This is a genomic window from Pseudomonas sp. GW821-FHT09C08 (assembly GCF_059418125.1).
In genome coordinates this window covers 1-51,700 of sequence record NZ_JBWKPG010000008.1, presented here as the reverse complement: position 1 = coordinate 51,700, position 51,700 = coordinate 1, and the positions used below count along the sequence as shown (strand labels likewise).

The following is a 51,700-nucleotide window of genomic DNA, read 5'->3' as shown; positions in this document are numbered from 1 at the left end:
GCCCACCATATAGCGCTACTTGTGCCAAAGCTGCCTAATGGCGCACCCGGCAGGACTCGAACCTGCGACCATCCGCTTAGAAGGCGGATGCTCTATCCAGCTGAGCTACGGGCGCCTGATTAATCTGTACTCTTTAAGGATTACAAACTAAGTGCTTCCAGCCTTGCAGAACAACAATCCTGCTCGACCTTCTTAACCAGTGCTAGGCTGTGCCCGACAAGTGCGACGAATAGTATAGAGGGTCCTGAAACCCGTCAAATCTTTTTTGAAAAAAATTCATTTTATTTAAGGGGTTAGGCCAATTTGCAGACCAAGCGCCTTTGCCCTCACGGCTTGGCATGCGAGAATGCGCGCACTTTTCTTCCCCCTCTCGATGGTTAATCACGCGTAATGACTGCACAACTTATCGACGGCAAATCAATCGCCGCCAGCCTGCGCCAGCAGATCGCCAAACGAGTCACCGAGCGTAGCCTGCAAGGCCTGCGCACGCCTGGCCTCGCGGTGATCCTGGTCGGCAGCGATCCTGCCTCTCAGGTTTATGTCTCGCACAAGCGTAAAGACTGTGAAGAGGTCGGCTTTATCTCCAAGGCCTACGACCTGCCTGCCGACACCACCCAGCAGGCGCTCACCGACCTGATCGACGGTCTCAACGATGACCCGAGCATCGACGGCATCTTGCTGCAACTGCCGCTGCCTGAGCACCTGGACGCCTCCAAGCTGCTCGAGCGCATTCGCCCGGACAAGGACGTCGACGGTTTCCACCCGTATAACGTCGGCCGCCTGGCCCAGCGCATCCCGTTGCTGCGCCCGTGCACCCCCAAAGGCATCATGACCCTGCTGGAAAGCACCGGTGTCGACCTCTATGGTCTCGACGCCGTCATCGTCGGCGCCTCCAACATCGTTGGCCGCCCAATGGCGATGGAGCTGCTGCTGGCCGGCTGCACCGTCACCGTCACCCACCGCTTCACCAAGGACCTTGCCGGCCACGTCGGCCGCGCGGACCTGGTCGTGGTCGCTGCCGGCAAGCCGGGGCTGGTCAAGGGCGAGTGGATCAAGGAAGGCGCGATCGTCATCGACGTCGGCATCAACCGCCAGGAAGACGGCAAGCTGGTCGGCGACGTGGTCTACGAGACTGCACTGCCCCGCGCTGGCTGGATTACGCCGGTACCCGGCGGCGTTGGCCCGATGACCCGTGCCTGCCTGCTGGAAAATACCCTGTACGCGGCAGAATCGCTGCACGACTAATAACCAGCCGTGCTGAAAAAGCCCTGCCTTATCGCAGGGCTTTTTATTGCCCGCAATAAAACCTGTTTTTTCTTTGTTTTTAAGTACTTTCGTCTGGTTTTAGAAGAACATTCGACAGTCTCCCGTCCATACTCCTAAAATGTAACGGCATTTGTCATATAACCCGTTCCAGAACGGTATTTCCTTACTTTTTTAGCGAGTTCATCCGCGTGAAAATTCGTCTTTCTATTGTCAGCCTATTGTTTGCGTTCACAGGCACCTTCGCGCACGCCGCCGAAACCACCCAGGCCCCGCGTGATACGTCCAAACTGCAAATTGCTTCCGGCAGCGCCATGCTGGTGGATCTGCAGACCAACAAGGTCATCTATTCCAGCAACCCCGACGTGGTGGTGCCCATCGCCTCGGTGAGCAAGCTGATGACCGGCCTGATCGTGCTTGAAGCCAAGCAGAACATGGATGAATACATCGACATCAACATCACCGACACCCCGGAGATGAAAGGTGTTTTCTCGCGCGTGAAGATCGGCAGCCAGATGCCGCGCAAGGAAATGCTGCTGATTGCCCTGATGTCCTCGGAAAACCGCGCGGCCGCGAGCCTGGCGCATCACTATCCGGGCGGTTACGCGGCCTTTATTGCCGCCATGAACGCCAAGGCCAAGGCCCTGGGCATGACCAGCACCCACTACGTCGAGCCGACGGGCCTGTCGATTCATAACGTGTCGACCGCGCGCGATCTCAGCAAGCTGTTGGCGTATGCGCGCAAATTCCCGATGCTCAGCCAGCTGAGCACCACCAAGGAAAAGACCGTAGCGTTCCGCAAGCCCAACTACACCCTCGGTTTCTCCAACACCGACCACCTGATCAACCGCGCCAACTGGGACATCAAGCTGACCAAGACCGGCTTCACCAACCAGGCCGGCCACTGCCTGGTGCTGGTGACCAGCATGGGTAACCGCCCGGTATCGCTGGTGATCCTGGATGCCTTCGGCAAATTCACCCACTTCGCCGATGCCAGCCGTATCCGCAATTGGGTCGAGACCGGCAAGAGCGGCTCGGTGCCGGACGTGGCACTGCGCTACAAGGCGGACAAAAACCTCAAGAACCGTCCGAACGCGGCAGAAGCCAGTCGTTGACCGCACCTTGATGTGAGCGCTGGCTTGTGGGGGCTGGCTTGTGTGGGAGCTGGCTTGCCTGCGATAGCATCACCGCAGTATCACTGCTCCCCCTCAGTGCCCGCATCGCGGGCACGCCCGACTCCCACGCAAGCCGGTTCTCACTGAATGTCTGTGGTTACTTTTTTTCCGCCAGCACCTTGAGCGCCTGCGCCGCGGCCTGCTCCTGCCCGGCCTGGGCCGTGGCGTTGGCAGCATCTCGCCAGCGTTGAGCGTCGACATTCGCCGGTAACTGGCTTGGGCGCTGGGTGAGGATTGCCCACTGCCCGGCGCTGCTCCACTTCGATTCAAAATCGCTGAAGCTCATCAACAGCCGCCGGTCCATGCCTGAGCGCAGCAGTATCGTGCTCTTCTGCTGGTTGAACCCGACCACGACCACGTAGTGCGCGTCAGACCACAGCCCGCCGCCAATGCGCGCCATCACCGGGTAACCCGCCGCCACCTGCGCCAGCACCGCCGTCAGCTTGGCATCCAACGGGTACACCATCAGCCCGTACTCACGCGCCAGTACCTGCATGTTGCGTTCAAGGTCGGCTTCACCGCCCGGCAAGTGCAGCGGCTTATCCAGCAAGCCCGGTGTCATGACAATGCCTTGTTGCGACAGCATGCTGGCTAAAGCCGTAGGACCGCTCTGATAAGCCTCGCTGCGAAATGTCGGCACGCCATTGAGTTCGACACGCTCGGGCAGGCCCGGCAATTTCGAGGGGTGGCTGGAACAGGCCGCAAGCCCTATGGCAACAGCCAGCAACAAAGAGGTTTTAACGTTCGAGCGTAACCGCAATTTTTTACTCTCTTGATCAATGGCCGGTGAAGGCCCTGATCATAGGACGCTCTGCCACACGGGTATAGCCCACAGGCGCAGTAAAGGGTCAGTGATAGAGCAAAGAAGTTGGTTGGACACGACCATTGGTCAATAGCAGGCAACCGCCAGGTAGCTAGACTGTCCATTGAGAAGACTGTGTGTGCCCCCTGAGGGGCGAAAGGAGGCCCGAATGAGCCTTGCAACGACGATTTTCCTGTTGATCTGCGGTTGGCTGGCGGTAGCCGGCGCCATGTTGTGGGGGGTGTTGCGCATCACCCGTCGGCACCATCACCCCCACGTCAAACCCGCGGCTCCCGCCAAGCCTCACAAGGCCGCGGTGCGCCACGCCTAGCCAGGCATGCAGTTGAAGTCCTGAGTGGCGGCAACTTCCTTGCCGTGACCATCCTTGAGCGAGGCGCGCACGGTAGTGCCCAGGCTCGACTCGACCAGGGTGTAATGCTCACCGGCCTTGAAGTTTTTATACTCGACACGCCCCTGGCAATCCTGCTGATTGTCGTCGCCTGGCTCCTCCTCGAATAACGTCACATCCAGCCGATGATCCCCCGGGGTCACCTCGAAGAAGCGTCCGTCATCCACACGCTTGCCGTCCACGCGCTCGGCCATCAGGTCGTTCGGCGCTTCCTCCTTCAAACCAATCCAGGCTTCGCTCGGGTCAGCCTTGGGGATCGGGCCGGCACACGCCGACAACAACAGTACGGCACCAAGTGCAGGAATCAACAACAGTGGTTTAAGTGACATGGCAGGGCTCCAAAGGACATCAGTAAAAATACGCGGCGAAAGGTGTCGCCTCCGATGGGCTACAAGCTTGGGGAGCCATCCTTTGTAGAACAAATGAATACATATGAAACGATCTTCAGCCCTTAACTAAATGTTCCTTCACCTGGCTGAAAGGTGCGTGTTAGGTGGGTCGGGCAAGACTGCCGGGGTTTGCAATCCTGCTCCTCTGGAGGTTCACGCATGCTCGGGCTGGTAAAGACCGCACTGCAAAAGCCGTACACGTTTATCGTGTTGGCCATATTCATCTGCATCATCGGGCCGATGGCGGCCCTGCGTACCCCCACTGATGTTTTCCCCGATATCGGCATCCCCGTGGTCGCCGTGGTGTGGCAGTACAACGGCCTGTCACCGGACGCCATGGCGGGCCGGGTGATCTACACCTACGAACGCTCCCTGAGCACCACCGTCAACGACATCGAACACATCGAATCGCAATCGCTGCCCGGCATGGGCATCGTCAAGATTTTCTTCCAACCGGGCGTCGACATCCGCACGGCCAACGCGCAAGTGACGGCGGTTTCACAAACCGTGCTGAAGCAGATGCCACCGGGTATCACGCCGCCGCTGATCCTCAACTACAGCGCCTCCACGGTGCCGATCCTGCAAATGGCGTTCTCCAGCCCCAGCCTCTCGGAAGCCAAGATCCGCGACCTGGTGCAGAACAACATCCGCCTGCCCTTGAGCGCCCTGCCCGGCCTCGCCATGCCCACGCCAATGGGCGGCAAGCAACGCCAGATCACCCTCGACCTCGACCCCCAGGCGCTGGCCGCCAAAGGCTTGTCGGCACAGGACGTGGGCAATGCCCTGGCCCTGCAGAACCAGATCATCCCGGTGGGCACCGCCAAGCTCGGTCCCAACGAATACACGATCCTGCTCAACAACAGTCCCAAGGCAATCGACGAGCTCAACGACCTGCCGATCAAGACTGTCGACGGCGCGCTGATCACCATCGGCCAAGTGGCCCACGTGCGTGACGGTTCGCCGCCGCAGACCAACGTCGTGCGCGTCGACGGCCACCGTGCGGTGCTGATGCCGGCGTTGAAAAACGGCAGCATCTCGACCCTGTCGATCATCGACGGCATCCGCCAGATGCTGCCGCGCATCAACGAAACCCTGCCGCCGTCGCTGAAGACTTCGCTGCTCGGTGACGCCTCGGTATTCGTCAAGCAATCGGTAGGCAGCGTGGCCCAGGAAGGCATCATCGCCGCGCTGTTGACCAGTGCGATGATCCTGCTGTTTCTCGGCAGCTGGCGCTCGACGCTGATCATCGCCGCGTCGATTCCGCTGGCGGTACTGTCGGCCATCGCGCTGCTGGCAGTCAGCGGGCAGACCCTCAACGTGATGACCCTCGGCGGGCTGGCGTTGGCCGTGGGGATCCTGGTGGACGATGCCACGGTGACCATCGAAAACATCAACTGGCACCTGGAGCAAGGCAAGGCGGTGAAGACCGCGATTCTCGACGGCGCGGCGCAGATCGTCGGCCCGGCGTTTGTCTCGCTGCTGTGCATCTGCATCGTGTTCGTGCCGATGTTCCTGCTGCAAGGCATCGCCGGCTACCTGTTCCGGCCAATGGCGCTGGCGGTGATCTTCGCCATGGCCAGTTCGTTCATCCTCTCGCGTACCCTGGTGCCGACCCTGGCGATGTTCCTACTCAAGCCGCACGTGCCGGAGCAAGGCGCAGGGCATCATCCGGAAGACCAATTCATCAACCACCACGAAGGTGAGCAGCACCGCAAGCCACGCAATCGCGCGTTGCAAGCGGTGTTGAATTTCCAGCAGGGATTCGAGCGTCACTTCTCGAATATCCGCGACACCTACCACGGCCTGCTGTTGTTGGCGCTGGGCAATCGCAAGCGCTTTATCGTCGGTTTCCTGGCCTGTGTGCTCGCCTCGTTCCTGTTGCTACCAAGCCTGGGCCAGGACTTCTTCCCGGCCACCGACGCCGGCGCCCTGGCGCTGCATGTGCGCTTGCCACTGGGCACGCGCATCGAAGAAAGCGCGGCGGCCTTCGACCGGATTGAAGCGCGGATTCGTGAAGTGATCCCCGCTGAGCAACTGGACACCATCGTCGACAACATCGGCATCCCGCTGAGCGGCATCGACATGGCCTACAGCAGCAGCGGCACCATCGGCCCGCAGGATGGTGACATCCAGGTCACCTTGAAAAAGGATCACGCGCCGACCGCCGACTTCGTGAAGAAACTGCGCGAAGCCCTGCCGCAAAGTTTCCCCGGCAGCCACTTCGCGTTCCTGCCGGCGGATATCAGCAGCCAGATCCTCAACTTCGGTGCGCCGGCGCCGCTGGACGTGAAGATCTCCGGGCGCAGCGATGAAGAAAACCGCGCCTACGCCGTGGAGCTTGAGCGTCGCCTGCAACACGTACCGGGCATCGCTGACCTGCGCATCCAGCAGTCCACCGGTTACCCGTCGCTGCAGGTGAATGTTGATCGCATGCGGGCCAATGGCCTGGGTATCACCGAGCGCGACGTGACCAACAGCATGGTCGCCTCCCTCGCCGGCAGCTCGCAGACCGCGCCGACCTTCTGGCTGAACCCGGCCAATGGCGTGTCGTATTCGATCGTCGCCGCGACCCCGCAGTACCGTCTCGACAGCCTGCCGTCGCTGGAAGCCTTGCCGGTGACCGGTGCCGATGGGCAGTCGCAGATCCTCGGCGGCGTGGCGAGCATATCGCGCGTGCAAAGCCCGGCAGTGGTGACTCACTACAACATCGAACCGACCCTGGATTTGTACGCCAACGTCCAGGGCCGCGACCTCGGCGGCGTCGCCCGCGACGTGCAGAAAGTGCTGGATGACACCGCGTCCATGCGCCCCAAGGGTGCAGTGATCAGCCTGCATGGGCAGATCGACGCGCTGCATGAAGCCTTCAGCGGCCTGAGCTTCGGCCTGCTCGGCGCGGTGGTGCTGATCTACCTGCTGATCGTGGTCAACTTCCAGTCCTGGGCCGACCCGTTCGTGATCATCACCGCGTTGCCGGCGGCGCTGGCAGGGATCGTATGGATGCTGTTCCTCAGTGGCACCTCGCTGTCGGTGCCGGCCCTCACCGGCGCCATCCTATGCATGGGCGTGGCCACCGCCAACTCGATCCTGGTGGTGAGTTTCTGCCGCGAACGCCTGGCCGAACATGGCGACGCCCTGAAGGCGGCCATGGAGGCCGGCTACACACGCTTCAGGCCGGTGTGCATGACTGCCCTGGCGATGATCATCGGCATGTTGCCGCTGGCCATTTCCGAGGAGCAGAACGCCCCGCTCGGCCGGGCCGTGATCGGTGGCTTGATCTTCGCCACCATTGCCACTTTGTTGTTTGTTCCCGTGGTCTTCAGCCTGGTCCACGGTCGTCACCCTACTCGCGCAGCTGCTGGAGAAACCCCACATGTCGTCTGATCACAAACCCTCGCGCAAGCGTCTGATGCTCATGGGTGTCGGCGGCCTGACACTGGCCGCCCTGTTGGTCGCCAACGGCCTGCATGCCCGCACGATGCACGAACAATCGGTGACCGCGTGGACCGAAACCGCCGCCATCCCGCAAGTGATGGTGTTCCAGCCGCAGCAGAACGCGGCCGGTGACACCCTGCGCCTGCCCGCCCACCTCGACGCCTGGAGCAAGGCGCCGATCCATGCCCGGGTCAGCGGTTATTTGAAGGACTGGAAAGTCGACATCGGCAGCCAGGTCAAGGCCGGGCAAGTCCTCGCCGAAATCGACAGCCCCGACCTCGACCAGCAATTGGCCCAGACCCACGCCCGCCTGATCCAGGAACAAGCCAACGCACGCCTGGCAGAAACCACCGCCACGCGCTGGAAAAACCTGTTGGCGAGCCACTCGGTGTCGCGCCAGGAGGCCGATGAAAAATCCTCCAACGCCGCGGCGGCCAAAGCCAACGCCGAGGCGGCTGCAGCCGATTACGCACGGCTGTCGGCCCTGGAAAGCTACAAGACCATCCGCGCGCCGTTTGCCGGCACCATCACCGCCCGCAACACTGATATCGGCCAATTGATCAAGGCCGATACCGACAGCGATCCGGAGCTGTTCAACATCGCCGACACCCACCAATTGCGCCTCTACGTGCCGGTGCCGCAGAACTACGCGGCGGTCATCCACCCCGGACTCGAAGCCGAACTGACGGTGCCCGAGCACCCTGGCGAGCACTTCAAGGCGCGCCTGATCGGTGACTCCACCGCCATCGACCGTCGCTCCGGCACGCTGCTCGCGCAGTTCGTCGCCGACAACCCCAACGGCGAATTGCTGCCCGGTGACTACGCCGAAGCGACTTTGCCGATTCCAGCGGATACCCATGGTGTGAGCATCCCGGCCAGCGCGCTGATCTTCCGCGCCCAAGGCACCCAGGTGGCGGTGCTGGACGCACAGAACCACGTGCACTTGCAGGACATCCATATCGGCCTCGACCTCGGCGAACGGCTGGTGATCGATCAAGGCCTGAAACCCGCCGACCGCATCGTCGACAACCCGCCCGATGCCCTGCGCGAAGGCGACCCGGTGCAACTCGCCGATGCCTCCGGAGGTGCGCATGCGCCCAAGGCTTAAGCCCCTCGCGGCCCTGATGCTGATGGCGTTGCAAGGTTGCTCGATGGCGCCCACCTACACAGTGCCCACGGTGGACCTGCCGGCCGGCTACCGCGAACAGACCAGCGACGGCCCGTGGCACAGTGCGCAACCGTCCGATCAATTGGCTCCCGAATGGTGGAAGCTCTACAACGATGCACGCCTGGATGGCCTGCAACAGCAACTGCTCAAGGCCAACCCGGACCTGGCGGCAGCGCTGGCGCACTTCGATGCGTCCCAGGCGTATGCCAGCCAATTACATGCAGGGCTGTTCCCGCAGATCACCGCCAGTGCGCAGCCGTTGCGCCAGCGTCAATCCGACTCGCGACCGCTGCGCGGCGACACGCAGCCTTCGGTGTACAACAGCAACACGGCAGGATTTTCCCTGAGCTACGACCTCGACCTGTGGGGCAAAATCCGCAACCAGGTCGCGGCCGGTGATGCCCAGGCGCAAGCCTCCGGCGATGACCTCGCGGTGGCGCGGCTGAGCCTGCAACATCAACTCGCGAGCCTGTATGTGCAGCTCAACGGGCTGGATGCACAGAGCCGGATTCTCAACAGCTCGCTGGAGGATTTCAGCCAGGCCCTGCAACTGACGCGCAGTCGTTATGAGGGGCAGATCGCCTCCGAGCTGGACCTGACCCGCGCGCAGAATCAACTGGCCGAAGCCAAGGCGCAACTGGATGAAGTGCGCGGGCAACGCAACCTCACCGAGCATGCCATCGGGGAGTTGGTGGGGGTGGCGGCCAGCAACTTCACGTTGCCGCCCAGCCAGCAGTTGATTGCCCTGCCGGGGATCCCGTCGCAGCTGCCGAGCCACCTGCTGCAACGGCGTCCGGACATCGCGGCGGCAGAACGCCGGGTGTTTGCCGCCAACGCGAATATCGGCGTGGCCAAGGCAGCGTGGTACCCGGATTTCAGTTTGACCGGGCTGATCGGCGGCCAGACGCAAGGGGTTGGCAACCTGCTGTCCGCTGGCAATCGGTATTGGGCGCTGGGGCCGCTGATGAATCTGCCGATCTTTGATGGCGGACGCCTGAGCGCCAATGAACGCCAGGCCAAGGCCGAGTTTGAAGAAGCCTCGGCGCAGTACCGCAGCCATGTATTGAAAGCCGTGCGCGAGGTGGAGGACAACCTCGCGCAACTGCGGGATTTGCAGCAGGAAGCACAGGATGAGCAAGCCGCGGCAGATGCGGCGCAGCATACCCAGGCCCTGGCGATGAACAGCTATCAGGCGGGGGCGGTGAGCTACCTGGATGTGGTGACCGCGCAGACGGCGGCGTTGCAGGCACAGCGGACATTGCAAGCGGTGCAGACGCGGCAGTTGCAGGCGAGCGTGGGATTGGTGACCGCGTTAGGCGGCGGCTGGCAACCCGGCGCCTGAGCCCTGATCGCTCCCCTGTGGTGAGCAGACCTGCCCTGCATTACCTGTGGTGAGCAGGCTTGCCCTGCGTTGCTGTGGTGAGCAGGCTTGCCCTGCGTTGGGCTGCGAAGCGGCCCCCAATGCGGACATGAGTTCTTTCAGGAAGAACCTCAGCGTCTTTACTGGGACTGCTTCGCAGCCCAACGCAGGGCAAGCCTGCTCACCACAACAGCCGACTTCGAGTTCGGCGACAAAGATTGTGTCGTGCACTGTCCCGCTTTTGCAGGCGAGCGTGGGGTTGGTGACGGCGTTAGGCGGCGGCTGGCAACCCGGCGTGAGCCCTGATCGCTACCCTGTGGTGAGCAGACCTGCCCTGCATTGCCTGTGGTGAGCAGACCTGCCCTGCATTGCCTGTGGTAAGCAGACCTACCCTGCATTACCTGTGGTGAGCAGGCTTGCCCTGCGTTGGGTCGCGAAGCGGCCCCAAACCCAGACATGAGTTCTTTCAGGAAGAACCTCAGCGTCTTTACTGGGGCTGCTTCGCAGCCCAACGCAGGGCAAGCCTGCTCACCACAACAGCCGACTTCGAGTTCGGCGACGAGAGCGCGTCGCGCCCTGCCCCGCTGTTGCAGGCGAGCGTGGGGTTGGTGACAGCGTTAGGCGGGGCCTGAGCGCTCCCCTGTGGTGAGCAGGCTTGCCCTGCTCACCACAACAGCCGACTTTATGAAGAGGGCCTTTCAGGCCGCGAGTTTGCCGCTGGCAATCGCCGCCGAGGCCGCCACCATCGCCCGCAACAACACCGCGCAGCCCGCCGCCAGGTCATCCGGCGCGGCGTTCTCGATTTCGTTGTGGCTGATCCCGCCTTCGCACGGTACGAAGATCATCCCCGCCGGGCCGAGTTCGGCGACGAAGATTGCGTCGTGCCCTGCCCCGCTGACGATGTCCATGTTCGACAGGCCCAGGCCATTAGCGGCGTCGCGCACAGCGTCCACGCAGCCCTTGTCGAAGTACAGCGGTGGGAAGTCGGCGGTGGGTTCCATCTCGAAACTCAGGCCGTGCTTGGCACAGGTCTCATCGATCACTTTACGCACCTGGGCAATCATCGAATCCAGGCGCGCCGGTTCCAGGTGACGAAAGTCCAGGGTCATGCGCACTTCGCCGGGGATGACATTGCGTGAGCCCGGATAGGCCTGCAGGCAACCGACGGTCCCGCAGGCATGCGGCTGATGCCCCAGCGCCGCCGCATTCACCGCCGCCACCACTGCCGCCGCGCCGACCAGGGCATCCTTGCGCAGGTGCATCGGCGTTGGCCCCGCATGCGCTTCGACACCGCGCAGTTTCAGGTCAAACCACTTTTGCCCGAGGGCGCCGAGCACCACGCCGATGGTCTTTTTCTCATCCTCGAGAATCGGCCCTTGTTCGATGTGCGCTTCGAAATACGCCCCGACCTTGTGGCCGCTGACCTCCCGCGTGCCGGCATAGCCAATCGCGTTCAGCGCATCGCCAACGCTGACACCGTCCACGTCGACCTTGGCCAGGGTGTCCGCCAGGCTGAATTTCTCGGCGAACACCCCGGAGCCCATCATGCACGGCGGGAAGCGCGAGCCTTCCTCGTTGGTCCACACCACCACTTCCAGCGGCGCCTCGGTTTCCACCTTGAGATCGTTGAGGGTACGCAGCACTTCCACGCCCGCCAGCACGCCGAAGCAACCATCGAACTTGCCGCCGGTGGGTTGGGTATCGATATGGCTGCCGGTCATCACCGGTGGCAGATTGGGATTGCGCCCGGGGCGGCGGGCGAAGATATTGCCGATGCCGTCGATGGTCACCGTGCAGCCGGCATCTTCGCACCACTGCACGAAGAGGTCGCGAGCCTTGCGGTCGAGGTCGGTGAGGGCCAGGCGGCACACACCGCCCTTGGGGGTGGCGCCGAGCTTGGCCAGGTCCATCAGCGACTGCCACAAGCGATCGCGGTTGATGTGCTGATGGGTCGATTGCAGAACGTCGAGGGCAGCGTTCATGGGGATCTCCTCAGGCTGTATTTGTTATGAATAGACTCGATTCCAACCATGGAATGGGGTCAAACATGTGGAAGCGGGCCTCTCCTGAAGAGGCCGTGACAGTCGCCGCGGATATCGCCTGCAAGACCGCATTCGCGAGCACGCCCGCTGCCACATTCGGATTGCATTTCAACGCCTTTACAGCGGGGACTTGGCCGTAACCGGGCTGATGCCACGCTTGGCATTCAGGCCGTAATACAACAAACCGCCCAACGCCGAGCCGGTGAACCAGCCGTAGCTGTAGAACCAGCTGAATGCATCGCTGCCCAGCGACAGCAAGGTCAGCACCACCGGCACGCCGAAGGCGATAAAGCCACTCCAGTTCCACGCCGGGTACACGTCGTCGCGGTACAGGCCGGCCAGGTCCAGCTGCTGCCGCCGGGTGATGAAGTAGTCCACCACCATGATCCCGGCGATGGGGCCCAGCAGGCTCGAGTAGCCCAGCAGCCAGTTGGAATACACGGTTTCCAGGCTGACGTCGGAGACAATCAGGCCGAGCTTTTTCAGCAGTTCATGGCCCATCAGTGCCAACCCGACCAGCCCGGTGAGGATCACCGCCGTGGTGCGGTTGATCAGCTTGGGGGCGATGTTCTGGAAGTCGTTGGTGGGCGAGACGATGTTCGCCGCCGTGTTGGTGGACAGCGTGGCGATGATGATCAGCGCCATGGCGATGGCCACCCACACCGGGCTCTGGATATGGCCGATCAGGGTCACCGGGTCGGACACGCTGACGCCCACCAGTTTCACCGAGGCGGCGGTCATGATCACGCCGAGGGCGGCGAACAGGAACATGGTCAGCGGCAGGCCGAAAATCTGCCCGAGGATCTGGTCCTTCTGGCTCTTGGCGTAGCGGCTGAAGTCGGGAATATTCAACGACAACGTGGCCCAGAAACCCACCATCGCAGTGAGGCCGGCCATGAAGTAACCGGTGAGGCTCGCCCCTTCAGGCCGCTTGGGTGGAATCGCCATCAGCTCGCTGATCGACACGTTCGGCATCGCCCACACCAGCAGGCCGATCCCCACCGCCACCAGCAGCGGCGCCGACAGGGTTTCCAGGCGCTTGATCGACTCGGCGCCGCGCAGCACCACCCACAGGTTGAGGGTCCAGAAGATCATGAAGCCGATCACTTCACCGGTGCCGCCGAGGGATTTCCAACCCTCGAAAATCGAGCCGAGAAACAGGTGGATTGCCAGCCCGCCAAACATCGTCTGGATACCGAACCAACCGCAGGCCACCAGCGCGCGAATCAGACACGGCACATTGGAGCCGAGGATGCCGAAGGACGACCGCAACAGCACCGGGAACGGAATACCGTACTTGGTACCTGGGAACGCATTGAGGGTCAGCGGGACCAGCACCACGATATTGGCCAGCAGGATCGCCATCAGCGCCTCGCCCACCGACAAGCCGAAATACGCGGTGAGCACGCCGCCCAGGGTGTAGGTCGGCACGCAGATCGACATGCCCACCCACAACGCGGTGATGTGCCACTTGTTCCAGGTGCGCTCATGCACCTTGGTCGGTGCCATGTCGTGGTTGTAGCGGGGGCTGTCGAGGACGTCGGGGCCGGCGTCGAGTTCGTACAGGCCGTTGCGTTCAATGACTTGCGATCTGTTCTGTTGCATGGCCGCTCCACGGTTTTTTCGAATTATTGTTGCTCGCCTGCACTTCAATGCAGGCGGCCGGAGTACCTCGTGAACAACATGACATCACGGGTCCGGCCAGCCGCCACTGCACTCAATAACCGTGCCGACAACCGTAACCGAACCCACACCGCTTATATAACGTGCTGATGTTAATCAGCTTTCCGATTGCGCCTTCGGTACTTGCCGCGTTACTCAGGCTAAATAACGTGGAAGTTGCCCGAACGATCAGGAGTCAATCTGGTGCACCACCATTATTTTTATTTCCCACCGCCGTCAAGCGGCATATCTCAAGCGTCTGATTTGCAATAAGAAATGTTGCTCAATTTACGAACCTGTCAAGTGCGTCAAAATGGTGAGACGCCGCTACATTTTGGTGAATCTGATATTTTATCGTTATAAATCAATTACTTATTTAAGTTATAAGCTTAAGAAAAATCTTCTTGCTCAATCGAAAAACTCGGGCTAGTTTCTATTCCTGTCACCGATGACAGGAATTAACCGACCATCGGCAAGCAGCATTACAACACTTAGAACTGGCACAAGCCGGTCAAGCCTGTGAGGAACTCGACATGTCGCTGTTGATCCGTGGCGCCACCGTAATTACCCATGATGAAAGTTACAGAGCCGACGTGTTATGCGCAGGCGGTCTAATCCGCGCTATTGGCACTGATCTGGATATTCCCGCCGGCACCGAGATACTCGATGGCAGCGGCCAATACTTGATGCCCGGCGGCATCGATCCCCACACCCATATGCAACTGCCCTTCATGGGCACCGTGGCCAGCGAAGACTTTTTCAGTGGCACGGCGGCGGGTCTGGCGGGGGGCACCACGTCGATCATCGACTTTGTGATCCCCAACCCGCAGCAGTCCTTGCTGGAAGCCTTTCACCAGTGGCGCGGCTGGGCAGAAAAGTCGGCGGCCGACTACGGTTTTCACGTGGCGATCACCTGGTGGAGCGAACAGGTGCGCGAGGAAATGGCCGAGTTGGTCAGCCACCACGGCATCAACAGCTTCAAGCACTTCATGGCCTACAAGAACGCGATCATGGCGGCCGATGACACCCTGGTCGCCAGCTTCGAACGCTGCCTGGAACTCGGCGCGGTGCCCACCGTGCATGCGGAAAACGGCGAGCTGGTGTACCACTTGCAGCGCAAGCTGATGGCCCAGGGCATCACCGGCCCGGAAGCGCATCCGCTGTCGCGGCCGTCCCAGGTGGAAGGCGAGGCAGCGAGCCGCGCCATCCGCATCGCCGAGACCATCGGCACGCCGCTGTACCTGGTGCATGTGTCCACCCAGGAAGCGCTGGATGAAATCACCTACGCCCGTGGCAAGGGCCAGGCGGTGTATGGCGAAGTGCTCGCCGGCCACCTGCTGCTGGACGACAGCGTCTACCAGCATCCCGACTGGCAGACCGCCGCCGGCTACGTGATGAGCCCGCCCTTCCGCCCGCGCGGGCACCAGGAAGCCCTGTGGCGCGGCCTGCAGTCGGGCAACCTGCACACCACCGCCACCGACCACTGCTGCTTCTGCGCCGAGCAGAAAGCGGCTGGCCGTGACGACTTCAGCAAGATCCCCAACGGCACCGCCGGTATCGAAGATCGCATGGCGCTGCTGTGGGACGAAGGGGTCAACACCGGGCGCCTGTCGATGCAGGATTTCGTCGCGCTGACCTCTACCAACACCGCGAAGATCTTCAACCTCTACCCGCGCAAAGGCGCGATCCGTGTAGGCGCCGATGCTGACCTGGTGCTGTGGGACCCCGAGGGCACCCGGACCATTTCGGCAAAGACCCATCACCAGCAGGTCGACTTCAACATCTTCGAAGGCAAGACCGTGCGCGGTGTGCCGAGCCACACCATCAGCCAGGGCAAGCTGGTCTGGGCCGATGGCGACCTGCGCGCCGAGCGCGGTGCCGGGCGCTACGTCGAGCGGCCGGCGTATCCGGCGGTGTTCGAGCAACTGAGCAAGCGGGCCGAGCGTTCCAGGCCCACTGCTGTGAAACGCTGAAAGCGGCCTTCGGCCGATCGCGGGCAAGCCCGGCTCCCACATTTCCTGAAGTGTGAACACATTCAAATGTGGGAGCTGGCTTGCCTGCGAAGAGGCCGGCACAGGCAATAAAAAAACGATTGCCCATCAGAGGCAGCACCTCAATAACCGTGAGGCCACTACCGTGATCCAGACCCTGACCCACCTCCCCCATCCCCGTGAAGATGGGCCGACACTCGCCAGCCATTTCACCGACCTGGCGCCGCCGCTCAACGCCCGCCAGGCCCAGCTGGAAGCTTCGCGCTGCCTGTATTGCTACGACGCGCCGTGCGTGAATGCGTGTCCCAGCGAGATCGATATCCCGTCGTTCATCCGCAATATCCACACCGAAAACGTGCAAGGCGCGGCCCAGAAGATTCTCTCGGCGAATATCCTCGGCGGCAGCTGTGCGCGGGTCTGCCCCACGGAGATCCTGTGCCAGCAGGCCTGCGTGCGTAACAACGCCGAAGAGTGCGCCCCGGTGCTGATCGGCCTGTTGCAACGCTACGCCATCGATAATGCGCACTTCAGTGAACACCCGTTCCAGCGCGCCGCACCGAGCGGCAAGCGCATCGCCGTGGTGGGCGCAGGACCTGCCGGTCTGGCCTGCGCCCATCGCGCGGCGCTGCACGGCCATGACGTGGTGATTTTCGAAGCCCGCGAAAAAGCCGGCGGCTTGAATGAATACGGCATCGCCAAATACAAACTGGTGGATGACTTCGCCCAGCAGGAACTGGATTTCCTCCTGCAGATCGGCGGTATCGAAATTCGTCACGGCCAACGCCTGGGCGACAACCTGACCTTGAGCGAACTGCACCAGCAATTCGACTCGGTGTTCCTCGGCCTCGGCCTGGCGGCAAGCAAACAGCTGGGCCTGCCCCATGAGGACGCTCCCGGCCTGCTCGCCGCCACCGACTACATCCGCGAACTGCGCCAGGCCGATGACCTCACTCAACTGCCACTGGCCGACCGCTGCATCGTGCTTGGCGCCGGCAATACCGCGATCGACATGGCCGTGCAAATGGCTCGCCTCGGTGCCCGCGATGTCAACCTGGTGTACCGCCGTGGCCTCACTGACATGGGCGCCACTCACCATGAGCAAGACATCGCCAAGGCCAATCAGGTACGCCTGCTGACCTGGGCGCAGCCCGAAGCCGTCTTGCTGGACGAGCAGGGCCAGGTACGCGGCATGCGTTTTTTGCGCACGCGCATGGAAAACGGTCGACTGCAGCCTACCGGCGAAACCTTCGAGCTGGCCGCCGATGCCATCTTCAAGGCCATCGGCCAGGGCTTCGACAACGGTGCGCTGCAGGATCCCCTGGCCCAGCAACTGCATCGCGTGGGCGAACGGATCTTTGTCGATGAACAGCTGCAAACCAGCATTCCCGGGGTCTATGCCGGCGGCGACTGCGTCAGCCTCGGCCAGGACCTCACCGTGCAGGCGGTGCAACACGGCAAGCTGGCCGCCGAAGCCATGCACGCCCAACTCATACTGAATGTGGAGGCTGCGTAATGGCCGATCTCTCGATTGTGTTCGCCGGTATCAAGGCCCCCAACCCATTCTGGCTGGCTTCCGCGCCGCCCACCGACAAGGCCTACAACGTGGTCCGCGCCTTCGAAGCGGGCTGGGGCGGCGTGGTGTGGAAGACCCTGGGTGAAGACCCGGCGGCGGTCAATGTGTCGTCACGCTACTCGGCGCACTACGGCGCCAACCGCGAAGTGCTGGGTATCAACAATATCGAACTGATCACCGACCGCTCGTTGGAGATCAACCTGCGGGAAATCACCCAGGTGAAAAAGGACTGGCCCGACCGCGCGCTGATCGTGTCGCTGATGGTGCCGTGTGTTGAAGAATCCTGGAAAAACATCCTGCCGCTGGTGGAAGCCACCGGGTGCGATGGCATCGAGCTGAACTTCGGCTGCCCCCACGGCATGCCCGAACGCGGCATGGGCGCGGCGGTGGGCCAGGTGCCGGAGTATGTGGAACAGGTGACCCGCTGGTGCAAGACCTATTGCTCGCTGCCGGTGATCGTCAAGCTCACGCCGAACATCACCGACATCCGGGTGGCGGCGCGTGCGGCGTATCGCGGGGGCGCAGACGCGGTGTCGCTGATCAACACCATCAATTCCATCACCAGCGTCGACCTGGAGCGCATGGTCGCGCTGCCGGTGGTCGGCACCCAGAGCACCCACGGCGGCTACTGCGGTTCAGCCGTGAAGCCGATTGCACTGAACATGGTCGCCGAAATCGCCCGCGACCCGCAGACCCAGGGCCTGCCGATCTGCGGCATTGGCGGCATCGGCAACTGGCGCGATGCAGCAGAATTCGTCGCCCTCGGCTGCGGCGCGGTGCAGGTGTGCACGGCGGCAATGCTGCACGGGTTCCGCATTGTTGAAGAGATGAAGGATGGGCTGTCGCGGTGGATGGACAGTCAGGGTTACCAGAGCCTGCAGGAATTTTCCGGGCGAGCGGTGGGCAACACCACGGACTGGAAGTACCTGGACATCAACTATCAGGTCATCGCCAAGATCGACCAGGCCGCCTGTATCGGCTGCGGGCGTTGCCATATTGCCTGTGAGGACACTTCGCACCAGGCCATCGCGAGTTTGAAGTTGGCCGATGGCACGCACCAATACGAGGTGATCGACGATGAGTGCGTGGGCTGCAACCTGTGCCAGATCACCTGCCCGGTGGCGGACTGCATCGAGATGGTGCCGATCGAGACGGGCAAGCCGTTCCTGAATTGGACGCAGGATCCGCGCAACCCCTACCGGGAGGCGGTGTAGCCCTTTATATGAGCGTTCCCACGCTCCGCGTGGGAATGCCTGACTGGACGCTCTGCGTCCGCGCTTGGAACGCGCAGCGTAGGAACGATCATCACGGCTCCAACCCGATCCCACGCAAAATCACACTGGTCACCGTCTGAATCGCCTTTTCGAACTGCATGTCCGACAGCGGCTGGTGATCATTCAGAATCTTCACCTGATGATCGAAGTCGGCGTAGTGCTGGGTCGACGCCCAGATCATGTACAGCAGGCTCGACGGTTCCACCGGCAGGATGCGTTTGTCCTCCACCCATTGGCGAATTTTCGCTTCCTTCATCTTGGCCCAGTCGTACAGGCTTTCATCCAGCGCCTCACCCAGTGTCGGCGCGCCGTGGATGATTTCGTTGGCCCAGACTTTCGAGCCATACGGCCGCGTGCGCGAGCGTTGCATCTTGGCGCGGATGTAGCTGCTGAGCACGACGCGCGGATCATCGAAGGTCTCGAAGCTCAGCGCATCCTGCTTCCACACTTCCAACAGGTCGAACAGCACCGCGCTGTACAGCTCGCTTTTGGTGGTGAAGTAGTAATGCAGGTTGGAGCGCGGCAGTTGCACTTCTTCGGCGATGTCGGCCATGGCGGTGCTGCCATAGCCCTTTTCGGCGAAGATTTTCTCCGCCGCCAGCAGGATTTTTTCGACGTTGACCCGACGAATTCCACTCTTGTGATTGCCCATAAGGGCTCCCTGACAACAACTTGGCTTAAAGACTACCATCGGCTCTAGATCGCGGCGACAGGCCACAATGAAACTTCTTACGCGAAGCTTTCGCGCATAAATAGGATTGGTTAGGATCGCGATCCCTATGAAGGATCATTGCCATGAGTATTCGACCTCGCCTGGCCACCGACGACCCCGTGCTGGGCGCACTGTGGGAGCGTTCGGTGCGGGCCACCCATGACTTCCTCCCCGAGGATGACATCCAGCGTTTGCTGCCGCTGGTGCGCGACACTTACCTGCCGATGCCAGCACTCGACACGTGGGTGTTCGAGGATGACGCCGGCATCGCCGGCTTCATCGCCACCGGCGGACACAATGTGGAGATGTTGTTTATCGACCCCGACCGCCGTGGCCAGGGCATCGGCCGCCAACTGCTGGACCACGCCCGCGCCCGCCACGATACCCTCACGGTAGACGTGAACGAACAGAATCCGCAGGCCGTGGGCTTCTACCTGCACTATGGTTTCATCCAGGTCGCGCGCTCGCCGCTGGATGGCGAAGGCAAGCCCTTTCCCTTGCTGCACATGGCTCTACCGACTCCTCAACCCTGAAGGTACTGAACAATGCTGATCAAGAACACGTTGACCGCCGTCGCCCTGCTCGCCTCGCTGCTGGGCGCCTCGGCGGCATTCGCGCATGCGCACCTCAAGAGTTCGACGCCAGCGGCTGACAGCACCGTCGCCGCGCCTGCCGACCTGCGCCTGAGCTTCAGCGAAGGTGTCGAAGCCACGTTTACCAAAGTCTCCCTGAGCAAGGACGGCACCGAAGTCGCGATCAAGGGCCTGGAAACTCCCGACGCCGACAAGAAGACCCTGGTAGTCACCCCTGCCGCCCCGCTGGCAGCCGGCAATTACAAAGTGGTGTGGAACGCCGTGTCGGTCGACACCCATAAGAGCAACGGTGAATACAGCTTCAAGGTCGGCCAATAACCCATGGCAACGCTGCTGGTGCTGTGCCGTTTTTTGCATTTCATCGTCGTGCTGCTGATGTTCGGGGCCTGTGCATTCAGGCCCTGGCTATTAGGCGCTGGAGCGCAACCGACACTGGACCGGCAACTATTGCGCATCACGCGCGCCCTCGCCTGGCTGGGCCTGGGCTCCGGCGTGGCGTGGTTGCTGTTGATCACCGCGAGCATGGCCGGCAGTTGGCAGGCGGCCCTGCAACCGGCCACCGTGCAATTGGTGCTGGGCAAGACCTTCTTTGGCCAGGTGTGGGTCTGGCACCTGTTGCTGAACCTGTTGCTGGTGATTGCGCTGCTCAAACCCTGGCCCGCCCTGCGCCTGCCGTTGACCGCCCTGCTGCTGGCGACCCTCGCCCCGGTCGGCCATGGCGCCATGCTCGATGGGCTCAGCGGCCAATTGCTGATCCTCAACCAGGTGGTGCATCTGGTCTGCGTGGGCGCCTGGCTCGGTGGATTGTTGCTGCTGGTGTTGATCCTCAGGCAACCGCAACGGCCCAGCCTGGAACCGATCCTCAGGCGTTTCAGCGGCGTCGGATATGGATTGGTCGCCGGTTTGCTGGTGACGGGCTTGATCAACGTGCGCGTGCTCACCGGGCAACTGTGGCCCACGCCGTTGTTCAATGGCTTCGCGCTGATCCTGTTGATCAAGGTGATGCTGGTCCTGGGCATGTTGGCGCTGGCCTTGCTGAACCGATTGCGCCTTGATCGCGGCGAACAGCACCTGGGCAGTTTGAAAGCCAGCGTGATGCTGGAATGGTTACTGGGTGTTTCAGCAGTAGCCGCCGTTTCCCTGCTCGGCACCCTTCCGCCGATGGTCATGGCCAACTGAATCCAGGGCAGGCGCGTGTCGGACTCGATCAATGTGGGACGTGCCCGGGATATTGCCGGGCCTTGCGCGGCCGGCGTGGACGCCGCATTCCCCCATGTGGGAGCGGGCTTGCTCGCGAAAGCGCTGGTTCAGTTGATATTTCCGATAACTGACACACCGCCTTCGCGGGCAAGCCCGCTCCCACATTTTTGAGCGGTGTGAAGCCTGGGCCGTGGTTGCGCGGTTGAAATCGCCGGGCCTTGCGCCGTAAGCATGGACGACCCATTCCCCCCTGTGGGAGCGGGCTTGCTCGCGAAAGCGCTGGTTCAGTCGCTATTTCCGGTGACTGACACACCGCCTTCGCGGGCAAGCCCGCTCCCACATTTTTGAGCGGTGTGAAGCCTGGGGCGTGGTTGCGCGGTTGAAATCGCCAAGCCTTGCGCCGTAAGCATGGACGACCCATTCCCCCCTGTGGGAGCGGGCTTGCCCGCGAAAGCACTAGTTCAGTCGCTATTTCCGGTGACTGACACACCGCCTTCGCGAGCAACCCCACTCCCACCCCGCCAGTGTGTGTCTCGGCTCAATCACGCAGTCATCGTATAACTTCTGCTTGACACCCCTCGAAAACCTCGCAAATATTCGCTCCAATGTTGTACGACGACGTACGACAAATAATAAAAACAACAAAAAGGGAGCTTCACTGTGAGTCAATTCGCCCGCAATTCCTCCGCGCGTATCGGCCTGATCGGTCTTGGCAGCCTGGCATTGACCCTGCCCCTCGGTGCCCAGGCAGAAGGTTTTCTCGACGACGCCAAGGCCACGCTCAACCTGCGCAACGCCTACTTCAACCGCAACTTCACCAACCCGACCAACCCCCAGGCCAAGGCCGAAGAGTGGACGCAGAACTTCATTCTCGACGCCAAGTCCGGCTACACCCAGGGTGCTGTCGGCTTCGGGATCGACGTGCTGGGCCTGTACTCGCAGAAGCTCGATGGCGGTAAAGGCACCGCCGGCACCCAACTGTTGCCAACGCACGACGATGGCCGCCCCGCCGACAACTTCGGGCGCCTGGGCGTAGCGCTGAAAACCAAGCTGTCGAAGACCGAACTGAAAGTCGGCGAATGGATGCCGGTGCTGCCGATCCTGCGCTCCGACGACGGCCGCTCGCTGCCCCAGACCTTTCGTGGCGGCCAGGTCACCTCGAATGAAATCGCCGGCCTGACCCTCTACGGCGGGCAATTTCGCGGCAACAGCCCGCGCAACGACGCGAGCATGGAAGACATGTTCATGAACGGCAAAGCGGCGTTCACCTCGGATCGCTTCAACTTCGGCGGCGGCGAATACACCTTCAATGACAAACGCACCCAGGTCGGCGTGTGGTACGCCGAACTCAGCGATATCTACCAGCAGCAGTACATCAACCTGACCCATAGCCAGCCGGTCGGCGACTGGACCCTGGGCGCCAACCTCGGCTTCTTCAACGGCAAGGAAGACGGCAGCGCCCTCGCCGGCGACCTCGACAACAAGACCGCCTTCGCCCTGCTCTCGGCCAAGTACCTGGGCAACACCTTCTACGTGGGCCTGCAGAAGCTCACCGGCGACAGTGTGTGGATGAAGGTCAACGGCACGAGCGGCGGCACCCTGGCCAACGACAGCTACAACGCGAGCTACGACAACGTGAAGGAAAAATCCTGGCAGGTGCGCCATGATTTCAACTTCGTGGTCCTCGGCATTCCCGGGCTGACCATGATGAACCGCTACATCAGCGGCAGTAACGTACACACCGGGGCGATCACCGACGGCAAGGAATGGGGCCGCGAATCGGAACTGGCCTACACCGTGCAAAGCGGTGCGCTGAAGGACCTGAATCTGCGGTGGCGCAATGCGACCATGCGTCGGGACTTCAGCAACAATGAGTTCGATGAAAACCGGATCTTCATCAGCTACCCGATCTCCCTGTTGTAACCCGCGGATACACTTTAGGTAGGCGCGGGCTTGCCGGCGATGGCAGCTCAATAGTCACCACCGACCGTGGGGCCACCATCGCTGGCAAGCCAGCACCGGCAAGGAAGGCGTGTGTTGACAAGCCAGGGAATCAATCACGATACTTCCACCCAGTCATACGACAACCTACAACAACAATGGAACCCCCATGACCACGACCACCTCCACACACGTTCCATTTAACCGCCTGCTGCTCACCGGTGCCGCTGGCGGCCTGGGCAAAGTCTTGCGCGAACGCCTGCGTCCGTACGCCAAGGTGCTGCGCCTGTCGGACATCGCCGAGATGACCCCGGCCGCAGACGCTACCGAAGAAGTGCAACCTTGTGACCTCTCCGACAAACAAGCGGTGCACCACCTGGTGGAAGGCGTCGATGCCATCCTGCATTTTGGCGGGGTGTCGGTAGAGCGCTCGTTCGAGGAAGTGCTCGGGGCGAATATCAGCGGGATTTTCCATGTCTACGAAGCCGCGCGTCGCCACGGCGTGAAGCGCGTGATCTTCGCCAGTTCCAACCATGTGATCGGCTTCTACAAGCAGGGCGAAAAAATCGACGCACATTCCCCGCGTCGCCCGGACAGCTACTACGGCTTGTCCAAGTCCTACGGCGAAGACATGGCCAGTTTCTACTTCGACCGCTACGGCATCGAGACCGTGAGCATCCGCATCGGCTCCTCGTTCCCGGAACCGCAGAACCGCCGGATGATGCACACCTGGCTGAGCTTCGATGACCTGACCCAACTCCTCGAACGCGCGCTGTATACGCCGAATGTCGGCCACACCGTGGTCTACGGCATGTCGGATAACCTCGACACCTGGTGGGACAATCGCTACGCCGCGCACCTGGGTTTCGCCCCCAAGGACAACTCCGAAGTGTTTCGCGCCCAGGTCGAAGCCCAGCCACCGGTAGCCGCCGATGACCCGGCCAAGGTCTACCAGGGCGGCGCGTTCTGCGCGGCGGGGCCGTTCGGTGACTGACGCCAGACCAACCCAAGGGAATGAGTGGCCATGACTGCAGAATTGATTGTCGACGCCCGCAATACCGTGGGCGAATGCCCGGTGTGGGTGCCTGAAGAAAACGCCCTGTACTGGGTGGATATCCCCAACGGCGGCCTGCAACGCTGGAGCGCCGCGACCGGGCATATCGCCGCGTGGAAAGCCCCGCAGGCACTTGCCTGCATCGCGCGCACCAGCGCCGGCAACTGGGTCGCCGGCCTGCAAAGTGGCTTCTTCCAGCTTACCCCGCACAACGACGGCAGCCTCGACACCACGCCCCTGGCCAGTGTCGAGCACCCGCGTGCGGACATGCGCCTCAACGATGGCCGCTGTGATCGCCAGGGCCGCTTCTGGGCCGGCAGCATGGTGCTGGACATGAGCCTGAACGCAGCCGAGGGCATCCTCTACCGCTTCGCCACCGGCAGCGCACCGCAGGCGCTGCTGGATGGGTTCATCACCCTCAACGGCCTGGCCTTCAGCCCCGATGGCCGCACGATGTACGCTTCGGACTCGCACCCGCTGGTGCAGAAGATCTGGGCCTTCGACTACGACACCGAGACCGGCACGCCGTCCAATCGCCGCGTATTCGTCGACATGCACCAGCACCCCGGCCGCCCCGACGGCGCGGCAGTTGATGCCGAGGGCTGCTACTGGATCTGCGCCAACGACGCCGGGCTGGTTCACCGCTTTACCCCCGACGGACGCCTGGACCGCTCCCTGAGCGTGCCGGTGAAGAAACCCACCATGTGCGCCTTCGGCGGCAGTCGCCTGGATACCCTGTTCGTCACCTCGATCCGCGACGACCAGAGTGAGCAGTCACTGTCAGGCGGCGTGTTCGCCCTCAACCCCGGCGTTACCGGATTGCCGGAGCCCACCTTCACCCTCTAGCTGCATTGCTGTGCCTTGAATACAACAATAACAAGACGGAGACACACCCCATGGACTTCAAACGCACTTTGCTCGTCGCTGCACTTCCCCTGACGTTCCTCTTCACCGGCGCGGCCCACGCGCTGGAAATCAAATTCGCCGACATCCATCCCGCCGGCTACCCCACCGTGGTTGCCGAAGAAAACATGGGCAAGGCCCTGACCAAGGAAAGCAACGGCGAACTGACCTTCAAGTACTTCCCGGGCGGCGTCCTGGGTTCCGAGAAGGAAGTGGTCGAACAGGCCCAGGTCGGGGCGATCCAGATGACCCGCGTCAGCCTCGGCATCGTCGGCCCGGTGGTGCCGGACGTGAACGTGTTCAACCTGCCGTTCGTGTTCCGCGACCAGGCGCACATGCGCAAGGTCATCGATGGCGAGATTGGCGACGAGATCCTTGCCAAGATCACCGACTCCGAGTTCGGCCTGGTCGCCCTGGCCTGGATGGACGGCGGCACGCGCAATCTCTACACCAAGAAACCGGTGCGCAAGATCGAAGATCTCAAGGGCATGAAGATTCGCGTGCAGGGCAACCCGCTGTTCATCGACGCCTTCAATGAAATGGGGGCCAACGGCATCGCCATGGACACCGGCGAGATTTTCAGTGCCCTGCAGACCGGGGTGATCGACGGCGCGGAAAACAACCCGCCGACCCTGCTGGAACACAACCACTACCAGAACGCCAAGTACTACACCCTCACCGAACACCTGATTTTGCCCGAGCCCATCGTGATGTCGAAAATCACCTGGAACAAGCTCACCCCCGCGCAGCAGGTCATGGTGAAAAACGCCGCCAAGGTCGCCCAGGCCGACGAGCGCGTGCTGTGGGACAAGAAGTCCGCCAGCAGTGAGGAAAAACTCAAGGCCGCCGGCGTCGAGTTCATCACCGTCGACAAAAAACCGTTCTATGACGCGACCGCTCCCGTGCGCGCCAAGTACGGCCAGGCGTACGCCGACATCATCAAGCGCATCGACGCCGTCGAGTAATCACCCTCCTCCTCCAGCAAGGCCAGGCGCGGTCGGCATCGACGCGCCCGGTTACGGTGAACGCCATGAAGAATTTGCTGCTGCGCATCAATGATCGCCTCTACATGACCTGCATCTGGGTCGCCGGCCTCTCGGTACTGGGAGTGGCACTGATCATTCCCTGGGGCATCTTCGCCCGCTACATCCTCGGCACCGGCTCCAGCTGGCCGGAACCCACCGCCATCCTGTTGATGCTGGTGTTCACCTTCATCGGCGCCGCTGCCAGCTACCGCGCCGGCGCGCACATGTCGGTGGCGATGATCACCGACCGCCTGCCGCCGCGCCAACGCCAGGTAGTCGGCATCGTCTCGCAACTGTTGATGGCGACGATCTGCCTGTTCATGACGATCTGGGGCAGCAAGCTGTGCCTGTCCACCTGGAACCAGTTCATGAGCGCCATCCCGACCCTGCGCGTGGGGATCACCTATATGCCGATCCCGATTGGCGGGCTGCTGACCCTGGTGTTCGTGCTGGAAAAACTCCTGTTGGGCGACCAGAGCCAGCGGCGCGTGGTGCGCTTTGACCTGGTAGAAGAAAGCGAAGGGGCGGCTTGATATGGATGCGTTGATTCTGTTGGGCAGCTTTATCGCCTTGATCCTGATCGGCATGCCGGTGGCCTACGCCCTCGGGCTGTCGGCGCTGATTGGCGCGTGGTGGATCGACATTCCGTTCCAGGCCCTGATGATCCAGGTGGCGGGCGGGGTGAATAAATTCTCGCTGATGGCAATCCCGTTCTTCGTCCTGGCCGGGGCGATCATGGCCGAGGGCGGCATGTCGCGGCGGCTGGTGGCGTTTGCCGGCGTGCTGGTGGGGTTTGTGCGCGGTGGCCTGTCGCTGGTGAACATCATGGCCTCGACGTTCTTCGGCGCGATCTCGGGTTCGTCGGTGGCCGACACGGCGTCGGTTGGCTCGGTGCTGATCCCGGAAATGGAGCGCCGTGGCTATCCACGCGAATTCGCCACCGCGGTAACCATCAGCGGCTCGGTACAAGCGCTGCTGACCCCGCCCAGCCATAACTCGGTGCTCTACTCGCTGGCCGCCGGCGGCACCGTTTCCATCGCCTCGCTGTTCATGGCCGGTGTGGTCCCGGGCTTGCTGATGAGCGCGTGCCTGATGGTGCTGTGCCTGATCTTCGCGAAGAAACGCGATTACCCCAAGGGCGAAGTCATTCCCTTGAAGCAGGCACTGAAAATCTGCGCCGATGCACTGTGGGGCCTGATGGCCATGGTGATCATCCTCGGCGGCATCCTCTCGGGTATCTTCACTGCCACCGAGTCCGCCGCAATCGCGGTGCTGTGGGCGTTCTTCGTGACCATGTTCATCTACCGCGACTACAAATGGAGCGAGCTGCCCAAGCTGATGCACCGTACGGTGCGCACCATTTCCATCGTGATGATCCTGATCGCCTTCGCCGCCAGCTTCGGCTACATCATGACCCTGATGCAGATCCCGGCGAAGATCACCACGATGTTCCTGACGCTGTCGGACAACCGCTACGTGATCCTGATGTGCATCAACATGATGCTGCTGTTGCTCGGCACGGTGATGGACATGGCACCGCTGATCCTGATCCTCACGCCGATCCTGTTGCCGGTGATCCTCGGCATCGGTGTCGACCCGGTGCACTTTGGCATGATCATGCTGGTCAACCTCGGCATCGGCCTGATCACCCCGCCGGTGGGCGCGGTGCTGTTCGTGGGTGCGGCGGTGGGCAAGGTCAGCATCGAGAAAACCGTGAAGGCGCTGCTGCCGTTCTATGCCGTACTGTTCCTGGTGTTGATGGCGGTGACCTACATTCCGGCGTTGTCGCTGTGGCTGCCAAGCGTGGTCCTATAACGCTCTGCGTAGGAATACAGCCTGTGACGCCCTACCCTGCAGGCGCCGGCAAGCCAGCGCCTGCAGGCAGCTTTCATTTCAAGGTGAACCTGTGATGCTGGAACTCAGAGATGACCTGACCGTGCTGACCCTGGCGCCCGCCGTAGGGGGCAGCATCGTCAACTGGAGCGTGCGCGCCAGCGGGCAGCCGCTGCTGCGGCATAGCGATGAGCAGGCGATCGCTACCGGGTTGCCGGGCAAGCTGGGGTGCTATCCGTTGGCGCCCTGGTCCAATCGGATTGCCGAAGGTGGTTTCGACACCCCGGATGGCTGGCTGGCGCTGACACCGAACAGCCCGCTCGACCCGCTGCCGATTCACGGTTCGGCCTGGCAGCAGGTGTGGCAGGTGGTCAGCCAGTCGGCGGATGAGGTGGTGCTGGCGGTGGAGTGCGACACACCGTTTGCCTATCGCGCAGAGCAGCGGTTTCGCCTGGGTGGCGGCGAATTGAGGATCGAACTGCGCGTCACGCATCTGGCCGACAAGGCCGCGTGGCATGGTTTGGGCTTGCATCCCTACCTACCGCGCCGGCCGGCAACGCGCTTGCAGGCCAACGCCGAGCAGGTGTGGATGAGTGATGCATCCAAGCTGCCGACGGGGCTCGCTCCGCTGCCGGCGGACTGGGATTTCCGCCAGCTCAAGGCGCTGCCGGAGCGCCTGGTGGACAATGGCTTTTGCCAGTGGGATGGGCAGTGCCGGATCGAGCAGCCGGAGCTGGGCTATGCGCTGGAATGCCGAGCCACTGGCGCCGACTACTTCCTGCTGTTCTGCCCACCGGGGCTGGGATTTTTCTGCATCGAACCGGTGAGCCATCCGGTGAATGCGCATCACCTGCCGGGACGGCCCGGGTTGAAACTGTTGGAACAAGGCCAATCGACTCAACTCGATTTCACCCTGAAATACCATCCCCTGTAGGCGCCCGGCTGGCCGGCTCCTACAGGGTGGCTGGGGTGGTCAGGGCGGGCTGTTTTTCAGGCGCCCTGCCGTGTCGATACTCACCACCACCGACAAACCCGGCCGCAGCCGCTCGCTCTCGGCCTGATCCGGGTCCACGGTAATCCGCACCGGCACACGCTGGGCGATCTTCACGAAGTTGCCGGTGGCGTTGTCCGCCTGCAACAGGCTGAACTCCGAGCCGGTCGCCGGGGAAATATGCTGCACCGTGCCGCGAAACTTGCGGTGGTTGAGCGCATCCACGGTGAAGGTCACCGGCTGGCCGACCTGCACATTGTCCATCTGGGTTTCTTTCATATTGGCGATCACCCACAACTGGTGGGGCACCAGCGCCATCAACTGCGCGCCGGAATTGACGAAGGCGCCTAGGCGCACGCCAATCTGCCCCAGCTGGCCGTCACGCGGCGCGGTGATGCGGGTGTTGGACAAATCAATCCGCGCCAGCTCCACGGCCGCCTCGGCACTGGCCACCGCCGCTTCCAGGGAGCCGCGATTGACGATCACCGTCTGCAGGTCCTGCCGCGCAATCTCCAGGCTGGCCTGGGCCTGGGCCACGGCGGCGATGGTCTGCGCATTCGCGGCACGGGTCACGTCCAGCTCGCGCTTGGACACCGAACCGTCGCTGATCAGTTCTTCATTGCGGCGCAGGTCGGCGGTGCTCTTGCGCGCCTGGGCCTGGCTGTCCACCAAGGCGGCCTGGCGCAGCTTGATGGTCGCTTCGGCACTGTTGCGTTGCTGCACCACATTGGCCAGCGATGCCTTCTGCACCGCCAGTTGCGCCAGCGCCTGGTCGAGGCGCTGCTTGTAGATGCGGTCATCGAGGCGCACCAGCAGGTCGCCGGCCTTGACGTACTGGAAGTCCTGCACCGGCACTTCGAACACATACCCGCTGAGTTGCGGGCCGATGATCGTCACCTGGCCGCGCACCAGGGCGTTCTCGGTGGTTTCCACGGCGCTGCTGAACGGCGGCAATTGCCAGGCATACAACACGATCAGCACGCCGATGATGGCAATCGCGGCGAAGCCCAGCGACGAGATGATGCGCACCCGCAGCGAGCGCGGTTCAGTCACGCTCGCGCCGGGCGGCGCGGTGCCTTCCGGGGTAGAGGCAATGGCATTGGTGGTCGTGGTGGTGGTCGTTTCGGTCATGAAGTGGCGCCGCTGGGTTGAACGGAAGGGGCTGCTGCCTTGGTGGTGCTCATCAGCCACAGACTGCGGATAAAGATCCAGATCATGGTGAGGATAGCGATGATCGCGATCAGCATGAACACATCGTTGTAAGCCATCACATTCGCCTCACGCGTGGCCGCCGTGGCCAGGCTGCGAATGCCCATGAGGTTGCGCAATTCCGGGTCGGCGATCACCCCGCCGTAGGCCGAGCCACCGCTCTGCACCCGCGCGGCCACACGCGGGTCGAGCAGGGTCAGGTGCTCGACGATCATGCTCGAGTGAAACTTCTCGCGCACGATCTGGAAGGTGCCGAGCAACGCTGCGCCAATCAGGCCGCCGAGGTTCTGGCAGATCCCGAACATCACCGAGAAACTCACCAGGTTGCGCGGGTTGGTCAGCACGTTGCGGGTGCCCAGCACCATGGTCGGGCCCAGGAAGAACGTGCCGCCAAAGCCTAGCAGGAACTGGCTGATGTACATGTTCTGCGGCCGGGTCAGGTTGCTGGAGAAACTGTCCATCACCGACCCCACGGCCATCAGCGCCAGCGAGATGATCAGCGGCATCAGCAGGTGCGCCGGGTTGATCGTCAGCGCACTGACCACCAGCCCGGCAATCGCCCCGGCCAGCATCACCACGTACAGGGTGTGCATCTGCTCGTAGCTCATGTTCAACATCTGCATGAACCCCACGGCGCCGGTGGACTGCTCCGACAGCACCATGCGAATCAACACCACGGCCAGCGCCAGGCGGATCATCACCCCACTGCCGAGCCAACGGGTCATCAGCAACGGGTTGGCGCGGTTATGTTCGATCGCCAGGCCGGCCATGATCAGCACCAGCGAACAGGCCGAGGCGACGCCGATCCACGGTGCTTCCAGCCACCAGTCGATGCGCCCCAGCGACAACACGGCGCAGAGCAAGGCGACCCCGGTGGCAAGGATGCCGAAGGTCAGGAAGTCGAGTTTTTCAAAGGTCTTGAAGCGGTCGCCAGGCGGCAACTTGAGCAGGAACACGCACCCCAGGCAGATCAGGGCCATGCCCAGTTCGAACAGGTACAGGCCACGCCACTCGGCGATTTGCAGCAAATCCTCGGAGAACAGCCGCGCCAACGGCAGCGCCAGTTGCGCGGTGCCCAACCCCAGCACCAGGGCTTTCATCCGCCATTTGGCCGGGAACGCCTGGATCATGTAGTACAACCCCAGCGAACTGAGCGCCGCGCCGACCATCCCGTGCGCCGCCCGCACCGCGATGGCCGAGCTGAGGTCGTTGACGAACAAATGGCCGAAGGTCACCAGCGCATACAGCACCAGGAACACTTCGGTGAACGCGCGCAGGCCGAACTGCTGGCGAAACTTCACCAGCAGCAGGTTCATGCACACGTTGGTCATCACATAGGCGGCGGGCAGCCAGGCCATTTCCGCCGTTGTCGCGCCCAGGGCGCCTTGCAGGTATTGCAGGTTGGCGATGACCAGCGCATTGCCGAGCCCGCCGGTAATCGCCACCAGCACGCCGACCAGCGCAAACAGCCAGCGTTTGTGCGTGGGGTGCAGCGGCGTCGACGGCGAGCCAGGCAGGCTCGGTCGCTCGTGGGGCTGCCAGGTGTGGGGGGTGTATTTGTCCATTCGGTGACCTAGATGACCCGGCGGGGGACGCCGGTAAAACCATTACTCAGGGAGTAGTAAACCTGAGCGGAGTTCATCTTGCCATCTCGAGGGTGCAATTGATCCCAGCAGCGCGCCCGCCAGACAAATGCCGGCGCAGATTCCAGCTCAGATCCAGCCGAGCCAACTCCAGTACGTGGCGGCGAAGATCAGCATGAGGCCGTAACCGAGCAACGTCACCAGAATCCCCACCTTGGCAAACTGGCGCGCCGTGAACGTGCCGGTCCCCAGGCACACCATGTTCTGCGGCGCATTGATCGGCAGGATAAACCCGTAGCTCATCACAAACCCGAGCAGCATGGTCATCCCCAGGCGGCTGAACTCACCCGGCAAGGTCTGCAACACCGCGATCAGGATCGGCAACAACGCCGAGGTCAAGGCCGTGGCACTGGCAAAACCCAGGTGGATCACAATCAGGAAGGCCCCGAGGATGGCAAATACGCCCAGCGGCCCCAGCTGATCCAACCCGGTGTGCGTCACCACCTGCGCGCCCAGCCACTGCCCGGCCTGGGTGGTCAGCAGCGCCGTACCGAGGCTGATGCCGACGCCAAACACAATCACCGTGCCCCACGGAATACGCGACTGCACATCCTTCCAGGTCATCACGCCCAGCCCCGGCAACAGCAGGAACACCAGGCCTGCGTAGGTGGTCGAGGTGGTGTCGAAACTGTGCAACCGGCCCTCGGTGGCCCACGCCAGCAACAGCAGCACCGAGACACTCAACAGGCGCTTCTGCGGCCCGGTCATCGGCCCGATGTCCACCAGCGACTGCGCCACGGCCTCCTGGCCGCCGGGGATGCTGTCGGTTTCCGGCGGCAGCAACTTGAGTACCAAAAACAGCAACACCGCCGACATGATCACCGCCCACGGCGCGCCGGCGATCAGCCAGTCGAGCCACGACACACGCTGGCCGAGCATCTTGTCCATGAAGCCGACCGTCAGCAGGTTCTGTGCCGCGGCGGTCTGGATGCCGACGTTCCAGATGCTGGTGCCCTGCGCGACCACGATCATGATCCCGGCGGCAATGTTCGAACGCTTGTCGACGCCGAAAGCGGCAATCACGCCCATCATGATCGGCACCACGCAGGCACTGCGCGCGGTGGCGCTGGGCACCACCAGGCTGAGCAAAATGGTCACCGCGATCGCGCCCAACAGGATGCGCCGGGTACTGGTGCCGATGCGGCTGAGGGTGACCAGCGCGATACGCCGATCCAGGCCGGTGTGGGTCATCGCCGCGGCAATGAACAGCGCCCCCGCCACCAGCGCCAGCGCCGGGTTGGCGAAGCCGGTCAGCGCCATGCTGATCGCCGGGCTGGAGCCGATCAGGTGCGCAGGGTCCTGCAGCGACGGCGCGGTGCCGAGCAAAAACGCCATCAGTGAAGTGATCATGATCGCGCTGGCTTCATAGGACACTGCCTCGGTGATCCACACCACCACGGCAAAGGCGAGGATCGCCAGCATCCGGTGCCCGGCCACCGGCAAGTCCGCCGGCAGCGGCAACAGCAGCACGCCGACCATCACCAGCACGGCGACCACCAGGCCCAGGGGCAACTTGAAGGATGCAGCGGTTGTTGCGGGGGCGTTCATGCGGTACTCCGTAGGCCTTCCATTCAGGCCGGGAGCATGGCGCATAAGGTCGCAGGGTGTGTTGACGGGTATCAACGCGCCGGGCGTCAGGCGAGTAATTGGCTCAATACCGCGCGCAACTTGCCGGGCTTGACCGGTTTGTTCAGCAGCGGCGCTTCCAGGCGGCGCAGCGCGCGGCGGCACTGGTCGGTGCGATCGGCGGTGATGATCACCGCCGGGATCTTCTGCTCGAAGTGCTCACGCAGATGCTTGACCACTGCACAGCCGACCACCCCATGGTCAAGGTGATAGTCGGCCAGGATCAACTCCGGCGCCCTGCCCTGCAGCGCCAGCAAGGCGCCCGCCTGATCAGTGGCGGTGACCACCTCGCAGCCCCACTGGCCGAGCAGCGCGCGCATGCTTTCGAGGATGCTCACCTCATTGTCGATCACCAGCAAGCGCCGTCCCGGCAGCGGGTTACCGGTGGTAGGCGCGACGGGCAGTTGGCTGATCGCCAGTGGCATTTCGTCGCTCAGCGGCACCTCGATACTGAACATCGAACCGCGCCCCGGCCAGGACCGCACCGCCACCGGGTAGCCAAGAATATCGGCGATACGCTCGACAATCGCCAGGCCCAGCCCTACCCCCTTGCGGTCCGATGCGCGACCGACGTCGAGCTGGTTGAATTCCAGAAAGATCGAACCCAACCGATCCGCCGCAATCCCGCGCCCGGTGTCCCACACTTCCAGGCGCAGGCGATCACCGCGCCGGCGCGCGCCAAGGAGGATGCAGCCCTCATCGGTATAGCGGCAGGCATTGCTGAGGAAGTTGCGCAAAATCCGCGTCAATAGCCGCAAGTCGGTACGGATCGCATACCCGCCGGTACGCGCGCGCAGGTTGAGGCCGGCTGCCTGGGCCACCGACTGGAACTCCGAGACCAGCGGCGCAAACAATTCATCCAGGCGATACAGCGCCACGTCCGGCTTGACCGCCGCCTGGTCGAGGCGCGAGATATCCAGCAGGTCGGTGAGCAAGTCCTCGGCGCCCTCCAGGGCCTGGTGGGTGCGTTCCACCAGTACCTGCTCGATGCTCGGCAAGTTGCGCTCGCGCAAGGTCGAGATCAGCAGCCGCGCGGCGTTCAGCGGTTGCAGCAGGTCATGGCTGGCGGCGGCGAGGTATTTGTCCTTGCTGCGATTGGCGGCCTGGGCGGCGTCACGGGCGTCGCGCAGGTCCTGTTCGATCTGCTCGCGCTGGGCGATCTGCTGTTGCAGGTTGAGGTTGGCCTCCAGCAGCTCGTCGGTGCGCGCGGCGACCCGCTGCTCCAGTTCGTCGTTGAGGCGGATGTAGCGATTGCGCTCGGCCTCCAGCTCGTCGAGCCGCGCGGTGAGTTCCGGGTAATGGCTCTTGCGCGCCGACTGGTCGCCCAGCCCCAGCAGCCCGGCCAGGGCGCGCTGTTGCGCGTCAGAGAGCTTCGCCATAGACGACCTCGACATCACGCTGGCTGGACTCGCGCGGGTTGGTGAGGATGCACGGGTCATGCATCGCATGCTGGGACAGAAACGGGATGTCGGCCATGCGCACGCCGTGCAGGCCGAGCGTCTCGTTGAAACCGATCGCGTGCTTGAGCGCAATCAGGTGCTCTACCAGCCGCGCGCAGATCTGCCGATGGTTGAGGCCACGGCAGTCGATGCCGAAGGTCTCGGCAATCACCTTGAACCGCTCCGGCGCCGAGCTGTAGTTGAACGCAACGACGTGCTCCACCAATACCGCGTTGCACAGGCCATGGGGCAAGTCGAGGAAGCCGCCCAGGCTGTGGGACATGGCGTGCACTGCCCCGAGGATCGCATTCGAAAACGCCAGCCCGGCCTGCATGCTGCCGAGCATGATTTTCTCGCGCAGGGCAATGTCGCCGGGGTTGGCGATCATCTGCACCAGGTTGCCGTTGATCAGGCGCATGGCCTCGAGCGCGTGAGGGTCGGTAAGCGGGCCATGCCCGGTGGAGACGAACGCCTCGATGGCATGCACCAGCGCGTCGATGCCGGTACAGGCGGACAGGAACGGGTCCATGCTCGCGGTGGTTTCCGGGTCGATCAGCGACACGTCCGGCACCACCGCCTTGCTGACGATGGAGAACTTCATGCGTTCCTGTTGGTTGGAGATGATCACGAACTGCGACACGTCCGCCGAGGTGCCGGCCGTGGTGGGAATGAGGATCAAGGGCGGGCTGGGCACGCGAATGGTGTCCACGCCTTCGAACTCGAGGATGCTGCGCCCATGGGCGACCACAATGCCGATGGCCTTGCCGCAGTCCATCGGGCTGCCGCCGCCGATGGCCACGATCACGTCGCAATGGTTTTCGCGGTACACCTCGGCACCGAGCATCACTTCTTCGACGCGCGGGTTGGGCGATACGGCGGTGTACAGGCAGTAGTCGATACCGAGGGCTTGCAGGCTGGCTTCGACATCGGCGACCCAGCCGGCGGCAATCACGCCGGGGTCGCTGACCACCAGCACCTTGCGCGCGCCGAAGGTCTTGGCGTAATTGCCGACGTTATGCCGGCAGCCGGCGCCGAAGATGATTTCAGGCGAGACGAATTTACGCAGGAGGCTCAGGTTTGGGCTCATTGTTAAGCCTGTTTCTTATTATTTTGGAAGATGCGCTCCACACTAACCGATCCGGCCGCGAAAGCAATCAGACCAAAGAGGCATCTTCCCTGCAGCACGCCAGATCAGCGGCTGGCGAAGTACATCGTCACTTCGAAGCCGATACGCAGGTCGGTGAAAGCGGGTTTGATCCACATGGGGAGCGTCCTCTTGTTGTGCCGGAAGATTCCGGTGAATCCATTAATGCACGCAGGATCGGCGAGGCGAATGCTACTTTCGAAGCAACCCTCACCCTGCATTAGTCGCGGAGGTACAACGATCGAATGGTAGGAGCCGGCAAGCCGGCTCCCACAGGTGCTTGCCCTTCAGGTCAGGGTCAGAAGAAACCCAGCGGGTTGATGTCGTAGCTCACCAGCAGGTTCTTGGTCTGCTGATAGTGGTCCAGCATCATCTTGTGGTTCTCACGCCCCACACCCGACTTCTTGTAGCCACCGAACGCCGCGTGCGCCGGGTACAGGTGATAGCAGTTGGTCCACACCCGACCCGCCTTGATCGCCCGGCCCATGCGGTAGGCCCGGTTGATGTCGCGGGTCCACAGCCCGGCGCCCAGGCCGAACTCACTGTCGTTGGCAATCGCGAGTGCCTCGGCCTCGTCCTTGAAGGTGGTCACGCCCACCACCGGGCCGAAGATTTCTTCCTGGAACACGCGCATCTTGTTATGGCCCTTGAGCAGTGTCGGCTGGATGTAATAGCCGCTGGACAAATCCCCCTCCAAGCGCTCGGCCGCACCGCCGGTGAGCAGCACCGCGCCCTCCTCCTGGGCGATTTTCAGGTAGGAGAGGATCTTGTCGAATTGCTGCTCGGACGCCTGCGCGCCGACCATGGTCTCGGTGTCCAGCGGGTTGCCACGCTTGATCTTGACGATCTTCTTCATGACCTCGGCCATGAACGCTTCGTAGATCGACTCCTGCACCAGCGCCCGCGACGGGCAGGTGCACACTTCGCCCTGATTGAAGAACGCCAGCACCAGCCCTTCGGCGGCCTTTTCGATGAATTGTGGCTCGGCCTGCATGATGTCTTCGAAGAAAATATTCGGCGACTTGCCGCCCAGCTCCACGGTGGACGGAATGATGTTCTCGGCGGCGGCATGCATGATGTGCGCGCCCACCGGAGTCGAGCCGGTAAAGGCGATCTTGGCGATGCGCTTGCTGGTGGCCAGTGCCTCGCCCGCCTCACGGCCAAAACCCTGGACGATGTTCAGCACGCCCGGCGGCAGCAGGTCGCCGACCAGCTCGGCAAACACCATGATCGACAGGGGCGTCTGCTCGGCCGGCTTGAGCACGATGCAGTTGCCGGCAGCCAGCGCCGGGGCGAGTTTCCACGCGGCCATCAGCAGCGGGAAGTTCCACGGAATGATCTGCCCGACCACGCCCAGCGGCTCGTGGAAATGATAAGCGGCGGTCAGCTCGTTGATCTCGGCGGCACCGCCTTCCTGGGCGCGGATGCAGCCGGCGAAATAGCGAAAATGGTCGGCGGCCAGCGGCACATCGGCGTTGAGGGTTTCGCGCACGGCCTTGCCGTTGTCCCAGGTTTCGGTCACGGCCAGCACTTCGAGGTGCTGCTCGATGCGGTCGGCGATCTTCAGCAGCACCAGGGCACGGTCCTGGGCCGAGGTCTTGCCCCAGGCGTCGGCGGCGGCATGCGCAGCGTCGAGGGCCTTGTCGATATCGGCGGCGGTCGAGCGCGGGAATTCGGCGATCGCCTCACCGGTGACCGGCGAAGTGTTGGTGAAGTACTCGCCATTGACCGGCGCGACGAACTCACCGCCGATGTAGTTGCCATAGCGCGGCTTGAAGCTGACGACGGCGCCGGGGGTGCCAGGTTGTGCGTAGATCATGGTGAGGCCTCTGTCTGTTGTGGGTATTGTCAGGGGTTGATGCGTTGCATCTGCGTGCGTTCGTATTGCGGGTACAGATGGGTCACGCTGCGGATCAATTCGTAGCGGCTGAGGTTGATCGCCGCGAAACGTGCAGGGATCGGGCTGCGGATCAGCTCCGGCATATCACTGCCCTGTGCAGCGGCGTCGCGCAGCAATTGATCGAGCCAGGTGAGGTAGTCGCGCATCTGCTCCAGCGGTTTGGCGTCGGTCGCCACAGGGCCGTGGCCAGGCACGATCAGGGTCCAGGGCAAGCCTTGCAGGGTGGCGATATCGGCCAGCCACACGGCCAGGCCCGGTGAGTGCGGGGTGGTGAGCGCACGCTGGTAGAACACCAGGTCACCGGCGAACAACACCCCCGTCTTCCGGTCGAGGATCGCCAGGTCCGCGCCGGTATGGCCGCGTAGCTGCAGCAGTTGCAGATCGTGACTGCCGAAGGTCTTCACACCCGGCTGCAGGGTTTCACCGGGCAGCACCACTTCGGTGCCGCGCATCCAGTCACCGACCAGGCGGTAGAGGTTCTCGGCCAGGCTGTCGCCCTGTTCATGCAGCAATGCGGTGGTGCCGGCGAGTGCGCCAATCGGCACGTCCTTGAACGCCTGGTTGCCCAGGGCATGGTCGGGGTGGTGGTGAGTCAGCAGCACCTGGATCACCGGTTTGTCGGTGATCCGGGCGATGGCCTGGCGCAACGCTTCGCCGTAGCGCCGGGACGGCCCGGTGTCGATCACCACCACGCCGGGCTCGGTGACGATAAACCCGACATTGACGATGTTGCCGCCATTGTCCTTGGCGAAATTGTCGGTGCTGCCTTCGAGCAACCAGGTGTTGTCGGCGATCAGCCGCGGCTTGAGGGCGTAATCCAGCTCGGCCAGCACCGGCAGGCTGAACAGGATCAGCCATAAGAGCGTCCAGCGCAGGGTCATGGGATGGCCGCCTCGAACTGGCTGCCGCTGGTGTCGCGCAGGGTCAGGCGCGTGGGGCCGGTCGCCTGGATATCAAAGGCCAGGCTGGGGTTTTCGCTGACCGCGGGAAACAGCTCCAGCGTCGCCAATAACTGACCGTCGGCGCCGCGGAGTTCGGCCGTGTTGATAAAGAATTCGGGAATGCCGCTGACCATGCCGTTATCCATCGGGTGCGCGACTTGCAACTTGACGCGGCTGAATTCGGCGCGCGGGTAGCGTCCGCCGAACACTTCGCCGAGGTGCTCTTCCCAACCCGCCTGGGTGCGCACCACGCTGGGTGCGGTGCAGCCGCCGCCGGCTGCATCGATCAGGGTCGAGCCGACATGCCAGAGGCCGTCCCTGGTCAGCACCGCCGCGCGCAACGGCGTGGCCTGTTCGATGCGAATCCGGATCGACAGCCACGGCAGCACACCCTCGCGGGGCTGGAAGTCGACGATTTTCGGCAACGGGTTCAACTCGGCCCAGGCGAGGATTTTCACCACCTCGCCCTTGAACGCGCGGGCGTCGATTTCCAGCGGCACCTGGCGCGCATCTTCGGCGAACGGCGGGGCCAGCAGCTTGACGCGCGCGTCGAACACGAAGGGCGCATTGTCGAGAAAACGCTGGTGGTAGTAATCCCACATCACCGACGGCACCGGGTCCACGGGCGCGCCCCAGGCCAGCATCGGCAACCAGCAGATCCACACCCCGCGCAGGCGCATGCCCTACTCCTCGACGTGCACGCTGTCGAGGTAAGTGCGCACTGCCCACAGGGCTTCCTGGCTCAGGTAGTCGGCCATTTTCGGCATGTAGACCCGCCCATCACGCACCGCACCGTGGCGCACCCGCTCGACAAACCATTCATCGCCGGCGTCGCCCACATCGAGCATGCGCAGGTCGGGTGCGATCCCGCCGGACTTGGCTTCCAGGCCATGGCAGGCGGCGCAGTTCTGGTTGTAGGCCGAGGCACCGACTTCCACCGCTTTGTCGTGCTCGGGCGAGGTGCGATAGGGATTGGTGGCGGCCCAGCCATCGGCGTCCAGCGGCACGCCGGCGTCCTTGATCGGGGTCAGGCCCTTGGTTTCCACGGCGGTCGGTGTGACGTTGCCGTGGGCCATGACGGCACCGGCACCGAGTACCCCGGCAAACAGGCAGGCGGTCATCCAGGCGTTGCGTTTTGTTGTCATTATTTTTTCCCTCAGGAGTGCACGCAAAACCTCTTGGCAGAGGCTATGGCAACCATCTTAGGAAGCGCTCGGCGGCACCCGTATGCTGCTTTGGTGGTCGGGTTCTCATCCGTTGGTAGCAGGCCTTGTGGGGCACTGCTAAATCAGAGGCGGTTCGGGAAATTGTCCCGGCAACACCGGGACTTTTTCCGTATTCGCACGCCCATGGACGTCGCACCCTGTGCAGGCCAAAACCTCCACTGGGAACTGCAACCATGACAATAAGATCGCTACCCGCCCTCTCACCCTTGAGCCTTGCCCTGCAAGCCTTTCTGCTGGTGGGCAGCCTGTCCCTCAGTGCTGCCAGCCATGCCGCTGCCGAACCCGCGAAGCAGACGCGCAACGTCACCTGGGAAGACATCGCCAACGACCACCTGACCACAAAGGACGTGCTGCAATACGGCATGGGCACCAACGCCCAGCGCTGGAGCCCGCTGGCCCAGGTCAATGACAAGAACGTGTTCAAGCTCACGCCTGCCTGGTCCTACTCGTTCGGCGACGAGAAACAGCGCGGCCAGGAATCCCAGGCCATCGTCAGCGACGGCGTGGTCTACGTCACCGGTTCCTACTCCCGCGTGTTCGCCCTCGACGCGAAGACCGGCAAACGCCTGTGGACCTACAACCACCGCCTGCCCGACAACATTCGCCCGTGCTGTGACGTGGTCAACCGTGGCGCGGCGATCTTCGGCGACAAGATCTACTTCGGCACCCTCGATGCGCGCCTGATCGCCCTCGACAAGAACACCGGCAAAGTGGTGTGGAACAAGAAATTCGGCGACCACGCCGCCGGCTACACCATGACCGGCGCCCCGGTGCTGATCAAGGACAAGGTCAGCGGCAAGGTGCTGCTGATCCACGGCAGCTCCGGCGATGAGTTCGGCGTGGTCGGCCAGCTGTATGCGCGCGACCCGGACACCGGCGAAGAAGTGTGGATGCGCCCGTTCGTGGAAGGCCACATGGGCCGCCTGAACGGCAAGGACAGCACCCCGACCGGCGACGTCAAGGCGCCGTCGTGGCCGGATGACCCGACCACCGAAACCGGCAAGGTCGAGGCCTGGAGCCACGGCGGCGGCGCACCTTGGCAGAGCGCGAGCTTCGATGCCGAGACCAACACCATTATCGTCGGCGCCGGCAACCCGGGCCCGTGGAACACCTGGGCGCGGACCTCCAAGGACGGCAACCCACACGATTTCGACAGCCTCTACACCTCCGGCCAGGTCGGCGTCGACCCGAGCACCGGCGAAGTGAAGTGGTTCTACCAGCACACCCCGAACGATGCCTGGGACTTCTCCGGCAACAACGAACTGGTGCTGTTCGACTACAAGGACAAGGACGGCAAAGTCACCAAGGCTACCGGCCACGCCGACCGCAACGGCTTTTTCTATGTGGTCGACCGCACCAACGGCAAACTGCAGAACGCTTTCCCGTTCGTCGACAACATCACCTGGGCCAGCCATATCGACCTGAAGACCGGGCGTCCGGTGGAAAACGAAGGCCAGCGTCCGGCCAAACCGCTGCCGGGTGAAACCAAGGGCAAGCCGGTGGAAGTCTCGCCGCCGTTCCTGGGCGGCAAGAACTGGAACCCCATGGCCTACAGCCAGGACACCGGACTGTTCTACATCCCGGGCAACCAGTGGAAAGAGGAATACTGGACCGAAGAGGTCAACTACAAGAAAGGCTCGGCGTACCTGGGCATGGGTTTTCGCATCAAGCGCATGTATGACGACCACGTCGGCACGTTGCGCGCGATGAACCCGACCACCGGCAAAGTCGTGTGGGAACACAAGGAACATCTGCCACTGTGGGCCGGCGTACTGGCAACCAAGGGCAACCTGGTGTTCACCGGCACCGGCGATGGCTTCTTCAAGGCCTTCGACGCGAAAACCGGCAAGGAGCTGTGGAAGTTCCAGACCGGCAGCGGCATCGTCTCGCCGCCGATCACCTGGGAACAGGATGGCGAGCAGTACATCGGCGTCACCGTCGGTTATGGCGGCGCGGTGCCGTTGTGGGGCGGCGACATGGCCGAGCTGACCAAGCCGGTGGCACAAGGGGGTTCGTTCTGGGTGTTCAAGATCCCGAGCTGGGACCTGAAAACCGCCCAGAAGTAACCCCTCCGAGAATGCGGGGTCGCCTTTTGTGGCGAGCGGGCATGCCCCGCGCTGGGCTGCGAAGCGGCCCCGGCATTCTTCCTGTCGCATCGGCTGCTGCGCGGCCGGTGCGACAGGTATCCCGCCACCTTCGAGGTCTCGTCATGAAATACCTGCCCTTGTTACTCCTGCTGTCCCTGCCCCTGGCCCACGCCGACGATGGCGACGACGCGCCCTTGGTGATCAACGGCTGCACCATCGCCGAACACAGCCAGTGCCCTGGCGCCAATCTCAAGGGCGCCAACCTGAGCAATCAGAACCTGAGCAAGATGAACCTGGCCGGCGCCGACTTGCGCGAGGCCGATCTGCGCCACGCCAACCTCGACCTGGCCAACCTGGAAAAAGCCCAGCTGCAAGGCGCCAACCTGACCCGCGCGAGCCTGCAGCAGAGCAACCTGCGCCTGGCCAATTTCACCGACGCGACGTTGATGGCGATCCAGGGCTGGGGCCTCTTCGCCCAGGGGGCGCAATTCGAGAATGCCAACCTCAGTGCGGCCTACCTGCAATTTGCGCGGCTATCCGGAGCCAAGCTGCACAAGGCCAATCTGCGCGCGGCGGACCTGGAAATGACCTGGCTGAGCAAGGCCGACCTGCAAGGTGCGGACCTGCGCGATGCAAATCTGCAGGAAGCCAAGTTCGGTGAAAGCAATCTGGAAAACGCCACCCTGACCGGTGCGCGCCAGCATTACGGGAATTTCCAGGACGCGAACATGGAAGGCTGCAAGGACTGCCCCACCACCTGGGATCGCTAGAACGCCGTGGATCAACATGTGGGAGCGGGCTTGCTCGCGAAAGCGCTGGGTCAGTCAGCACACCTGATACTGACACAGCGTATTCGCGAGCAAGCCCGCTCCCACAGGGGCCGCGTGCATCAGGTAGAGATCAGCCCGCCACTCGCACTACGCCCATATCGATGCCCAGGTGGACCAGTTCGGCATGGGAACTCACCTGCAATTTACTCTTGAGCAAGGTCAGGTGGTTGGACACGGTCTTGCTGCTGATACTCAGCTGGGCCGCGATCGAGCGTGCCGGGGTGCCTTTGGCGAGCATCAGGAAAATCTCCAGCTCGCGCTGGGTCATGCCCTGCAGGCGACGGTCGGTGGGGTGATAGGCCAGTTGCGTGGCCAGGTCCTGTTCGATGTAGGTGTGGCCGTCGAGGATGCGCTGCACCGCCTCAAGCATCACCGCCGGCGAGGCATTTTTGGTCAGGTAACCGGCGGCGCCGGCGTCCAGAGCCTGGCGCACCACCGGCAGTTCCGCATGCTGGCTGAAGAACAATACGCGCAACTGCGGCAGGCGCTGGCGCAGGCGGCGGGTGGTTTCCAGGCCGCTGATCCCCGGCAGGCCGAAGCCGATGATCACCAGCGCGGGCACCGCCTCGTGCACCCGCGCCAGGGCCTCCTCGCCGCTCGCCGCTTCACGGACCACCACGCCCGGCAGCCCGTGGCGCAGCAGGCCGGCATACCCCAGGCGGACCACGGCGTGATCATCGACCAGCAGGATGTTCATAGTGCCTCCAATGGCAGCGTATCTTCCCCATGCTAGAACCCCGGGGTCTGCCGCGACCTACTACTTTGGTACTGGTTTTGCTGTCTATCGTCGCATTCCCAAGGCAGCGCGACTCACGTGTAATGGGCGCATAACGATAAGGATTGCCTTGCCATGCTGCCCGCTCGACTGCCCCTCGTGGCACTGCTGTGCCTGTTCGTCGGCTACACCTGCGCCGACACCCCGCTGTTTTCCGCCGAAGGCTACCGTCTCAGCCTGTACCGCAGCCCTACGCCCGACCAACTGCCAGGCGCGACGATTGTCGACACCCAGGCCCTGCAAACCCTGCTGCGCCAGACGCCCGCGCCGGTGCTGGTCGATGTGTACCGCCGCCAGTGGCTGCAAGGCCGCTTCATCGAGGACCAGCCGCATGCCAACGTGCCCGGCAGCCACTGGCTGGCCAATACCGGCGACGGCGACCTCACGCCGGAATGGCAGGGTTATTTCGTGCGGCACCTGTACAAATACACCCAGGGCGACCTGAGCCGGCCGCTGGTGTTCTACTGCCGCGCCGATTGCTGGCTGAGTTGGAACGCGGTAAAACGAGCCGCCAACCTGGGCTATACCTCTGTGTATTGGTACCGCGATGGCTTGGACGCATGGGAAGCGGCGAATCTGCCAGTGACGGCTGCAGCACCCGAACCCTTTGAATAAAAATCCACAACAAGAAGGTGAACGGCCATGTACAAAATTCTGATTGCCGACGATCACCCGCTGTTTCGCGAGGCGATCCATAACGTCATCAGCGACGGGTTCCCAGGCAGCGACGTGATGGAAACCGCCGACCTGGACAGTGCCCTCGCCCTGACCCAGGAACACGACGACCTCGACCTGATCCTGCTCGACCTGAACATGCCCGGCATGCACGGCCTCAATGGCCTGATCAACCTGCGCAACGAATCACCGACCATCCCGGTGGTGATTGTCTCCGCCGAGCAGGACAAGCAGATCGTGCTGCAGGCCATCACCTATGGCGCCGTGGGGTTTATCACCAAGTCCTCGCCGCGCCTGCAGATGACCGAGGCGATCCAGCAGATTCTCAACGGCAATGTGTACCTGCCGCCGGACATCATCCGCACCCAGAAGCCCGGCACGCACCGGCGCCTCAACGAAAACCCCGGCTTCGCCCCCGAGCTGCTGCAAGCCCTGACCCGCAAGCAGCTGCTGGTGCTGGAGCGCATGACCAAGGGCGAGTCGAACAAGCAGATCGCCTACACCCTGGAGATTGCCGAGACCACGGTGAAGGCTCACGTGTCGGCGATCCTGCGCAAATTGAATGTGCATAACCGGGTGCAGGCGATCCTCAGTGCCGGCGACATTGATTTCGGCTCCTACCTGCGCCGCTGATCCTGCCCAACTCCCCGGCCTACAGGGCGACGTGTTGGCCGAGCAAGTGACTCATCGCCGTCTTGAGCTTCATCGGCCGCACCGGCTTGTGCATCAGCGTGTGCCCCAGCTCGCGGATCTGCAGCTTCAACTCATTGCTGTAGTTGGCGGTGATCATCATCGCCGGGATCGCACGACCGCGCCGGGCGTTGATGCGGGCGACGGCGTCCACGCCGTTCTGGTCGTGGTCGAGGTGGTAGTCGGCGATCAGCAGGTCCGCCTCGGCATGGTAGTTGTCCACTTGCCGCGCCAGGTCCTGCTCTGACAACGCCGTCACCACGCAACAGCCCCAGCCTTCGAGCAAGGTGCGCATTCCCGCGCAGATCGCCGCATCGTTATCCAGCACCCACACCCGCGCGCCCTGCAGGCGCTCCAGCAGCGGCTCGCTCATGCACGGCATCGGCAAGGACCTGGGCGCGGTGGTGCTCAACGGCACCTCCACCGAAAACATCGAACCCTGGCCCGGCCAGGACCTGACGCTGATGCGATGGCCGAGTATCCCGGCGATTTTCTCCACGATCGCCAGCCCCAGGCCCAAGCCGCGATCCTGGTCCGGGCGCTGCACGTCACCGCGCTTGAACTCCTGGAAAATCTCCTCCAGCCGCTCCTCGGCAATGCCCATGCCGCTGTCCCACACCTGGATCAATACGCGCTGGTGCTGGCGTCGGCAGCCCAGCACCACGCGGCCCTTGTAGGTGTAGCGAATCGCGTTGCTGAGCAGGTTGCGCAGGATCCGCGCGAGCAGCTGGATGTCACTGTGCACCAGCGCCGAACAGCCGACAAAATGCAGCTGCAGGCCTTCGCTGCGGGTCAGCTCGGTGTACTCCGCCGCCAGGTTATCGAGCAATTCACTCAGGGCGAACGGGGCGATATCGGCCTTGATCACCCCGGCATCCAGCTTGGAAATATCCACCAGGGTGCCCAGCAGGTTTTCCACGTCTTCCAGGGAGTTGCTCACGTTGCGCACCAGGGTTTCGCTGGGGCGTTCCAGTAATGCACTGGTAAACAGCCGCGCCGCGTTCAGCGGTTGCAGGAGGTCGTGGCTGACGGCGGCGAGGAATTTGGTTTTCGACAGGTTGGCCTGCTCGGCCTCGCGCTTGGCCTCGCGCAGGCGTGCCTCCATGCGCCGGCGCTCATCGATTTCCTTCAACAACTGGCCGTTGAGCGAGGTCAGTTCCGAGGTGCGCTGGGCCACGCGTTGCTCCAGGTGCTGATAGGCCTGGTGCAGGGCTTCGGCGGTGCGCCGGCGTTCGGTGATGTCGCGAATCAGCACGAAAATCCCCACCACTTCACCGTTGGCGAGCATGTTCGGCACATAGGAGCGCAGCATGTAGCGCTCCTGGTTATTGATGTTGGTCTCGGCGAACTCAAAGGTCACGCTTTCCCCGGCCAGGGCGCGGGCGACGTAGGCATCCAGGCGCTGGCAATGCTGCTCGCTGTGGACTTCGCGCAGGCTCTGGCCAAGCATCATCCCGCGCGGCCAGCAGTACCATTCTTCATAGACTTTATTGGTGAACTCGTAGACCAGGTCGGCATTCAGGTAGCCGATCAGGGCCGGCACGTTGTCGGTGATCAGGCGAATCCAGCGCTCGCTGGCCTGGGCCTGCTGCGCCGCCACCTGTTCGCCGCGCAGGGCTTCGGCACGCAGCCGGGCGTTGATCAGCAGGTGGTTGCTGGCCTTGAGTTCGGCCATCGCCTGGTTCAGCGCGTCGGTGCGTTCGCGTACTTGCTCGGCCAGCACCACCGAATGCTGAAAGGTGGTGTAGGGGTTGTTGCCCTGGGTCATGCCGGACTCGATGCGCTCGATCAGCGCCGCATTGATCCGCGCCAGCTTGTGGTTGTCCTGTTGCAGCCGGGCGACCTCGGCGAGCAGCTCAGCGCCGGCCACGGGCAATGGCGACCCCGGTGAAGGTCTGGTTGATGTGCATGCCATTGAACTGTTCTCCGTAGGTGTTGAACCCCATCACCCGCTGGTCACGCAGCAAGCCACCGATCTGCTCCAGGGTGCCGGTGTCCTCCAGCTCCAGGCGGCGCAGGAAGCAGTCGCAGCCGATGGTCAGCAGCAGGTCGCCGAGCCGCGCGTGCAGGCCATCGAACAGGCCTTGCAGGTTCGGCAGGATCGGCCCGGGTTTCATCACGGTGAGGACGATGCCGTTTTCCACCGCGCAGTAGAAACTCAGGCTCAGGTCGGCGTGCACTTGCTGGATCGCGCGCACGTAGTACTGGTCGTGGATGCGCACCGCGAGTGGGTGAGCGGCGAAGAGGCGGTGGTCGAGGTCGGCCACGGCCACGCCGATGTGCCGCGCATACTCCTCGGCGGCGGGTTCGGCGTTGAGCTCGAACACGCGACGTGACGGGCTGTCGGCGCCGGTCACCACCAGCTTCTCGGTGCGCGGCAGGATGTGGTGGGTGGTGAAGACCTCGAAGTCCAGCCAGGTGTTGACCAGCACCACCACCGCCGCGCCGCTGTGGAAAGCGCCGTTGAAGTACACGTGGGTGTCGGTGAGGAAGTTGTCATCGCCGGCCGAACCGCCGAAGTGCGGGATGTCGCCGAGCGCCGCGCTGAGGGCGGCGAGCACCATTTCTTCACGGCTGGACAGGCCATCGAGCAAGGTCAGGGCGAAGGTATTGCCTTTGATCGGCGCCAGGGTATTGCTGCGACAGCCGCCGACCAGCCGCTCGACCATGTCCTGGGCGTTGATCAGGCTGAAGTGTTCAACCTGGTCGATAAGTTCGGTGGCAATGGAGAAGTGCGCGTGATTGAACCCCACCGCCGTGATGCAATTGCGGCCATAGCCTTGGGGCGTGATCTCGCCGGCACTGGTGCAACCCACCACACGCACACTGCCAAAGCACTGCTGCAGGGCCTGGCCGAGTGCCTGGAGGTCGTAGGAAGCGGAACAGAAAAACAGCACGAACCCCAGGTACGGATGCAGCAGTTGCCGCGCCAACTCCTCGGCCGCCTGCCCGGCATCGGCGGCCTGGGACATGGCACTGACTACGCCTTCACTGTTGTGCATCGCTGGTTCCCCCTCTGAAGCATGAGTGTACGAAGGCCCGGGGGTGGGACCTATGCTACTTGGGTACTGGGTGGGGGGATGCGATGGGATGAGTTGTCGTGGCGTCGCAGGCGTTTCACATCAGACCGCCGCCTTGACCAACATGCCGGCCGCCACCAGCACGCACAGGCTGGCAAACCCGACCTGCAGGGTCCGCGCGGGGATCACCGAACACAGGCGCCGGCCGATCAACATGCCGACAATGCTCGCGGCGATGAACACCCAGCCCATCGGCTCGATGCGCACACCGGCGTGGAACGCGCCGACCACGCCGATCAGCGAAATCAGGCTGATCACCATCAGCGAAGTGGCGACGATGCCGCGCATCTGCACATCGGTGAGTTGCTTGAACGCCGGCACGATCAGGAAGCCACCGCCGACCCCGAGCAGGCCGGACACGGCGCCCGTGACCGCACCAAGGGCGGCGAGTGTCGCGCTGCACTTGGCGGTCCAGGCCAGGCGCCCGGTCTGCTGGTCGAGCATGCAGTTCTTCTGGCCCCAGGACGCGGCGCCATGGTCACTCGGCCCGGCTTCGACCTTTTCGCGCTGCAACATGCGCCAGGCCACCAGCACCATCAGCGCGCTGAACAGGCCCATCAGCAGGGCTTCCGGCATCTGGTGGGCAAGGAACACCCCCAGCGGCGAGAACAGCGCGCCGAGCAAGGCGATCAACAGCGCGGCACGGTACCGCACCAGGCCATGGCGCAGGCCGTCAATCGCGCCCACCGCCGCCGCTGCGCCCACCGCCAGCAAGGACACGGGCGCGGCCTGGGTCATGCTCAAGCCCAACCCGAGCACCAACGCCGGTACGCCAAGGATGCCGCCGCCCGCGCCGGTCAAGCCCATGACCAGGCCCATCAAGATGCCTAAAACACTCGCCAGCAGCATTCAGTCCACCTTGCTCAAGCGGGTCAGCCACTCGCGCCCCTTGAGCATGCCGTTCCAGTAGAACCACGGCAGCAACGTCGCCTTGAGGAACCACATCGAACGCCGCGCGCGGGTCGGGTCGAGGGGAAAGGTCGGCAACAGCTTGCCGCCGTAACCGAACTCGGCCAGCACCACCTTGCCCTTCTCCACCGTCAGCGGGCAGGAGCCGTAGCCGTCGTATTTGAGCGGCAATGGCGCCTGTTTGCGCAGGGCCAGCAGGTTTTCGGCGACCACCACGATTTGCTTGCGCACGGCGGCAGCGGTCTTGGCGTTGGTGGTGCCGCACACATCGCCCAACCCGAAGATGTGCGGGTAGCGCAGGTGTTGCAGGCTATGGGGGTTCACTTCGCACCAACCGGCGGCGTCGGCCAGCGCGCTCTGGTGGATAAACTCCGGTGCGACCTGGGGTGGCACCACGTGCAGCAGGTCGAAGGATTTCTCGACCACGGTGACGTTGCCCTCGGCATCCTTCACGTCGAACCAGGCCTTGCGGGCCGGGCCATCGACTTTCACCAGGTTGGCATTGAATGCCAGGCGGGCGTTGTACTTCTCCACGTATTTCATCAGCGGCGGCACGAAGGTCGCGACCCCAAACAGCGCCGCGCCGGCGAGGTTGAATTCGACGTCGATATTGTTCAGATGGCCTTGCTTGAGCCAATGGTCGCAGGACAGGTACAGGGCCTTCTGCGGTGCGCCCGCGCATTTGATCGGCATCGCCGGCTGGGTAAAGATCGCCTTGCCGCCCTTCAATTGCTGCACCAACTGCCAGGTGTAGGCCGCGTACTGATAGCTGTAGTTGGAGGTCACGCCATTGCGGCCCAGCGTGTCCTGCAGCCCCTCGATCTTCTCCCAGGCCAGGCGCAGGCCGGGGCAGACGATGAGGTTTTGCCAAGTCACGCGCTGGCCGTTGTCGAGTATCAGGGTGTGTTCGTCGGGCAACAGCTCGGTGACCGCAGCCTGCACCCAGGTCACGCCATTGGGCAGCACATCGGCCAGCGGGCGGCGGGTCTTTTCCAGGTCATAGGCACCGCCGCCCACCAACGTCCAGGCCGGCTGGTAGCAATGGTGGTCGCTGGGTTCGATAAGGGTGATGTTCAGGTGGGGGTCGCGCTTGAGCAGGCTGGCCAGCAGGCCGATGCCTGCCGAACCGCCGCCGATGACTACGATATCGCCACTGATGGTAGGGCCCCAGTGTTGGTCATTCATGGTCGATCGCCTTTCTTATACATGCACACAAGGGTCGCTGCCGGATGGCGTCACGCCCAGCTTTTCATGACCGCGCCGCAGTACAGCCCGGACAAGGTCTTCATCACTTGGATCACTTCGTGGCTGGCCAGCCCGTAGAAGATGTATTTGCCTTCCCGACGGGTGGCGACCAACCCTTCATCGCGCAAGATGCCCAACTGTTGTGACAGCGTCGGTTGGCGCACGCCGGTCATGGTTTCCAGCTCGCCGACGTTGCGCTCGCCCTGGGTCAGCTGGCAGAGGATCAACAAACGGTCTTCGTTGGCCAGCGCCTTGAGCAAGGAACAGGCCTTGGACGCCGATGCGCGCAACTGGGCGACTTCGCCCTCACTCAGAGTAGATTCCATTTGCCTCGGGTCCTTTCTGTCACTTAAGCTCAAAACATTATGTGTAAATGTAAACTGATTGTAACCACTTTTTTCTTCACCAGGGACCGCCGCCATGCCAGCGTTGATTCAAGCCTTTCTGGACGAGGCATCGTCGACCTACACCTACGTCGTGTATGAAACCGACGGTGGCCCCTGCGCCATCGTTGACTCGGTGCTCAACTACGACCCGGCTTCGGGGCGCACAGACACGGCTCAGGCCGACAAGGTCATCGCCTTCGTCCGCGAGCACGACCTGCACGTGCAATGGCTGCTGGAAACCCACGCGCATGCCGATCACCTGTCCGCGGCGCCCTACCTGCGTCGCCTCCTGGGCGGCAAGATTGCCATCGGCGCGTCCATCAGCAAGGTGCAGGGCGTCTTCAAGCACCTGTTCAACCTGGAGCCGGAGTTTCGCGTGGACGGCTCGCAGTTCGACCACCTGTTTGCGCCGGACGAGGTGTTTCATATCGGCAACCTCAAGGCCCAGGCGCTGCACGTGCCAGGGCATACGCCGGCGGACATGGCTTACCTGATCGACGACCGGTTGATCCTGGTGGGCGACACATTGTTCATGCCGGACGTGGGCACGGCGCGCTGCGACTTCCCCGGCGGCGATGCGCGGCAGTTGTATGCGTCGATGCGCAAGCTCTTGGCGTTTCCCCCGCAGACCCAGCTGTATGTGTGCCATGACTATCCGCCCGAGGGCCGCGAGGCCAAGTGCCTGACGACCGTGGCCGAGCAGCGCGCAGGCAATATTCATGTGCATGACGGGGTCGATGAGAATGCGTTTGTCGCGATGCGCACCACGCGCGATGCCGGGCTGGGGATGCCGACATTGCTGCTGCCGGCGATCCAGGTGAACGTGCGCGCGGGCAATCTGCCGCCGGCTGAGGAGAATGGCGTGACGTACCTGAAGATCCCCCTCAACCAACTGTAAAAACGTCGATCCCGTGTGGGAGCGGGCTTGCTCGCGATGGCGGTGTATCAGGTGCATATAAGCTGGCTGGCCCACCGCTTTCGCAGGCAAGCCAGCTCCCACATTCGATCTCCATGCACCCGGGGACCTAGGCCTCACCCCCAATCCCCTGTGGGAGCGGGCTTGCTCGCGAAGGCGATCCGTCAGGTGGTGCATTCGGCGACTG

At 63.0% G+C, this 51,700-nt stretch carries 44 protein-coding genes, 1 tRNA gene and 1 pseudogene; 24 read left to right on the top strand and 22 right to left on the bottom strand.

All coding sequences use genetic code 11. From position 1 onward, the window contains the following. Nucleotides 1-38 precede the first annotated feature (38 nt). Nucleotides 39-115, bottom strand: a tRNA-Arg gene (locus tag AC07OJ_RS24460). A gap of 275 nt (nucleotides 116-390) precedes the next feature. On the opposite strand from AC07OJ_RS24460, the gene folD reads away from it, so the two are divergent. Both folD and pbpG read left to right on the top strand, forming a co-directional pair. After that, on the top strand, nucleotides 391-1,245 hold the full coding sequence (gene folD / locus AC07OJ_RS24455) for a bifunctional methylenetetrahydrofolate dehydrogenase/methenyltetrahydrofolate cyclohydrolase FolD (protein WP_495095345.1): 855 nt from the start codon (nucleotides 391-393) through the stop codon (nucleotides 1,243-1,245). A gap of 209 nt (nucleotides 1,246-1,454) precedes the next feature. After that, nucleotides 1,455-2,378 (top strand): D-alanyl-D-alanine endopeptidase, encoded by a 924-nt coding sequence (pbpG, locus tag AC07OJ_RS24450; RefSeq protein WP_065901174.1) that lies wholly within the window; start codon nucleotides 1,455-1,457, stop codon nucleotides 2,376-2,378. Nucleotides 2,379-2,535: 157 nt separating this feature from the next. Here the strand turns inward: pbpG and AC07OJ_RS24445 are convergent, their stop codons facing one another. After that, nucleotides 2,536-3,198, bottom strand: coding sequence for a C39 family peptidase (locus AC07OJ_RS24445; RefSeq protein ID WP_065901177.1), 663 nt, complete (start codon nucleotides 3,196-3,198; stop codon nucleotides 2,536-2,538). Between the two features lie 211 nt (nucleotides 3,199-3,409). Between AC07OJ_RS24445 and AC07OJ_RS24440 the strand changes: the two genes are divergently transcribed. Then, nucleotides 3,410-3,571: a hypothetical protein gene (locus AC07OJ_RS24440; protein WP_162946106.1), complete on the top strand. Its 162-nt coding sequence runs from the start codon at nucleotides 3,410-3,412 to the stop codon at nucleotides 3,569-3,571. Here AC07OJ_RS24440 and AC07OJ_RS24435 read toward each other — a convergent pair. After that, nucleotides 3,568-3,978, bottom strand: coding sequence for a PA0061/PA0062 family lipoprotein (locus AC07OJ_RS24435; protein WP_065901180.1), 411 nt, complete (start codon nucleotides 3,976-3,978; stop codon nucleotides 3,568-3,570). The genes AC07OJ_RS24440 and AC07OJ_RS24435 overlap by 4 nt on opposite strands. 219 nt (nucleotides 3,979-4,197) lie before the next feature. Between AC07OJ_RS24435 and AC07OJ_RS24430 the strand changes: the two genes are divergently transcribed. From AC07OJ_RS24430 to AC07OJ_RS24420, 3 genes are read left to right on the top strand one after another with little or no spacing between them, the layout of a single operon-like run. Further along, on the top strand, nucleotides 4,198-7,419 hold the full coding sequence (locus tag AC07OJ_RS24430; RefSeq protein ID WP_065901183.1) for an efflux RND transporter permease subunit: 3,222 nt from the start codon (nucleotides 4,198-4,200) through the stop codon (nucleotides 7,417-7,419). After that, nucleotides 7,409-8,578 carry an efflux RND transporter periplasmic adaptor subunit gene (locus tag AC07OJ_RS24425; protein WP_495095344.1) on the top strand — a complete coding sequence of 390 codons (1,170 nt, stop codon included), beginning with the start codon at nucleotides 7,409-7,411 and terminating at the stop codon, nucleotides 8,576-8,578. The genes AC07OJ_RS24430 and AC07OJ_RS24425 overlap by 11 nt, the downstream gene beginning before the upstream one ends. Beyond that, nucleotides 8,562-9,980 carry an efflux transporter outer membrane subunit gene (locus AC07OJ_RS24420; RefSeq protein WP_495095343.1) on the top strand — a complete coding sequence of 473 codons (1,419 nt, stop codon included), beginning with the start codon at nucleotides 8,562-8,564 and terminating at the stop codon, nucleotides 9,978-9,980. Before AC07OJ_RS24425 ends, AC07OJ_RS24420 begins: the two co-directional genes overlap by 17 nt. A gap of 716 nt (nucleotides 9,981-10,696) precedes the next feature. Here AC07OJ_RS24420 and AC07OJ_RS24415 read toward each other — a convergent pair. Next, a complete protein-coding gene (locus AC07OJ_RS24415) occupies nucleotides 10,697-11,980 on the bottom strand; it encodes a Zn-dependent hydrolase (RefSeq protein ID WP_106803344.1) in 1,284 nt (427 codons plus the stop codon). Between the two features lie 177 nt (nucleotides 11,981-12,157). Then, on the bottom strand, nucleotides 12,158-13,645 hold the full coding sequence (locus tag AC07OJ_RS24410) for an NCS1 family nucleobase:cation symporter-1 (RefSeq protein ID WP_065901195.1): 1,488 nt from the start codon (nucleotides 13,643-13,645) through the stop codon (nucleotides 12,158-12,160). Nucleotides 13,646-14,235: 590 nt separating this feature from the next. Between AC07OJ_RS24410 and hydA the strand changes: the two genes are divergently transcribed. The 3 genes from hydA to preA all read left to right on the top strand — a co-directional run bounded on the left by hydA (nucleotide 14,236) and on the right by preA (nucleotide 18,480). Beyond that, nucleotides 14,236-15,675 (top strand): dihydropyrimidinase, encoded by a 1,440-nt coding sequence (hydA, locus tag AC07OJ_RS24405; protein WP_065901197.1) that lies wholly within the window; start codon nucleotides 14,236-14,238, stop codon nucleotides 15,673-15,675. A gap of 163 nt (nucleotides 15,676-15,838) precedes the next feature. After that, nucleotides 15,839-17,206, top strand: a complete 1,368-nt coding sequence (locus AC07OJ_RS24400) for an NAD(P)-dependent oxidoreductase (RefSeq protein WP_495095342.1) — start codon at nucleotides 15,839-15,841, stop codon at nucleotides 17,204-17,206. Further along, nucleotides 17,206-18,480 carry an NAD-dependent dihydropyrimidine dehydrogenase subunit PreA gene (gene preA / locus AC07OJ_RS24395; RefSeq protein WP_315419031.1) on the top strand — a complete coding sequence of 425 codons (1,275 nt, stop codon included), beginning with the start codon at nucleotides 17,206-17,208 and terminating at the stop codon, nucleotides 18,478-18,480. Before AC07OJ_RS24400 ends, preA begins: the two co-directional genes overlap by 1 nt. Nucleotides 18,481-18,571: 91 nt before the next feature. On the opposite strand, the gene AC07OJ_RS24390 is transcribed toward preA, so the two are convergent. Continuing rightward, nucleotides 18,572-19,192: a TetR/AcrR family transcriptional regulator gene (locus tag AC07OJ_RS24390; protein ID WP_027606227.1), complete on the bottom strand. Its 621-nt coding sequence runs from the start codon at nucleotides 19,190-19,192 to the stop codon at nucleotides 18,572-18,574. Between the two features lie 143 nt (nucleotides 19,193-19,335). Between AC07OJ_RS24390 and AC07OJ_RS24385 the strand changes: the two genes are divergently transcribed. From AC07OJ_RS24385 to AC07OJ_RS24340, 10 genes are all read left to right on the top strand, one after another. Further along, nucleotides 19,336-19,785 (top strand): GNAT family N-acetyltransferase, encoded by a 450-nt coding sequence (locus AC07OJ_RS24385; RefSeq protein WP_065901203.1) that lies wholly within the window; start codon nucleotides 19,336-19,338, stop codon nucleotides 19,783-19,785. 12 nt (nucleotides 19,786-19,797) lie between these two features. Next, nucleotides 19,798-20,163 carry a copper homeostasis periplasmic binding protein CopC gene (gene copC / locus AC07OJ_RS24380; protein WP_106803342.1) on the top strand — a complete coding sequence of 122 codons (366 nt, stop codon included), beginning with the start codon at nucleotides 19,798-19,800 and terminating at the stop codon, nucleotides 20,161-20,163. Between the two features lie 3 nt (nucleotides 20,164-20,166). Further along, on the top strand, nucleotides 20,167-21,024 hold the full coding sequence (gene copD, locus AC07OJ_RS24375; protein WP_106803341.1) for a copper homeostasis membrane protein CopD: 858 nt from the start codon (nucleotides 20,167-20,169) through the stop codon (nucleotides 21,022-21,024). A gap of 681 nt (nucleotides 21,025-21,705) precedes the next feature. Next, nucleotides 21,706-22,968, top strand: coding sequence for an OprD family porin (locus AC07OJ_RS24370; RefSeq protein WP_065903880.1), 1,263 nt, complete (start codon nucleotides 21,706-21,708; stop codon nucleotides 22,966-22,968). A 187-nt stretch (nucleotides 22,969-23,155) separates the two neighbouring features. Then, the gene (locus AC07OJ_RS24365) at nucleotides 23,156-23,980 is read left to right on the top strand and encodes an NAD-dependent epimerase/dehydratase family protein (RefSeq protein WP_495095341.1); all 825 of its coding nucleotides are present in this window, start codon (nucleotides 23,156-23,158) and stop codon (nucleotides 23,978-23,980) included. Between the two features lie 30 nt (nucleotides 23,981-24,010). After that, on the top strand, nucleotides 24,011-24,886 hold the full coding sequence (locus tag AC07OJ_RS24360; protein WP_495095340.1) for an SMP-30/gluconolactonase/LRE family protein: 876 nt from the start codon (nucleotides 24,011-24,013) through the stop codon (nucleotides 24,884-24,886). Nucleotides 24,887-24,936: 50 nt separating this feature from the next. After that, nucleotides 24,937-25,908, top strand: a complete 972-nt coding sequence (locus tag AC07OJ_RS24355; protein ID WP_106803336.1) for a TRAP transporter substrate-binding protein — start codon at nucleotides 24,937-24,939, stop codon at nucleotides 25,906-25,908. Nucleotides 25,909-25,973: 65 nt separating this feature from the next. Beyond that, a complete protein-coding gene (locus AC07OJ_RS24350) occupies nucleotides 25,974-26,501 on the top strand; it encodes a TRAP transporter small permease (RefSeq protein ID WP_106803335.1) in 528 nt (175 codons plus the stop codon). A gap of 1 nt (nucleotide 26,502) precedes the next feature. Then, a complete protein-coding gene (locus AC07OJ_RS24345; protein ID WP_065903895.1) occupies nucleotides 26,503-27,783 on the top strand; it encodes a TRAP transporter large permease in 1,281 nt (426 codons plus the stop codon). A 94-nt stretch (nucleotides 27,784-27,877) separates the two neighbouring features. Next, nucleotides 27,878-28,735, top strand: coding sequence for an aldose 1-epimerase (locus AC07OJ_RS24340; RefSeq protein WP_495095339.1), 858 nt, complete (start codon nucleotides 27,878-27,880; stop codon nucleotides 28,733-28,735). Nucleotides 28,736-28,774: 39 nt separating this feature from the next. Here the strand turns inward: AC07OJ_RS24340 and AC07OJ_RS24335 are convergent, their stop codons facing one another. From AC07OJ_RS24335 to pedF, 10 genes are all read right to left on the bottom strand, one after another. Then, nucleotides 28,775-29,923, bottom strand: coding sequence for an HlyD family secretion protein (locus tag AC07OJ_RS24335; protein WP_106803333.1), 1,149 nt, complete (start codon nucleotides 29,921-29,923; stop codon nucleotides 28,775-28,777). Then, nucleotides 29,920-31,566, bottom strand: coding sequence for an MFS transporter (locus AC07OJ_RS24330; RefSeq protein WP_213551162.1), 1,647 nt, complete (start codon nucleotides 31,564-31,566; stop codon nucleotides 29,920-29,922). Before AC07OJ_RS24330 ends, AC07OJ_RS24335 begins: the two co-directional genes overlap by 4 nt. Nucleotides 31,567-31,713: 147 nt before the next feature. Then, nucleotides 31,714-33,192 (bottom strand): DASS family sodium-coupled anion symporter, encoded by a 1,479-nt coding sequence (locus tag AC07OJ_RS24325; protein WP_315419001.1) that lies wholly within the window; start codon nucleotides 33,190-33,192, stop codon nucleotides 31,714-31,716. 86 nt (nucleotides 33,193-33,278) lie between these two features. Next, nucleotides 33,279-34,649 (bottom strand): ATP-binding response regulator, encoded by a 1,371-nt coding sequence (locus AC07OJ_RS24320; protein WP_495095338.1) that lies wholly within the window; start codon nucleotides 34,647-34,649, stop codon nucleotides 33,279-33,281. Beyond that, the gene (gene ercA, locus AC07OJ_RS24315) at nucleotides 34,633-35,796 is read right to left on the bottom strand and encodes an alcohol dehydrogenase-like regulatory protein ErcA (protein WP_065903913.1); all 1,164 of its coding nucleotides are present in this window, start codon (nucleotides 35,794-35,796) and stop codon (nucleotides 34,633-34,635) included. Before ercA ends, AC07OJ_RS24320 begins: the two co-directional genes overlap by 17 nt. A gap of 104 nt (nucleotides 35,797-35,900) precedes the next feature. Continuing rightward, nucleotides 35,901-35,972 (bottom strand): pyrroloquinoline quinone precursor peptide PqqA, encoded by a 72-nt coding sequence (gene pqqA / locus AC07OJ_RS24310; protein ID WP_106805631.1) that lies wholly within the window; start codon nucleotides 35,970-35,972, stop codon nucleotides 35,901-35,903. A 179-nt stretch (nucleotides 35,973-36,151) separates the two neighbouring features. Continuing rightward, nucleotides 36,152-37,672, bottom strand: coding sequence for an acetaldehyde dehydrogenase ExaC (gene exaC, locus AC07OJ_RS24305; protein WP_120449056.1), 1,521 nt, complete (start codon nucleotides 37,670-37,672; stop codon nucleotides 36,152-36,154). A gap of 29 nt (nucleotides 37,673-37,701) precedes the next feature. Beyond that, entirely contained in the window at nucleotides 37,702-38,628 is a 927-nt protein-coding gene (locus AC07OJ_RS24300; protein WP_495095452.1) for a quinoprotein relay system zinc metallohydrolase 1, read from the bottom strand. 2 nt (nucleotides 38,629-38,630) lie between these two features. After that, nucleotides 38,631-39,374: a quinoprotein dehydrogenase-associated SoxYZ-like carrier gene (locus AC07OJ_RS24295; protein WP_065903927.1), complete on the bottom strand. Its 744-nt coding sequence runs from the start codon at nucleotides 39,372-39,374 to the stop codon at nucleotides 38,631-38,633. 3 nt (nucleotides 39,375-39,377) lie between these two features. Next, on the bottom strand, nucleotides 39,378-39,839 hold the full coding sequence (pedF, locus tag AC07OJ_RS24290; protein WP_065903930.1) for a cytochrome c-550 PedF: 462 nt from the start codon (nucleotides 39,837-39,839) through the stop codon (nucleotides 39,378-39,380). Nucleotides 39,840-40,093: 254 nt separating this feature from the next. Between pedF and exaA the strand changes: the two genes are divergently transcribed. Together exaA and AC07OJ_RS24280 are read left to right on the top strand one after the other, a co-directional pair. Next, nucleotides 40,094-41,986, top strand: coding sequence for a quinoprotein ethanol dehydrogenase (gene exaA / locus AC07OJ_RS24285; RefSeq protein ID WP_065903934.1), 1,893 nt, complete (start codon nucleotides 40,094-40,096; stop codon nucleotides 41,984-41,986). Between the two features lie 143 nt (nucleotides 41,987-42,129). Further along, nucleotides 42,130-42,777: a pentapeptide repeat-containing protein gene (locus tag AC07OJ_RS24280; protein WP_065903937.1), complete on the top strand. Its 648-nt coding sequence runs from the start codon at nucleotides 42,130-42,132 to the stop codon at nucleotides 42,775-42,777. A 130-nt stretch (nucleotides 42,778-42,907) separates the two neighbouring features. Here the strand turns inward: AC07OJ_RS24280 and AC07OJ_RS24275 are convergent, their stop codons facing one another. Continuing rightward, entirely contained in the window at nucleotides 42,908-43,534 is a 627-nt protein-coding gene (locus AC07OJ_RS24275; RefSeq protein ID WP_065903938.1) for a response regulator, read from the bottom strand. A gap of 153 nt (nucleotides 43,535-43,687) precedes the next feature. Here AC07OJ_RS24275 and AC07OJ_RS24270 point away from each other — a divergent pair, with 153 nt between their 5' ends. Together AC07OJ_RS24270 and AC07OJ_RS24265 are read left to right on the top strand one after the other, a co-directional pair. Continuing rightward, nucleotides 43,688-44,227, top strand: a complete 540-nt coding sequence (locus tag AC07OJ_RS24270; protein ID WP_495095337.1) for a PQQ-dependent catabolism-associated CXXCW motif protein — start codon at nucleotides 43,688-43,690, stop codon at nucleotides 44,225-44,227. A 27-nt stretch (nucleotides 44,228-44,254) separates the two neighbouring features. Further along, entirely contained in the window at nucleotides 44,255-44,920 is a 666-nt protein-coding gene (locus tag AC07OJ_RS24265) for a response regulator transcription factor (RefSeq protein ID WP_065903944.1), read from the top strand. 19 nt (nucleotides 44,921-44,939) lie between these two features. On the opposite strand, the pseudogene AC07OJ_RS24260 reads toward AC07OJ_RS24265, so the two are convergent. From AC07OJ_RS24260 to AC07OJ_RS24240, 5 genes and pseudogenes are all read right to left on the bottom strand, one after another. Next, nucleotides 44,940-46,571 (bottom strand): annotated as a pseudogene (locus AC07OJ_RS24260) (PAS domain-containing hybrid sensor histidine kinase/response regulator); the annotation flags it as partial. A 262-nt stretch (nucleotides 46,572-46,833) separates the two neighbouring features. Beyond that, nucleotides 46,834-47,979 (bottom strand): nitric oxide-sensing protein NosP, encoded by a 1,146-nt coding sequence (gene nosP / locus AC07OJ_RS24255; protein ID WP_065903949.1) that lies wholly within the window; start codon nucleotides 47,977-47,979, stop codon nucleotides 46,834-46,836. 120 nt (nucleotides 47,980-48,099) lie between these two features. After that, nucleotides 48,100-48,906, bottom strand: a complete 807-nt coding sequence (locus AC07OJ_RS24250) for a sulfite exporter TauE/SafE family protein (protein ID WP_106803324.1) — start codon at nucleotides 48,904-48,906, stop codon at nucleotides 48,100-48,102. Further along, on the bottom strand, nucleotides 48,907-50,151 hold the full coding sequence (locus AC07OJ_RS24245; RefSeq protein WP_201145300.1) for an NAD(P)/FAD-dependent oxidoreductase: 1,245 nt from the start codon (nucleotides 50,149-50,151) through the stop codon (nucleotides 48,907-48,909). A 50-nt stretch (nucleotides 50,152-50,201) separates the two neighbouring features. After that, entirely contained in the window at nucleotides 50,202-50,537 is a 336-nt protein-coding gene (locus tag AC07OJ_RS24240; protein WP_053256978.1) for an ArsR/SmtB family transcription factor, read from the bottom strand. Nucleotides 50,538-50,631: 94 nt separating this feature from the next. Between AC07OJ_RS24240 and AC07OJ_RS24235 the strand changes: the two genes are divergently transcribed. Continuing rightward, a complete protein-coding gene (locus AC07OJ_RS24235; protein WP_495095336.1) occupies nucleotides 50,632-51,495 on the top strand; it encodes an MBL fold metallo-hydrolase in 864 nt (287 codons plus the stop codon). Nucleotides 51,496-51,700: the final 205 nt, after the last annotated feature.

Coding starts and splice junctions, on each gene's coding strand:
- AC07OJ_RS24235 (WP_495095336.1), top strand. CDS start 50,632: ATGCCAGCGTTGATTCAAGCCTTTCTGGACGAGGCATCGTCGACCTAC.
- copD (WP_106803341.1), top strand. CDS start 20,167: ATGGCAACGCTGCTGGTGCTGTGCCGTTTTTTGCATTTCATCGTCGTG.
- exaA (WP_065903934.1), top strand. CDS start 40,094: ATGACAATAAGATCGCTACCCGCCCTCTCACCCTTGAGCCTTGCCCTG.
- AC07OJ_RS24435 (WP_065901180.1), bottom strand. CDS start 3,978: ATGTCACTTAAACCACTGTTGTTGATTCCTGCACTTGGTGCCGTACTG.
- AC07OJ_RS24245 (WP_201145300.1), bottom strand. CDS start 50,151: ATGAATGACCAACACTGGGGCCCTACCATCAGTGGCGATATCGTAGTC.
- AC07OJ_RS24365 (WP_495095341.1), top strand. CDS start 23,156: ATGACCACGACCACCTCCACACACGTTCCATTTAACCGCCTGCTGCTC.
- AC07OJ_RS24295 (WP_065903927.1), bottom strand. CDS start 39,374: ATGCGCCTGCGCGGGGTGTGGATCTGCTGGTTGCCGATGCTGGCCTGG.
- AC07OJ_RS24355 (WP_106803336.1), top strand. CDS start 24,937: ATGGACTTCAAACGCACTTTGCTCGTCGCTGCACTTCCCCTGACGTTC.
- AC07OJ_RS24440 (WP_162946106.1), top strand. CDS start 3,410: ATGAGCCTTGCAACGACGATTTTCCTGTTGATCTGCGGTTGGCTGGCG.
- AC07OJ_RS24415 (WP_106803344.1), bottom strand. CDS start 11,980: ATGAACGCTGCCCTCGACGTTCTGCAATCGACCCATCAGCACATCAAC.
- AC07OJ_RS24385 (WP_065901203.1), top strand. CDS start 19,336: ATGAGTATTCGACCTCGCCTGGCCACCGACGACCCCGTGCTGGGCGCA.
- AC07OJ_RS24280 (WP_065903937.1), top strand. CDS start 42,130: ATGAAATACCTGCCCTTGTTACTCCTGCTGTCCCTGCCCCTGGCCCAC.
- AC07OJ_RS24325 (WP_315419001.1), bottom strand. CDS start 33,192: ATGAACGCCCCCGCAACAACCGCTGCATCCTTCAAGTTGCCCCTGGGC.
- AC07OJ_RS24360 (WP_495095340.1), top strand. CDS start 24,011: ATGACTGCAGAATTGATTGTCGACGCCCGCAATACCGTGGGCGAATGC.
- AC07OJ_RS24330 (WP_213551162.1), bottom strand. CDS start 31,566: ATGGACAAATACACCCCCCACACCTGGCAGCCCCACGAGCGACCGAGC.
- preA (WP_315419031.1), top strand. CDS start 17,206: ATGGCCGATCTCTCGATTGTGTTCGCCGGTATCAAGGCCCCCAACCCA.
- AC07OJ_RS24350 (WP_106803335.1), top strand. CDS start 25,974: ATGAAGAATTTGCTGCTGCGCATCAATGATCGCCTCTACATGACCTGC.
- AC07OJ_RS24265 (WP_065903944.1), top strand. CDS start 44,255: ATGTACAAAATTCTGATTGCCGACGATCACCCGCTGTTTCGCGAGGCG.
- pedF (WP_065903930.1), bottom strand. CDS start 39,839: ATGACAACAAAACGCAACGCCTGGATGACCGCCTGCCTGTTTGCCGGG.
- copC (WP_106803342.1), top strand. CDS start 19,798: ATGCTGATCAAGAACACGTTGACCGCCGTCGCCCTGCTCGCCTCGCTG.
- AC07OJ_RS24270 (WP_495095337.1), top strand. CDS start 43,688: ATGCTGCCCGCTCGACTGCCCCTCGTGGCACTGCTGTGCCTGTTCGTC.
- AC07OJ_RS24335 (WP_106803333.1), bottom strand. CDS start 29,923: ATGACCGAAACGACCACCACCACGACCACCAATGCCATTGCCTCTACC.
- AC07OJ_RS24420 (WP_495095343.1), top strand. CDS start 8,562: ATGCGCCCAAGGCTTAAGCCCCTCGCGGCCCTGATGCTGATGGCGTTG.
- AC07OJ_RS24390 (WP_027606227.1), bottom strand. CDS start 19,192: ATGGGCAATCACAAGAGTGGAATTCGTCGGGTCAACGTCGAAAAAATC.
- AC07OJ_RS24425 (WP_495095344.1), top strand. CDS start 7,409: ATGTCGTCTGATCACAAACCCTCGCGCAAGCGTCTGATGCTCATGGGT.
- exaC (WP_120449056.1), bottom strand. CDS start 37,672: ATGATCTACGCACAACCTGGCACCCCCGGCGCCGTCGTCAGCTTCAAG.
- ercA (WP_065903913.1), bottom strand. CDS start 35,796: ATGAGCCCAAACCTGAGCCTCCTGCGTAAATTCGTCTCGCCTGAAATC.
- nosP (WP_065903949.1), bottom strand. CDS start 47,979: ATGCACAACAGTGAAGGCGTAGTCAGTGCCATGTCCCAGGCCGCCGAT.
- AC07OJ_RS24430 (WP_065901183.1), top strand. CDS start 4,198: ATGCTCGGGCTGGTAAAGACCGCACTGCAAAAGCCGTACACGTTTATC.
- AC07OJ_RS24320 (WP_495095338.1), bottom strand. CDS start 34,649: ATGGCGAAGCTCTCTGACGCGCAACAGCGCGCCCTGGCCGGGCTGCTG.
- AC07OJ_RS24250 (WP_106803324.1), bottom strand. CDS start 48,906: ATGCTGCTGGCGAGTGTTTTAGGCATCTTGATGGGCCTGGTCATGGGC.
- hydA (WP_065901197.1), top strand. CDS start 14,236: ATGTCGCTGTTGATCCGTGGCGCCACCGTAATTACCCATGATGAAAGT.
- AC07OJ_RS24340 (WP_495095339.1), top strand. CDS start 27,878: ATGCTGGAACTCAGAGATGACCTGACCGTGCTGACCCTGGCGCCCGCC.
- folD (WP_495095345.1), top strand. CDS start 391: ATGACTGCACAACTTATCGACGGCAAATCAATCGCCGCCAGCCTGCGC.
- AC07OJ_RS24240 (WP_053256978.1), bottom strand. CDS start 50,537: ATGGAATCTACTCTGAGTGAGGGCGAAGTCGCCCAGTTGCGCGCATCG.
- AC07OJ_RS24275 (WP_065903938.1), bottom strand. CDS start 43,534: ATGAACATCCTGCTGGTCGATGATCACGCCGTGGTCCGCCTGGGGTAT.
- AC07OJ_RS24410 (WP_065901195.1), bottom strand. CDS start 13,645: ATGCAACAGAACAGATCGCAAGTCATTGAACGCAACGGCCTGTACGAA.
- AC07OJ_RS24345 (WP_065903895.1), top strand. CDS start 26,503: ATGGATGCGTTGATTCTGTTGGGCAGCTTTATCGCCTTGATCCTGATC.